General features: G+C 61.8%; 54 protein-coding genes, 2 tRNA genes and 1 pseudogene (2 of these 57 cut by a window edge). 27 read left to right on the top strand and 30 right to left on the bottom strand.

Annotated features, from left to right (window positions below; translation table 11 throughout):
• On the bottom strand, positions 1-1,748 hold the 5' portion of the coding sequence (locus EV664_RS01265; RefSeq protein ID WP_133493874.1) for a TonB-dependent receptor. 1,063 nt of this gene lie to the left of the window's left edge; only the first 1,748 of its 2,811 coding nucleotides appear in the window; its start codon is at positions 1,746-1,748; the stop codon falls past the left edge of the window.
• A 190-nt stretch (positions 1,749-1,938) separates the two neighbouring features.
• On the opposite strand from EV664_RS01265, the gene EV664_RS01260 reads away from it, so the two are divergent.
• The gene (locus EV664_RS01260) at positions 1,939-2,994 is read left to right on the top strand and encodes a phytase (RefSeq protein WP_133493873.1); all 1,056 of its coding nucleotides are present in this window, start codon (positions 1,939-1,941) and stop codon (positions 2,992-2,994) included.
• A gap of 147 nt (positions 2,995-3,141) precedes the next feature.
• Here the strand turns inward: EV664_RS01260 and EV664_RS01255 are convergent.
• From EV664_RS01255 to EV664_RS01230, 6 genes and pseudogenes are all read right to left on the bottom strand, one after another.
• Positions 3,142-3,438: pseudogene (locus EV664_RS01255) on the bottom strand (IS701 family transposase); the annotation flags it as partial.
• Positions 3,439-3,575: 137 nt separating this feature from the next.
• Complete coding sequence (locus tag EV664_RS01250; RefSeq protein WP_133493872.1) at positions 3,576-4,952, bottom strand: efflux transporter outer membrane subunit; 1,377 nt, start codon at positions 4,950-4,952, stop codon at positions 3,576-3,578.
• Positions 4,949-8,035, bottom strand: a complete 3,087-nt coding sequence (locus EV664_RS01245; RefSeq protein WP_162848748.1) for an efflux RND transporter permease subunit — start codon at positions 8,033-8,035, stop codon at positions 4,949-4,951. Before EV664_RS01245 ends, EV664_RS01250 begins: the two co-directional genes overlap by 4 nt.
• Positions 8,032-9,096, bottom strand: coding sequence for an efflux RND transporter periplasmic adaptor subunit (locus tag EV664_RS01240; protein WP_133494202.1), 1,065 nt, complete (start codon positions 9,094-9,096; stop codon positions 8,032-8,034). The genes EV664_RS01245 and EV664_RS01240 overlap by 4 nt, the downstream gene beginning before the upstream one ends.
• Positions 9,097-9,316: 220 nt before the next feature.
• Positions 9,317-9,586, bottom strand: a complete 270-nt coding sequence (locus EV664_RS01235) for a hypothetical protein (RefSeq protein ID WP_133493871.1) — start codon at positions 9,584-9,586, stop codon at positions 9,317-9,319.
• A 144-nt stretch (positions 9,587-9,730) separates the two neighbouring features.
• Positions 9,731-9,807, bottom strand: a tRNA-Pro gene (locus EV664_RS01230).
• 216 nt (positions 9,808-10,023) lie between these two features.
• On the opposite strand from EV664_RS01230, the gene EV664_RS01225 reads away from it, so the two are divergent.
• From EV664_RS01225 to EV664_RS01215, 3 genes are all read left to right on the top strand, one after another.
• Positions 10,024-10,290 carry a hypothetical protein gene (locus EV664_RS01225; protein ID WP_133493870.1) on the top strand — a complete coding sequence of 89 codons (267 nt, stop codon included), beginning with the start codon at positions 10,024-10,026 and terminating at the stop codon, positions 10,288-10,290.
• Positions 10,291-10,323: 33 nt separating this feature from the next.
• On the top strand, positions 10,324-10,812 hold the full coding sequence (locus EV664_RS01220) for a transporter (protein ID WP_268237614.1): 489 nt from the start codon (positions 10,324-10,326) through the stop codon (positions 10,810-10,812).
• An 80-nt stretch (positions 10,813-10,892) separates the two neighbouring features.
• On the top strand, positions 10,893-11,411 hold the full coding sequence (locus EV664_RS01215) for a hypothetical protein (protein WP_133493868.1): 519 nt from the start codon (positions 10,893-10,895) through the stop codon (positions 11,409-11,411).
• Positions 11,412-11,425: 14 nt separating this feature from the next.
• On the opposite strand, the gene EV664_RS01210 is transcribed toward EV664_RS01215, so the two are convergent.
• The 3 genes from EV664_RS01210 to EV664_RS01200 form a co-directional block, all read right to left on the bottom strand.
• Positions 11,426-11,502 (bottom strand) — tRNA-Ile (locus EV664_RS01210).
• Positions 11,503-11,553: 51 nt separating this feature from the next.
• Positions 11,554-12,582: a polysaccharide deacetylase family protein gene (locus EV664_RS01205; protein WP_229668023.1), complete on the bottom strand. Its 1,029-nt coding sequence runs from the start codon at positions 12,580-12,582 to the stop codon at positions 11,554-11,556.
• Between the two features lie 3 nt (positions 12,583-12,585).
• Positions 12,586-13,911 carry a sensor histidine kinase gene (locus EV664_RS01200; RefSeq protein WP_211338439.1) on the bottom strand — a complete coding sequence of 442 codons (1,326 nt, stop codon included), beginning with the start codon at positions 13,909-13,911 and terminating at the stop codon, positions 12,586-12,588.
• Between the two features lie 520 nt (positions 13,912-14,431).
• Here EV664_RS01200 and EV664_RS01195 point away from each other — a divergent pair.
• A complete protein-coding gene (locus EV664_RS01195; protein WP_133493866.1) occupies positions 14,432-14,899 on the top strand; it encodes an Lrp/AsnC family transcriptional regulator in 468 nt (155 codons plus the stop codon).
• Between the two features lie 54 nt (positions 14,900-14,953).
• Here EV664_RS01195 and EV664_RS01190 read toward each other — a convergent pair whose 3' ends face one another.
• The gene (locus EV664_RS01190) at positions 14,954-16,264 is read right to left on the bottom strand and encodes a tetratricopeptide repeat protein (RefSeq protein WP_133493865.1); all 1,311 of its coding nucleotides are present in this window, start codon (positions 16,262-16,264) and stop codon (positions 14,954-14,956) included.
• Between the two features lie 178 nt (positions 16,265-16,442).
• Between EV664_RS01190 and yaaA the strand changes: the two genes are divergently transcribed.
• The 5 genes from yaaA (at position 16,443) to EV664_RS01165 (ending at position 22,271) form a co-directional block, all read left to right on the top strand.
• On the top strand, positions 16,443-17,201 hold the full coding sequence (yaaA, locus tag EV664_RS01185) for a peroxide stress protein YaaA (RefSeq protein WP_133493864.1): 759 nt from the start codon (positions 16,443-16,445) through the stop codon (positions 17,199-17,201).
• On the top strand, positions 17,198-17,896 hold the full coding sequence (locus EV664_RS01180; RefSeq protein ID WP_133493863.1) for an SDR family NAD(P)-dependent oxidoreductase: 699 nt from the start codon (positions 17,198-17,200) through the stop codon (positions 17,894-17,896). Before yaaA ends, EV664_RS01180 begins: the two co-directional genes overlap by 4 nt.
• 409 nt (positions 17,897-18,305) lie before the next feature.
• Positions 18,306-19,055: a hypothetical protein gene (locus tag EV664_RS01175; protein WP_133493862.1), complete on the top strand. Its 750-nt coding sequence runs from the start codon at positions 18,306-18,308 to the stop codon at positions 19,053-19,055.
• A gap of 120 nt (positions 19,056-19,175) precedes the next feature.
• Entirely contained in the window at positions 19,176-21,917 is a 2,742-nt protein-coding gene (gene gyrA / locus EV664_RS01170; protein WP_133493861.1) for a DNA gyrase subunit A, read from the top strand.
• Positions 21,918-22,271: a DUF952 domain-containing protein gene (locus EV664_RS01165; protein ID WP_133493860.1), complete on the top strand. Its 354-nt coding sequence runs from the start codon at positions 21,918-21,920 to the stop codon at positions 22,269-22,271.
• 215 nt (positions 22,272-22,486) lie between these two features.
• On the opposite strand, the gene EV664_RS01160 is transcribed toward EV664_RS01165, so the two are convergent.
• Together EV664_RS01160 and EV664_RS01155 are read right to left on the bottom strand one after the other, a co-directional pair.
• Entirely contained in the window at positions 22,487-22,984 is a 498-nt protein-coding gene (locus tag EV664_RS01160) for a GAF domain-containing protein (protein ID WP_133493859.1), read from the bottom strand.
• Between the two features lie 37 nt (positions 22,985-23,021).
• On the bottom strand, positions 23,022-23,480 hold the full coding sequence (locus EV664_RS01155) for a DUF488 domain-containing protein (RefSeq protein ID WP_133493858.1): 459 nt from the start codon (positions 23,478-23,480) through the stop codon (positions 23,022-23,024).
• A 163-nt stretch (positions 23,481-23,643) separates the two neighbouring features.
• On the opposite strand from EV664_RS01155, the gene trmFO reads away from it, so the two are divergent.
• Positions 23,644-24,960 carry a methylenetetrahydrofolate--tRNA-(uracil(54)-C(5))-methyltransferase (FADH(2)-oxidizing) TrmFO gene (gene trmFO / locus EV664_RS01150; RefSeq protein WP_133493857.1) on the top strand — a complete coding sequence of 439 codons (1,317 nt, stop codon included), beginning with the start codon at positions 23,644-23,646 and terminating at the stop codon, positions 24,958-24,960.
• On the opposite strand, the gene EV664_RS01145 is transcribed toward trmFO, so the two are convergent.
• Positions 24,957-25,412, bottom strand: coding sequence for an EF-hand domain-containing protein (locus tag EV664_RS01145; protein ID WP_133493856.1), 456 nt, complete (start codon positions 25,410-25,412; stop codon positions 24,957-24,959). The genes trmFO and EV664_RS01145 overlap by 4 nt on opposite strands.
• Positions 25,413-25,431: 19 nt before the next feature.
• The gene (locus tag EV664_RS01140) at positions 25,432-26,130 is read right to left on the bottom strand and encodes a squalene/phytoene synthase family protein (RefSeq protein ID WP_229668022.1); all 699 of its coding nucleotides are present in this window, start codon (positions 26,128-26,130) and stop codon (positions 25,432-25,434) included.
• 80 nt (positions 26,131-26,210) lie between these two features.
• Here EV664_RS01140 and EV664_RS01135 point away from each other — a divergent pair, with 80 nt between their 5' ends.
• From EV664_RS01135 to EV664_RS01125, 3 genes are read left to right on the top strand one after another with little or no spacing between them, the layout of a single operon-like run.
• A complete protein-coding gene (locus EV664_RS01135; protein ID WP_229668021.1) occupies positions 26,211-28,445 on the top strand; it encodes a pilus assembly protein TadG-related protein in 2,235 nt (744 codons plus the stop codon).
• A gap of 8 nt (positions 28,446-28,453) precedes the next feature.
• Positions 28,454-28,948, top strand: coding sequence for a TadE/TadG family type IV pilus assembly protein (locus EV664_RS19380; RefSeq protein ID WP_162848746.1), 495 nt, complete (start codon positions 28,454-28,456; stop codon positions 28,946-28,948).
• A 35-nt stretch (positions 28,949-28,983) separates the two neighbouring features.
• A complete protein-coding gene (locus EV664_RS01125; protein ID WP_162848745.1) occupies positions 28,984-29,346 on the top strand; it encodes a TadE family protein in 363 nt (120 codons plus the stop codon).
• A 48-nt stretch (positions 29,347-29,394) separates the two neighbouring features.
• Here the strand turns inward: EV664_RS01125 and EV664_RS01120 are convergent, their stop codons facing one another.
• From EV664_RS01120 to EV664_RS01110, 3 genes are all read right to left on the bottom strand, one after another.
• Positions 29,395-30,801: a pyruvate dehydrogenase complex E1 component subunit beta gene (locus EV664_RS01120; RefSeq protein WP_133493853.1), complete on the bottom strand. Its 1,407-nt coding sequence runs from the start codon at positions 30,799-30,801 to the stop codon at positions 29,395-29,397.
• Position 30,802: 1 nt separating this feature from the next.
• Entirely contained in the window at positions 30,803-31,810 is a 1,008-nt protein-coding gene (gene pdhA, locus EV664_RS01115; protein WP_133494198.1) for a pyruvate dehydrogenase (acetyl-transferring) E1 component subunit alpha, read from the bottom strand.
• A gap of 188 nt (positions 31,811-31,998) precedes the next feature.
• Positions 31,999-32,310: an FtsB family cell division protein gene (locus EV664_RS01110; RefSeq protein ID WP_133493852.1), complete on the bottom strand. Its 312-nt coding sequence runs from the start codon at positions 32,308-32,310 to the stop codon at positions 31,999-32,001.
• Between the two features lie 45 nt (positions 32,311-32,355).
• On the opposite strand from EV664_RS01110, the gene EV664_RS01105 reads away from it, so the two are divergent.
• Entirely contained in the window at positions 32,356-32,727 is a 372-nt protein-coding gene (locus tag EV664_RS01105; RefSeq protein WP_133493851.1) for a tRNA-binding protein, read from the top strand.
• A gap of 3 nt (positions 32,728-32,730) precedes the next feature.
• Here the strand turns inward: EV664_RS01105 and eno are convergent, their stop codons facing one another.
• Complete coding sequence (eno, locus tag EV664_RS01100) at positions 32,731-34,008, bottom strand: phosphopyruvate hydratase (RefSeq protein ID WP_133493850.1); 1,278 nt, start codon at positions 34,006-34,008, stop codon at positions 32,731-32,733.
• 149 nt (positions 34,009-34,157) lie between these two features.
• On the opposite strand from eno, the gene EV664_RS01095 reads away from it, so the two are divergent.
• The 5 genes from EV664_RS01095 to EV664_RS01075 all read left to right on the top strand — a co-directional run bounded on the left by EV664_RS01095 (position 34,158) and on the right by EV664_RS01075 (position 36,165).
• Positions 34,158-34,706 carry a hypothetical protein gene (locus tag EV664_RS01095; protein ID WP_133493849.1) on the top strand — a complete coding sequence of 183 codons (549 nt, stop codon included), beginning with the start codon at positions 34,158-34,160 and terminating at the stop codon, positions 34,704-34,706.
• Between the two features lie 17 nt (positions 34,707-34,723).
• The gene (locus tag EV664_RS01090; protein WP_133493848.1) at positions 34,724-35,077 is read left to right on the top strand and encodes a phage holin family protein; all 354 of its coding nucleotides are present in this window, start codon (positions 34,724-34,726) and stop codon (positions 35,075-35,077) included.
• Entirely contained in the window at positions 35,074-35,352 is a 279-nt protein-coding gene (locus EV664_RS01085; RefSeq protein ID WP_133493847.1) for a hypothetical protein, read from the top strand. Before EV664_RS01090 ends, EV664_RS01085 begins: the two co-directional genes overlap by 4 nt.
• 50 nt (positions 35,353-35,402) lie before the next feature.
• On the top strand, positions 35,403-35,849 hold the full coding sequence (locus EV664_RS01080; protein WP_162848744.1) for a DUF883 family protein: 447 nt from the start codon (positions 35,403-35,405) through the stop codon (positions 35,847-35,849).
• 85 nt (positions 35,850-35,934) lie between these two features.
• Positions 35,935-36,165 carry a DUF4170 domain-containing protein gene (locus EV664_RS01075; RefSeq protein WP_133493846.1) on the top strand — a complete coding sequence of 77 codons (231 nt, stop codon included), beginning with the start codon at positions 35,935-35,937 and terminating at the stop codon, positions 36,163-36,165.
• Between the two features lie 4 nt (positions 36,166-36,169).
• Here the strand turns inward: EV664_RS01075 and EV664_RS01070 are convergent, their stop codons facing one another.
• The 5 genes from EV664_RS01070 to carA form a co-directional block, all read right to left on the bottom strand.
• A complete protein-coding gene (locus EV664_RS01070) occupies positions 36,170-36,838 on the bottom strand; it encodes a rhomboid family intramembrane serine protease (RefSeq protein ID WP_133493845.1) in 669 nt (222 codons plus the stop codon).
• 20 nt (positions 36,839-36,858) lie between these two features.
• Entirely contained in the window at positions 36,859-37,335 is a 477-nt protein-coding gene (gene greA / locus EV664_RS01065) for a transcription elongation factor GreA (RefSeq protein ID WP_133493844.1), read from the bottom strand.
• A gap of 78 nt (positions 37,336-37,413) precedes the next feature.
• Positions 37,414-40,740: a carbamoyl-phosphate synthase large subunit gene (carB, locus tag EV664_RS01060; RefSeq protein WP_133493843.1), complete on the bottom strand. Its 3,327-nt coding sequence runs from the start codon at positions 40,738-40,740 to the stop codon at positions 37,414-37,416.
• Positions 40,740-41,516, bottom strand: coding sequence for a hypothetical protein (locus EV664_RS01055; RefSeq protein WP_133493842.1), 777 nt, complete (start codon positions 41,514-41,516; stop codon positions 40,740-40,742). Before EV664_RS01055 ends, carB begins: the two co-directional genes overlap by 1 nt.
• A gap of 10 nt (positions 41,517-41,526) precedes the next feature.
• Complete coding sequence (gene carA, locus EV664_RS01050; protein ID WP_133493841.1) at positions 41,527-42,696, bottom strand: glutamine-hydrolyzing carbamoyl-phosphate synthase small subunit; 1,170 nt, start codon at positions 42,694-42,696, stop codon at positions 41,527-41,529.
• A gap of 144 nt (positions 42,697-42,840) precedes the next feature.
• On the opposite strand from carA, the gene EV664_RS01045 reads away from it, so the two are divergent.
• From EV664_RS01045 to EV664_RS01020, 6 genes are all read left to right on the top strand, one after another.
• Positions 42,841-43,293 (top strand): GatB/YqeY domain-containing protein, encoded by a 453-nt coding sequence (locus EV664_RS01045; protein WP_133493840.1) that lies wholly within the window; start codon positions 42,841-42,843, stop codon positions 43,291-43,293.
• 115 nt (positions 43,294-43,408) lie between these two features.
• The gene (dnaG, locus tag EV664_RS01040; RefSeq protein WP_133493839.1) at positions 43,409-45,244 is read left to right on the top strand and encodes a DNA primase; all 1,836 of its coding nucleotides are present in this window, start codon (positions 43,409-43,411) and stop codon (positions 45,242-45,244) included.
• A 33-nt stretch (positions 45,245-45,277) separates the two neighbouring features.
• Positions 45,278-47,314 carry an RNA polymerase sigma factor RpoD gene (gene rpoD / locus EV664_RS01035; RefSeq protein WP_133493838.1) on the top strand — a complete coding sequence of 679 codons (2,037 nt, stop codon included), beginning with the start codon at positions 45,278-45,280 and terminating at the stop codon, positions 47,312-47,314.
• Between the two features lie 170 nt (positions 47,315-47,484).
• On the top strand, positions 47,485-48,150 hold the full coding sequence (locus tag EV664_RS01030) for a DUF6975 family protein (protein ID WP_133493837.1): 666 nt from the start codon (positions 47,485-47,487) through the stop codon (positions 48,148-48,150).
• A 76-nt stretch (positions 48,151-48,226) separates the two neighbouring features.
• On the top strand, positions 48,227-49,072 hold the full coding sequence (locus EV664_RS01025) for an AAA family ATPase (protein WP_133493836.1): 846 nt from the start codon (positions 48,227-48,229) through the stop codon (positions 49,070-49,072).
• 39 nt (positions 49,073-49,111) lie between these two features.
• Positions 49,112-50,287: a vWA domain-containing protein gene (locus tag EV664_RS01020; protein ID WP_133493835.1), complete on the top strand. Its 1,176-nt coding sequence runs from the start codon at positions 49,112-49,114 to the stop codon at positions 50,285-50,287.
• 3 nt (positions 50,288-50,290) lie between these two features.
• Here the strand turns inward: EV664_RS01020 and EV664_RS01015 are convergent, their stop codons facing one another.
• Positions 50,291-50,584, bottom strand: coding sequence for an Hpt domain-containing protein (locus EV664_RS01015; RefSeq protein WP_133493834.1), 294 nt, complete (start codon positions 50,582-50,584; stop codon positions 50,291-50,293).
• Positions 50,585-50,763: 179 nt separating this feature from the next.
• Here EV664_RS01015 and EV664_RS01010 point away from each other — a divergent pair, with 179 nt between their 5' ends.
• A complete protein-coding gene (locus EV664_RS01010) occupies positions 50,764-52,986 on the top strand; it encodes a coiled-coil domain-containing protein (RefSeq protein WP_133493833.1) in 2,223 nt (740 codons plus the stop codon).
• 220 nt (positions 52,987-53,206) lie between these two features.
• Here EV664_RS01010 and EV664_RS01005 read toward each other — a convergent pair whose 3' ends face one another.
• The 5 genes in view from EV664_RS01005 to nuoN are tightly spaced (at most 38 nt apart) and all read right to left on the bottom strand, a layout consistent with a single transcriptional unit that may run on beyond the window.
• A complete protein-coding gene (locus tag EV664_RS01005) occupies positions 53,207-53,473 on the bottom strand; it encodes a DUF1467 family protein (RefSeq protein ID WP_133493832.1) in 267 nt (88 codons plus the stop codon).
• A gap of 4 nt (positions 53,474-53,477) precedes the next feature.
• The gene (locus EV664_RS01000) at positions 53,478-55,115 is read right to left on the bottom strand and encodes a ribonuclease J (protein ID WP_133493831.1); all 1,638 of its coding nucleotides are present in this window, start codon (positions 55,113-55,115) and stop codon (positions 53,478-53,480) included.
• Positions 55,116-55,153: 38 nt separating this feature from the next.
• Positions 55,154-55,951 carry a type III pantothenate kinase gene (locus tag EV664_RS00995; RefSeq protein ID WP_133493830.1) on the bottom strand — a complete coding sequence of 266 codons (798 nt, stop codon included), beginning with the start codon at positions 55,949-55,951 and terminating at the stop codon, positions 55,154-55,156.
• Positions 55,952-55,966: 15 nt separating this feature from the next.
• Positions 55,967-56,668, bottom strand: coding sequence for a biotin--[acetyl-CoA-carboxylase] ligase (locus EV664_RS00990; RefSeq protein WP_133493829.1), 702 nt, complete (start codon positions 56,666-56,668; stop codon positions 55,967-55,969).
• A 7-nt stretch (positions 56,669-56,675) separates the two neighbouring features.
• Positions 56,676-57,274, bottom strand: the final stretch of a protein-coding gene (gene nuoN, locus EV664_RS00985) for an NADH-quinone oxidoreductase subunit NuoN (RefSeq protein WP_133493828.1). The gene runs 847 nt beyond the window's last position; only the last 599 of its 1,446 coding nucleotides appear in the window; its start codon lies beyond the right edge, outside the window — the gene reads right to left on this strand; it ends in the stop codon at positions 56,676-56,678.

Genomic DNA, 57,274 nt, shown 5'->3' with positions numbered 1-57,274 from the left:
TCCGCAGCGTTCAATTCGAAATCGCCGCGATTATCATAAAAGAAATCGCGCGTTTTATACCAGTCAAATGCCGGCGCGATATTGGCCAGCCCATAGGTCGGATTGCCGACCAGATCGGCAAACGTCAGATCGCCGGTATAATCATCATAATCATCCTGCTGGAGATTATACATTTTGGTGCGCCAGCGCTGCTTCACACCGCCCTGAATGGTGAATTCGCCGCCATTCATCGCGAAGACGCGGGAGACATCGCCCTTCAGGCTATATTCTTCGTCCTGCGAATCCGAAAGCGAGGTGCGCTCCAGCTTGTCAAAGCCATAGGTCGACGGATCGAAGAACAGCGTTCCGCCGCTTTTGATCGTATAACGCGGAATGGCAGGGTTCGAATAATCGAAATCGACGCCCAGCCCCTCGCCATCGAATTTGTGTGAGAAACGCACGGGATCGAGCGAGCCTGCCTCCTTCTCGCTCGATTTGGTCCAGCCGCCCTGATACACGAGCTTCCACGGCCCGGTATCGGTGGTGCCGCCGATCGTCGCGGTACGGATACGCTGCCGCTCAAACCGGTCCTTCAGATCGCGCTCGATCTTGATCTCGCCATCGGCGTCGCTCCAGTAAGCGGACTCGGCGTCGCCGGAGCTGGGGTCTTTATCGAAGGCGAAGGTCAGGCGATTGCGGAATTCCTGATCGTCGAACTGGCTGAATACACCGCGCGCATACAGCGTCGTCGTGCTGCTCGGCTTATAGTCGAACGACAAGGTTCCGCTGAACCGTTTGCGCGTCACGTCATAATCGCGATATTCGGGCTGGTCAGTGAAGGCGGTACCGTCATCCGCTTCCTTCCAGCCTCCGGTTTCGACATTGTCGGTCGAAAATTCGCGCTTGTAATAAGACATGCCGCCCGCGACGCCGAAATTATCGGTGAAGCGTGTCGCGAAATCCATCGCCGCTTTAGGCGTGAACGATCCGCGCTTATAGTTATAGCTGCCCTCGACTTTGGTCGTGAACAGGTCTTTCTTTCGGTCAAACGCGCTGGTTGTGTTGATTTCGATCGACCCGCCGATCGTGTCTGCATCCATATCGGGAGTCAGCGTCTTCTTGACCTCGATCGATTCGACCAGATCGCTCGACACCACGTCGAGCGCGACTTCGCGCACGTCGGATTCAGGCGCCGGGACGCGCAGACCGTTTAGCGACGAGGAGTTGAGGTTCGGGTCGAGGCCGCGAACCGACACAAAACGGCCCTCGCCCTGATCGTTCAGAATATTGATACCGGGCAGACGGCGCAGCGACTCGGCGACGTTCTGATCGGGAAACTGGCCGACAGCGTCGCGGGTCAACACATCCTCGACGCCGTCGGCCGCGCGCTTGCGGCTCAGCGCGCTGAAGAGGTTCGCCTGCTGTCCGACGACCAGAATATCGCTGCTCGGCGTGCCCAGCACCAGATTTTCGGTCACGGTACCCTTTGCCGGTACCGTCACCGACATGGTAACCGGCGGAACGCCGAGATAATTCGCGCGCAGCGTATAGGTGCCGGCCGGGACCTCCGCGAAGCGATACTGGCCGTTGGTATCCGACTCCGCCGTGCGGCTCAGCTCGACCAGCGTGATCTGCGCGCCTTCCAGGTTCTGCGTCTCGGTCGCGTCCGAAACGGTGCCGGTCAGATCGCCGGCGTGGCCGATCGCCGGTGCCGATACCAGAACCGCGCCAAGCAGCAAACGCCGCCGCAGCGTCATCAGTCTTTTCATGAATGCCCCCTTTGACCTTGTTATTGTGGGGGCCGATTGCAGCTGCAAATGTAACCTTGATGTACGTTCCGTTACACTAGCGTTACCGATGCAATAGTGCAGCGTAACAATGCCGAAGTCTGTAACGCCGATGTCTTATTCACCGGCCACATGCGCGGCAATTTCCATTCTTGTCGGAGTTGGATCGACGATGCGCTTTTCCCGCTGCTTCGGTTTCGCCGCCCTCACCCTGGCCGGTGCCTGCGCGCGTGCTCAGACGGCGCAGGTGCCCGTTCGCACCACGGTTTCCGTTCCCGCAGCCGGAGAAACCGAGGCCGTCGCGACCGCCAATGCGGACGCAGCGGATGATCCGGCGATTTTTGCCAGCGCCGATAATGCACCTTTCACGGTGAACGGCATTGAAGTCACGGGCCTTATTCTCGGCACCGATAAAAAGGCAGGACTCTATGCATTCGGCCTGAATGGCAGGAAAGTGCAATTCCTGCCCGAAGGGCGGCTGAACAATGTCGATCTGCGCGCCGATGGCGACGGCTTTATCGCCGCTGCCTCGAACCGTACGCCGGGTCGCGACGGCATTTCGCTCTATCGCTATCGCGCAGGCGGAAAAATCGAGGATGCGGGGTTCATCGCCAGCGACCTTGCCGAACCCTATGGATTTTGCATGGGGCGCGAGAGCGGCCGCCTGATTGCGGTTCTGATCGGCAAAAGCGGCTCGGTTCGCGAATATGCGCTTTCCGATGCTGAAAGCGGCTTGATCACCGGCGAGCAAATCGCGAAATTCGATGTGGGATCGCAATCCGAGGGCTGTGTAGTCGATGACCGTACCGGCTATCTCTATCTCGGCGAAGAGGATGTCGGCATCTGGCGCTATCGTTTGGGCGACAGCAGCGGTACGCGGCAATCGGTCGGCGCGGTCGGCGACGGCACGCTGGTCGCCGATGTCGAGGGGATGAGCATTCTTGCCGATGGCAGCGAACGCTATCTGCTGGTGTCGAGCCAGGGCGACAGCGCCTTTGCGGTATGGCGTATCGACGGCACTCGCCCGGTCTACGCCGGTCGCTTCCGCGTTTCCGCAGCAAACGGCGTCGATGCAGTCACCGGCACCGACGGTATCGACGCGCATGCCGGACCGGTCGGCCGCTTCGGATCGGGACTGGTCGTCGTTCAGGACGATGAAAATGACGGCGCTGCACAGAATTTCAAACTGATCGACTGGCACGCGATCAGGGCGGCGCTGCGCCCTTGAATGGGCGAATGGTCGGGGAGGCAGGATACCCGACCGATGACAGGCTGCCGTAAATCATTGAAAACACGTTGTCGGAACCGGCCCGTTTCCGGACTGGTGTACAGTGGCGCGCACGATGAAGGCATAAGTCGCGTCAACTGATGCGCTGAAGTGATCGGGGCCCAGTTCCTCTTTGCGTTGCTGATGCGCTTGTTCGCAGATCCAGCGCGCCTTGATCGCGCCGGCGAGAGCCTTGATCGGAGTGTCGCCGGGCAGATTGGAGAGATAGTATTTTCGCTCGCCATTCGAACGATGCTCACCCACCAGTCAGGCTACCTCACCTGGCATGTGCCGGGCCCCGGCAGAGCCGATCCGCTGAGCCGCACCATCGGCAATGCGCACGCGCATGGCGGCAAAACGGGCATCCGCCATCATGCCTGACGATAAGTTCGGCCACGAAAGGCTATATGGGGGGCCATAGACAACGTCACGCAGCGACGCCCGTTACACGTTGCCCATGGGCTTTGTGAGCGCTCGACGGAGCGTTTTCGCCCGAAAACCCGGAGAGTTTTCAACCGCAACTGCAGATCTGCCGCGCAATGTTATCCCTCAACAGGCGCGCCCGCGGCGGCGTAGAAGTCGATCACGGCGTTGGCGAGGCTGGCTTCGCTGTCGATCAGCGACTGGCGGCTTGTAATCAGCTGACGCTGGGCGTCGAGGACGTCGAACAGCGAGCTCAGCCCCTCGCGATACAAAGCGTTGAGCTGGGTATAGGCCTCCTCGCTCTGCCGGATGGCATCTTCCAGCGCTTCGATCCGCTGGCGATAGCTCTGGATCGCGACCATCGCCGTCTCCACCTCGCTCAGCACGCCAAGAACCGATCGCCGATATTCGTCGAACCGCGCATCGGCTTCCGCCTTTGCTGCAGCGATTTCGGCACGGCGGCGCCCGCCGTCGAACAGCGGCAGATCAAGCGCAGCGCCGATCGATCCGACCACACTGTCCAACAGGCCGGTGGCGCCGCCACTGGCAATCCCGATCGTCCCGGGCAGCACGAGCCGCGGATACAGATCGGATCGCTCGATACCCACCTGCACGGCGGCTTCCGCCAGCCTTGCTTCGGCAACAAGCAGGTCCGGACGGCGGCGCAGAAGGTCTGCGGGAAGTCCGGCGGGCGGCCCGCCGCCATAGCGCGGGATCAGCGAACCGATTTCCTGCGAAGGCGTCTCCGGGATCGGCGCGGGGACATCGCCGGTCAGGATGGTGAGCGCATTCGCCGCCTGAACACGCTGCAGCCGCAGCACCCCCGCCTGTGATCGTGTCTGGGCGAGATCGGCAGCGGCACGGCGCACGTCCAGATTGGCCGATAGCCCCGCCGAAAAGCGGTCCTCCACGATGCGGAGCGTTCGCTGCTGCAACTCGGTCGATTGCTGCAGCAGCGCCAGCCGCGCCTGTGTCCGGCGAAGTTCGACATATTGGCTCGCCACCGCTGCGGCGACGATGCGGCGCTGGTCGGCGACGAGATAGCGATTGGCGCGAGCATTGGCGGCGGCGGCCTCCACTTCCAGCGACAGGCGGCCCGACAGGTCGAGGTCGAGCAGGAAATCGGCCCCGGCGCCTGCATTCACATCGGTATCGCCGCGACCGGTAGTGCTTGCCTGAACGTCCGCCGTTCCATCGGCTGACGGCGCAAGGTCGGACCGTTCGGCAGTAACCAGCGCGCGCGCGGCACGCAGGCGCGAGCGGGCAGCGGCGATCGACAGATTATTGTCGAGAGCGCGCGCGACCAGCGCATCGAGCGCAGGATCGTCGAACCCCTTCCACCAGATATCGTTTGCGCCGCTGTCGGGACGATATTCGGTGACGAAGGCTTCCGGCACCGGCACTTCGCCTGCCGGACGATATTGTTCAGCTGGCCCGGCGCAACCAGCCGCCACAACACATAGGGCCAGTGCCGGTCGGGCGACGATCCGCCTCATGCTTCCCCCTCCGCCGCGTCAAGTTCGCGATGCATTTTGGCGAGATCGACGCTGCGCGGCGTGCCGAATCTGGCGATGACGAGATACAGTACCGGGGTCAGGAACAGGGTGAACAGGCTTGCGATGCCCAGCCCGCCGAAAATCACCCAGCCGATCGACTGGCGCGCTTCGGCCCCTGCCCCGCTGGCGATGATCAGCGGGATCGCCCCGGCAACGGTCGAGATCAGCGTCATCATGATCGGGCGCAGGCGCAGCGCCGCGGCCTCTGCAATCGCCTCACGCACCGACTTGCCCTGATCGCGCAGCTGATCGGCGAATTCGACGATCAGCACGCCGTTTTTGGCCATCAGCCCGATCAGCATGACAAGGCCGATCTGCGAATAGATGTTGAGCGAAATACCGGTGAGAAACAACGAGAGGATCGCGGCGGCAAGCGCGAACGGAACGGTCAGCATGACGACAAGCCCGCTCGTCAGGCTCTCAAACTGCGCGACAAGCACCAGAAACACGATCACCAGCGCAAAACCGAACGTGAGCAGCACGGCCTGCGATGTTTCACCAAGCGTCTGCGCATCGCCCTGAAGCAGAAGATCGGCATCCGGCCCGACCGCCTCACGCGTCAGCCGACGGATTTCAGTCACCGCATCGCCCAGCGTTCCGGAGGTAATATCCGCCTGAACCTCGATCGCGCGGCGTTGCTCAACCCGATCGAGCTGCGCCGCAATTCCTTCCTCAACTGCACTTGTCACACTGGACAGCGGGGTGAGCGCCCCGGAGGTGGTACGAACGAACAGCTTGCCGAGCTGGTCGGGCGAAGTGATCGAACGGTTGGTCGAGGTCAGCAGGATCGGCAGCGCCTGATCACCGACATTCAGGTCGACAATCTCCTCCCCGCCGACCATCGCGCTCAGCGTCGCCGAAATCTCATCCAGATCGACCCCGAGCTGTGCCGCGCGCTGGCGATCGACCTGCAGCGCGACCTGCGGCTGGGTCGGCTGATACGAAATCTCGGCATTGGTAAGGCTGTCCGAAGCCGTGTCGATCGCGGTGGCGAGCTTTTGTGCACGCGCATAGATTTCATCATAATCAGTGCCGGTCAGAGCGACCTCGATCCGGTCGCTGCCGCCGCCCAGGCTGAGCGAACCGCGCCCATATACGCCCGTCCGCGAGCCGGGAATCTCCCGCATCGGCTGGCGCAGTGCGTCCACTACCTCCTGTTGCGACATGCTCCGTTCGCCCCAGTCTGCGAGGTTGGCGGTCACCTGCACACGGTTGGGATCATAGCGACCGACGATGGAGAAAGTGGATTTGATCACGCCCTTATCGATCAGCGGTTGCAGCCGTGCTTCGATCTCGTCGAGCTCATCGTCCATGAAGGATAGCCCTACTCCATCCGGCCCCTGTGCCGACACCACCACCACGCCGCGATCCTCATCGGGTACCAGTTCCTGATTGAGCGCTCCGTACAATGCGCTTGCCAGCGCAGCTGCGCCGATCGATCCGACGATGATGAATACGGGATGGCCGAGCGACCAGTCGAGCGCGCGCTTGTAGCGCTCGTTCAGCGACCGGCCAAAGGCGACCAGACGCCCCTCGCCATCGGAATCTGAGGTCAAACTGGTGCGCGCCGCGATCGCAGGTACCAGCGACAGCGCGACAAAACCCGAGATGATCACGGCCAGCGCCAGCACGAATCCGAACTCCCGGAATAGCTGCCCGGCGTCCGAGGGCAGGAAGGAGATCGGCACGAACACCGATACCAGCACCGCGGTCGTCGCGACGACCGCGAAAAACACCTGCCGCGTGCCGAGCACGGCAGCGCTGCGCCGCCCCATGCCCTCCGCCTGCAGCCGCTGGGCATTTTCAAGCACCACGATCGCATCATCGACGATCAGCCCGGTCGCCAGCACCAGCGCAAGCAAGGTCAGCAGATTGATCGAAAATCCGGCAAGCCAGATGCCGCCAATCACACCGATCAGCGCCACGGGGATCGTGGTCGACGGGATCAGCGTTGCCCGGAACGAGCGGAAGAACAGCAGGATCGTCGCCATCACCACCGCGATGGTGGCAAACAGCGTGATGATGACTTCCTTCACGGAAATCCGAATGAACTCGGCCTCATCCGAAATTACCGAGATCGAAATGTCGGGAAAGCGCTCTTTCAGTCGCTCGACCGATTGCTGAATCGAATCCGAAATCCGGATAGTGTTCGATCCTGCCTGCCGGATGACGCCCAGCCCGATGATCGGTTCGCGGTTCAGCCTGACAAAGCTGCTCGCATTGGCGGGCGCAAGATAGACATTGGCAATGTCACCGACGCGCACATCATCGCGCACCCTGACATCCTCGACCTTGTCCGGCGTTGCCGCAATCGCTTCGGCGCGCACGACCAGTTCCTGTGAATCCGAACGAAAGCTCCCCGCCGGAACGTCGAACGGCGCCTGACGCAGCGCCTGCGCCACATCGCCGACGGTCAGGCGATATCGGTTGAGGCGGATCGGATCGATCGCGACGCGCATCTGCTGTTCGCGCGCGCCGAACTGAGCGATGCTTGCCACCCCCTGCGCGGTCAGCAGTTCGGGGACGATGTCGTTATCGATGATCCGGGTAAGCTCTGCCTCGCCATAATTGCGGCTCGATATGGCGAGGCGTATGATCGGTTCGGCATCCTCATCCGCCTTGACGATGCGCACCTGTTCGACGCGTTCGGGAAGGTCGCGCGTGACGCGGCTTACCGCCTCGCGAACATCGGTTGCCGCCGTATCGAGATCGACGCCGGGGCTGAATTCGACGCGAATACGGCTGTTATTTTCCTCGCTGGAAGAGCGTATCCGGCGCACACCCGACACCCGCGCCGCTGCGTTTTCAAGAACGCTCGTCACCTCCGCATCCATGGTTTCGGGCGCAGCGCCGGGGAATTGCGCGCTTACCGACACGATCGGACGATCGACATCGGGAAGCTCGCGAACCTCCACCCCGAAAATCGCGGCGGCACCGGCGATGATGATCAGCAGGTTGCATACCGCGATCAGCCAGGGCCGTTTGACCGCCAGCATCGGCAGATCGGTGCGACGATCGCTCATTGTCCCGCCGATGCGGTGGTGTTCGATCCCGATTGTTCGACGATGGTCGGCGGAGCCGGTTTACGCCCGACAAGCTTCACCTCCTGCCCTTCACGCACCTTTTGCACGCCGCGCACGATGACTGCCGAACCCGATGAAAGCGCTCCGTCGACCAGCACGCGGCCATCGCGCCGACCGGCGATCGAGATCGAAACCCGCTTTGCCGCATGATCGCGAACGGTCCACAGATACGGACCATCGCCGCCCCAGACGACCGCAGCTTCGGGGACCGAAGGATAGGTTCGGCCCGGCGCCCTGATCTTCACGCCGAAGCTCATTCCCGGGCGAAACGCATCTTCGCCATTGTCGATAACCGTGCGCACGGTGAAGGTCCGCGCATCGTCGGCGACCGCCGTGTCGATGCCGCGAACCTCGGCAGTGACCGAAATTTCGGGGCGCGAATAAGGGTGCAATTCGACAATCGAGCGTTTGCGCAACTGTTCGAACGCAGTCTCCGGCGCGTCGAAATCGACGAACAGCCGGTCACGGCGATCCAGCCGGCCGATCAATGTTGTCGGCGTGACACGGTCGCCCTGATCGACCTGCGGCACGCCGGTATAGCCCGAAAACGGGGCGCGGACGGTGCGATCTTCAAGCGCGACCTTTGCCTGTCGCAGTTCGAGCTGCGCCGATTGAAGCGCGGTTTCGCCCTCTTCGATCTGGCTGGCGGACAGCGCGCCGGTATCCTCGATCCGGCGATAGCGGTCGAGCAGCTGTTGCGCTTCCTTGACCCGAACCTGCGCAAGCTCGACCGCGACGCGCTCACGCCGCGCATCCAGTTCGACCAGCGGCGCGCCCTTGCGGACATAATCGCCGGTCGAAAAATGCACCGATTCGACCGCCCCGGCCGCTTCGGCATAGAGCTGGGCGGACACGATCGCGCGTGCGGTCCCGATGGCTTCGACAATCTTCTGCTCGGCCAGCGCCACCGGTTTCTCGACGAGAACCGGCGTCGGCGCAGCATCGGCGGAGGCATCCTGCTCAGCGGTACAACCGATCGGCAGAAAGCTGGCGCAGGCCATCAAAACCAAAGGAAATTTTCGCATCGACCCGGAGCATAGAGTAAGAACGCCGCAGGCCAAGGTCGTTCTTCTTTTATGTGCTCATGCCGCGATCATCTTTGAAGAGAGGGGCACCCTGTAAGGCTGCGGTCGCCCCATCTTTCTGCTATTGGCCGACGAAATGTTACAAAGCCTTGCCCTGTTCGCCGCACTTTCAGCCACGCCTGCCCAGGTGCCGGCCTCACCGTCGCCCGCGCTTCGTCACAACCTGCAATGCATCGGTGCAGCCTCCGTTCTGCAACATCTGAACAAATCGCGAGGCGATGATGCGGATCGCCAGAAAACGCTGCTCGCCTTCACGCTCTATTATGTGGGCAAAGTGAAGGGCGCTCAGCCCGAGATCGACCTTGCCGAGGCGATCCGAAGCCTCGGCCCGCCCCCGGCCGATCCGCAGGAGAGAAAAGACCTCGTAACCGGCTGCATCGATGAATTTCGTCAGATCGGCGAACAATTGTCCTCTACGGGAAAAGCATTGCTCGACAAGAGCAAGCCGTAAGCGTCGGGCGAGTATATCGCGCCGCGAGGGGAACACTCTGGGGCACAGAGCCTCTCCTCAAGTGAGGACTGGACATGTTTTCAACGATTTAGCAGGTGATGGTCGGGGAGACAGGATTCGAACCTGCGACCCTCTGGTCCCAAACCAGATGCGCTACCAGGCTGCGCTACTCCCCGACACGCCAAAGCCCTTAAGTTACCTGCCGTGCGATACGCAAGCGAAGATATTGCCTGCGGTCAACGATGGGCAAGCAGCATGCGCGCCTGACCATACCGCCGATCGCGGCGCGTCTTACGCTCACCGGGGCGAAGTGCAGCGTTATCGCAACGTTAGCGATATGCGTCTATCGCTCTCCAACCCTTCAGCGCTTGGAGGGATATGCGGAGCTTACGATGCGCCTTGCCTTTACGTCCATGCTGATGTTCTTCGTCGCCGTCGCTCCCGCATATGCCCAGGATACGGCATGTTATGGCCGTCCGGGCAAGGCGACACCAAGCTGCACGATCGCTCCCGGCAAGGTCCAGCTCGAAACCGGCATTGCCGACTGGACTGCGGATCACGGTACCGGAGCGCGAGAAGATAGCGTGATGATCGGCGATACGGCGATACGTGTCGGCATCGCACGCGACACCGAAATCGCCGTGTACGTCACCCCTTAGGTCCACCAGCGGCAGCGCGAACCCGGTCGCACGATCGTCGATAGCGGCTTTGGCGACACGCAACTGATGCTGAAGCACCGCTTTATCAACGGCGGTGAGCGTGGCATCTCGGTCGCGGTGCAGCCCTTTATCACCGTGCCCACCGGCGCCCATGGGATAAGCGATGGTGTAGCGACCGGCGGGGTCGCCGTTCCGATGGACATGAACCTGCCGAACGACTGGTCGCTGGCCCTGACGCCGACGCTGCAAAGCGAAGCGGACGCCGATGGCCATGGCAGCCACGCGCTTTGGTCTGCGGTCGGCGCACTCTCGCGTCCGCTTTACTCCACGGTTACAGGCACGGCGGAATTATATGTCGAGCGCGGCTATGATCCCGCCGGGCACCAGACGCGGACCAGCGCTGACATCGTGCTGGCGTGGCAGCCGACTGCTCACTGGCAATTCGACATCGGCACCTATTTCGGCCTGAACGCCGATACGCCCGATGCCGAACTTCTGGGCGGTGTCAGCAGACGCTTTTGATCCGGCAGCGGACAAGAGCCGTGACTCCCTGCTTCGCCGCGTTATGCTGACCTTCCGACAAACATAAAAGGGAGGATGGAATGAAAGCCACGATGGTCATGATCGGGGGCGCGGTGCTGCTTGCGTCCTGTGGCGGCGGAACAGACGAGCAAAGGACGGCACAGAACGCCAGCGCGGCAACCGCGTGCGAATCCAAAGCCAATAATGCGAACTATTCCGGTTTTTCCGAATCCGATATCCAGACGTTGCTCAAACAGCGCGCCGATACGATCAAGGCGGATGCTGGGACACCCGAATGGGATGCACAGGCGGCTGAGTTCGCGAAGAGCTTTCTCGGCCGTATCGGCATGCAGCCCGATTCGCTGTGCAAGAGCGATTATAAGGATATCCAGACGCTGATGGGCGCCGAAATGGATCTGGAATCGCGCTCGCCCCAGGACAATGCCGGAACGCTGACCGGCGATGCGCTCGAATCCTATGTCCGCACTCTGTACCGGACCGCCGGGCTGACTGCGGAACGCGGCTATCGCAAGCTGGACGAGCAAGTGAATTACACGCTGAACGCGGTCAAGCGGACGCGCGATTCCTGGGGAAAATAACCCCATGCCACGGCTGGTGGGCCCGGCAGGACTTGAACCCGCAACCTAGCCGTTATGAGCGGCCAGCTCTAACCAATTGAGCTACAGGCCCCCCAGCCGTGAGCAGCCGATAGCCGAGGCGATCCCCGGCAATCAAGCGTCATTACGCCATCGCGTCCAGAACGCCGATCAGATCGTTTTCGGACGCAGCGCGCACGCCGCGCGAGTCGAGCAAATCGAACATCGCATCCCACCAGCAATAAAATTCGCGAAGATCGCTCTCGTTGCGCACATAGGGGGTGAATCCGGGCATTAGCGAAGGCGAATGAAAGCTGAGATTGAGCAGCCGCACGCCTTCGCCCAGCGCGACCCGCACAGCTTCCAGACAGTCGCCTATCGGCATGTCCTCGGGGGTCAGGGCAACCCGCGACAACAGTCCCGCCCGGGCGAACAGCCCTCTTGCGCGCGGCAGCTTTGCCAGATGGCGATATAATCGCTCGCCACCGGCACGGGTAGCGCCGGTGAAGACGGTGCTTAGCGGCAGTTCGGCAAGCCCGGCTGCCCGGTCCAGCCAGAAAGCGTCATTGCCGATCGCAAAGAAATCAGGCCCGCCCTCGCTGGTATAAGCGTAGCGACTGCGCATCGAGCTATCGATCCGATAGCCGCGCCGGGCCAGCAAATGTGCGGTGTTCGGGCCAATGCCATAGCGGCCGGCGCGATAAATTCGCGGGCAAATGCCGAATTCGCTTCGAATGGCGTCGGTGAGCGTGTCGAGCTTCGCGGCCTCCAGTTCCATAGGAAGATTGCCTGTGAAACTGTTGAACGGCGTGACCGGCTCGTCAAACGGAGGATTCACCCAGGGATGAAGCTGCGTACCGATGGCTGCTCCGGCGGCGAGCACCTCGCGCAGCGCATCACCTGCGCGCGGCGATGTCGCCACCGGATGGTCGATCAGATAGACCGGAGCAGCCCCCATCCCCGTGAGCCGCGCGTGCCCGCCGGGAAGGGCTGCCATCGCGCTGGTCGAGCGCGCCTCACGGCTCAGCTGCGCGCGCCAGTCAAATTCCTCCTCGGTATCGACGAACAGCGTGAAGCGGGTGCCGAACGATTCCGGCCAGTCGATTACCGGTCCGGGGGTCGGGGAATAGGCGAGCGCGCGCTTTCCGGCGATTGGCGTTTTCCGATCAGCCATCGGTCAGCTGTTGCGAACCCTCTCCGTCTCCTGTGTTTCGTCCCGCCGCAACCGCAAGGTCAGGCTGTTTTTGCCGAACAGTAATGCGCCGCCCAGCTCACGCGCGAGATTGCGGGACAGACGAAGCGCGAAACCGGTCCCCAGCGTCGCAAGGTCCTCAATATCCTCATCGTCGATCAGCGCATCGCCGCCGCCCAGACGCAGCTGTGCCGGGCGATTGAACCGCAGCGCGACCTGTCCCGACCCGATCGGTTCGATTGTCGGCGCAATCCACTCGCCCGGAAGGCACAGCGCGATCAACGTAGCGGTAAGGCGGCTGAATAAGCGGCGTACCGCGCGGGCATCTCCCAACACCACGAGTTCGGTTTCCGGAACCACCAGCTTCGCCTCGCGAAGTGCCATCAGCGGCGCAAGTTCCTCGACAATCTCATCGAATAGCGGGCGCAGCGCGACCGTCTGCGGGCGCAGATCAAGCGCCTCGTCATCGATCCGCGCAGCGAAATCCAGATCATCGATAACGCCCAGCAGCTGGCGCGCTTCCTGCCGGATAACGCCTGCCCGCTCGCGATAGATGTCGGGAGCTGCGCCTAAATATTGCTCTTCGATCATCTCGGCAAAACCCGAGATCGCACCTGCGGGCGTTCGCAGTTCGTGAACCAGCTGGCGAAGCTGCTGCGCGAAAGCACGCGTCGGCCGCATCGGCGGCGGCCCTGCCCGCTCGTCGCGGCGAGGGCGGCGCGCCGAGCCGCGATAGCCGGTGAATCGACCGCTATCGACATCGAAACAGGGAATACCGGAAATCAGCCAGTCGCCCGCTGCCTCGCTGTCGCCTTCAACCACCAACCGGGCATTGGAAAAGCGCGACCTTTGGCGAAACGCTCCCGATGCCACGCCATCAACGCGCGACATATCCGGTGACCCTGCAAAATCGAGCGAAAGGCCGATCAGCGGCGCGCGGTTAATCCCTCGCACCCGGCGGATAACGCCGCACAAATCGGTGTCGAAACGAAAGCTGTTCACCGGGCGGGACGGCGCAGCGGCCGGCTTGCGTTGCACACGCTCGCGCTGAAAGGCGTCGATGCGCGCGACGACATCGCTGATGCTGAACGGCCCCGCCCCTTGACCCGATGTCCCATGGTTATCGGTCGGCGAACGCACCGCTCGCGACGCAGCGGGAGGGCACGCGGACCCGGCCGAATCGAACGCGAATATGGTGCTTGCGCCGTCCGATTTCGAATTGCCCGTTCGTACTGCCTGCACAGGATCGTCGATGGTCGCCTGGGACGAATCATCTTCCGTGTTTCCGCCAAAAGGGTGTCCGGCCTGCATGCAGCCCTTCATAATCCGATCGGGCGCCGAAGAAACGCGCAAAAGATCGTTACCAAGTTCCAAATCAGGACCGGCGAGCGCGTCCGGCGGGGTGCCGCTGCCCGTCGTTCGGCTTATGCGATTCGCTGTCGCGTATCGGATCGATGCTGCGATTTCGAAGCCCGCAGGCCTGATCTGTTCTGCACGCCATATTCCCTTCTAATGGGCGCGGTGAAGATCGGTGTCCCCCGTGCAAAACGTTTTGCGCACCTTTGCTCTTCGCAGACTTGTCGATCGCCGACCCCTATTTCGTATCCGGCGGGGAATATCGAGCACGCGGACCGGCGAGCTGCTGATATTTCGACGCACGCCCCTCCTGGCCCTTGGTGGACACAGCGGCCCAGGCAAACCGGCTCTGGCGGGAAAATATCGGTTCGCCGCACAATTCGAAATGTCGCATTGTGAGACAATTGCGTTAGGCGGTAATTATATTATATCTCTCGCCGAGATAAAGCATCAAACACATATATCCGGAGTATCCATGGCCCTCGATCAAATCGACCGGCAACTTCTAAAACTGCTTCAGGACGATGGTCGGATGACCAATGTCGATCTTGCCGAGCGGGTGGGCCTGACTGCCCCGCCCTGTCTGCGCCGGGTTCGCGCGCTGGAGGATGAAGGCGCGATTCGCGGCTATCATGCCGAACTCGATCCGATTGCGCTCGGCTACACCATTACCGTTTTCGCGATGGTCAGCCTGCGCAGCCAGGCCGAAAGCGATCTCGAAGCGTTCGAGGCGCATGTCGCGACGATTCCCGAAATTCGCGAATGCCATATGCTGAACGGCGAAATCGACTTCATCCTGAAAATCGTGGCGACCGATCTGAAAAGCTTTCAGCAGCTGTTGACCACAAAGCTCACTTCGGCATCGAACGTGTCGAGCGTGAAAACCTCGCTCACCATCCGCACGTCAAAGATGCTGCCCGGCATTCCGGTCAGCGAGGCATAAAGAAAGGGCGGCGAGTCGCCTCGCCGCCCCCTTTCATCGTACCGGGTCCGAGAATCAGCCCGCCGTCGCGGTCGCGCTACCGGTCGCAGATCCGCCCCTGGTCGCAAGATACACGTCCCAGAGATTTACCACGTCCTTGCGAGCGCCCGCGGCATTCACCGAGTCGAAAGCCTGCTTCGCTTCGGCGGTCTGGCCGGCAAGCGCGAGCGCGATGCCGAGACGGCTGTTAACCACCGGCGTATCGACGCCGCCCTTTTGCAGCGCCGCACGATACAGTTTGATCGCCTGAGCATAGTCGCCATTCGCCAGATAGGCGTCACCGGTCTGCGAAGCGAGCTTGCCGTTCGCTGCCGCCATCGCCTTGGTTTCCAGCGAGCTCAGCGAAACATCTTTTTTGATCGCCTGAACAGCGCTGTTGTACAGGTCATTGATATTCGCCGCACCGGCCGGGATGGTTCCCGCCTGGCGCCCCGCCTCGATCACTGCCTTGCTTTCATAAGGAAGGCCCTTCTGATTGGCCAGCAGCGCATATTCGAAATAGTCGCTCTGGCTGGCCAGCGAACCCGTCGCGCGCTTCAGGCGAAGCAGGTCGAGACGCGTATCATCATCGATCGCCTTGCCGCCTTCCTGTGCCGTTTGCTGGTACAGGTTGATGAGCTCGCGCCAGTTCTGCTTGGTCGGATAGGCTTTGACCCATTCGGTCGCCCACTGCATCGTGGCAACCGGATCCTTGGCCTTGTTATAGGCCTGCGAGACGCCGAACTTATACCAGTCTTCCGGTGCCTTGTCGGCGGTCGCGTTGCGCGCGTCGATCGCCTGTTTCAGGGAGACGAGGCTTCCCTTCACATCGCCGGTATCCGCCTGGACCCGTGCCATCATCAACGGAAGTTCGGGATTGGAATACCCCATTTGCTGCGCCTGGGTGAGATATTTTAGCGCAACGTCGTTATTCTTGTTCTGCAGTGCGATCTGCCCACGGAAAAAGGCATATTTTGCGCGGTCGGCAGGGGCCGTGCGATCGCTGGCGATCAGCGTTTCGAGCGCAGGTGCCATGCGGGCATTATCCTGTTCGCGCGCACCGACCGGCAGGCTGAGCGCCGCCACAAAATATTGCTCGTCCGGAGTCTTGGCCAGCTTGGCCGCAGCATCGATGTGCGTCTTGGCCGTGGCATAGTCATTAGCCTGAAGCGCATCCTGCGCAGCCTTTGCCTCGACCCGGAACTCCTTGCCGAGTTCGAGTGGCTTGCCTTCTTCCTTATCCTGCTTCTTGTCCTTTGCCGCGGCCATCGGCGCGGTTGCCACCATCGCCGTCGAAACGCCGACGGCCAGTGCCGCTGCCATCGCAGCCTTGGATACGAATTTCATCGTCAAAACTCTCCTCTTACGGGGGGCCGTGCTTCGGCGTCAGCCCGTCTAATGGGCACAGGCGCGCCGTTCAAGCAGCACGGCATGGAACGGGTTAGCGACATAATGCTGAACGCGTTTTGAACGAGCGGGTTTCATTGCTTTGACGATCCGGCGCAGCAGGGCTAGGCACCGCGCCATGATCGCCGTGCTCTCCCCCGCCAAAAGCCTCGATTACGAATCCGACTTGCCGGTACTGGATGCGACCGAGCCCAGATTTTCCGGCGATGCGGCTGCGCTTGCGCATGCCGCGGCTCGGCTCGGTGCGCCGAAACTTGGAAAATTGATGCGGATTTCCGACAAGCTTGCAAAGCTCAATGCCGCGCGTTTTCGAGAATTCGATGCCGCCCCGGTTCGCCCCGCCCTTTTTGCGTTTTCAGGCGATGTCTATCGCGGATTCGAAGTAAAAACGCTCGACGAGCCGGCCATTGCATTCGCTCAGGATCATGTACGGATCCTTTCGGGGCTGTACGGCCTGTTGAAACCGCTCGACAACATTCGTCCCTATCGGCTTGAAATGGGGACGAAATGGGCACCGGGTCGCGACGATAGTCTGTACAAATACTGGCAATCGCGGATCGCGGACGCGCTTGCCGCTGATGTCGCGATGGAAGGATCAGGCACCGTTCTCAATCTAGCGAGTCAGGAATATTGGGGCGCGGTTTCGGGCAGGCTGTCGGATACGATCCGGGTGATTGAGGTCGATTTTCGCGAACCCGGCCCCGACGGGCCGCGCTTTGTCAGCTTTCATGCGAAAAAGGCGCGCGGCATGATGGCACGATGGATGTGCGAACATCGCATTGCCGAGATCGAGGCGATGAAGGGATTTGATACCGACGGCTATCGATTCGACGCCGCCGAAAGCACCGATACGCGCTGGCAGTTCACCCGCGCATGAGCCGCGCGGCTGTCATCATCGGCGCTTCCGGCGGGATCGGCGCAGCGCTGCAGGCAGCGCTTGCCGAGGAAGGCGAATTCGACCGCATCTGGGGCCTTGCCCGTTCGCGCAAGGGCGATGCCCATATTGATATCGAGGATGAGGCAAGCATCGCAGCCGCTGCCGGACGGGTGGCCAAAGGACCGCCGGTGCATCTCGTCATCGTCGCCACCGGCCTCCTGCACGACGCGACGCGCGGGCCGGAAAAGGCGCTGAAGGAACTCGATGCCGGGTGGCTGGCGCGCAGCTTCGCGGTCAACGCCATCGGGCCGGCGCTGGTGGCGAAGCATTTCGTCCCCTTGCTTGCACCTGCTGCGGCACCGGTCTTCGCGGCACTCTCCGCGCGGGTGGGGAGCATCTCCGACAACCGGCTCGGCGGATGGTATGGCTATCGCGCATCAAAAGCGGCGCTCAACATGCTGATAAAGAATGTCGCGATCGAAGCGAGCCGCACCGCGAAACGCTCGATCGTCGTTGCGCTGCATCCGGGCACTGTCGACACGCCGCTCTCCAAACCGTTTCAGGGCAATGTCGCACCCGGCAAGCTGTTCGACCCCGATCGCGCCGCTCTGCAACTGCTCGACGTGATCGATGGCCTGAAACCGGTAGATACGGGCAAGGTCTTCGCATGGGACGGCGAGGAAATCTTGCCGTGACGAACAGCTATTGACGGAAAAGTAGTTACGAATAACTATCACGAAACTTGATCCAGACGAGTCGTGGCGTGGCGTTTACCTGAAATCCTGACGGGAGGGGGCGACCATGAAACGGACGATTGGAATAGTGCTGCCATTTTCGCTGGCAGCGACAAGTTTGTCGGGCTGCATCCAGAGCAGCGCGGCGCGGGTGGAACCGCTTGATCTTACCGTTCGAAAACAAAGCAGCGAATGTTATGTGGACCCCCCTCCCAGACATCGGACTTTTTTAGGCACGGTTGAAAGTGTCACTCGTCCCGGCGCAATCAATCTCGACTGTTTCCGCCTCTATAAAGGTGCGACCGATACCAGCCCTCCGCTTTTTACTGAGATACTGACACTCACCGAAAGTAAACCGGAGCGAGCAAAGATGCTGCGCAACGCGCTCGCCGATGCACTGATCCAGCACGCCGACAGCATCTGCCTTGCTGAAGAATCGTCGATGCTGGTGCGTCAGGCGCAGATCAACGGCTATTCCAGCATTGCCTCGACCGGCCTTTCCACTGTCTCCACCATCGTGACCGGCAATCTTGCCAAATCGATCCTGTCAGGCGGTGCCGCCTTTGTCGGCGCGTCGCGCGATCACATCAACTCGAACGCCTATTTCAATCAGCTGATGCCGACGATCATCCGGGCGATCGAAACCGAGCGGCGCAAATTCCTTACCAACGCGATCGACAAAAGGCGCGAGGATTCGATCTCCGGCTACAGCGCCTATCAGATGATCCGCGACGCCAATCATTATCATCAGCTCTGTTCGTTCACCGTCGGGATCGATGCCATCGTCAATTCGGTCGAGGGTAAGGCGGAGAGCGATGATATCCGCAGGGTAAATGGCGTGCGCCAGTCGATTGCGGAAATCGATGCGCAATTGAGTTCGGCAAATATCGATCAGGATGATGATCTGAAGCAATCGCTGCTCGCTACCCGCAAAGAACTGGTCAACCAGCTGGTCGCCTCGCATCTCGTCACCGAACCGGGCCAGTCGCCTGATCTCGAAACCTCCGGCGACGACACCGACCAATCGGCCGCGGCGAAGGAGAAGCCGAAGGACGACAGCGCTTCGGAAGAGGGCAGCACCGACGATACGCAGCAGCAGGATGAGGGCAGCGGTGAATAGCCCCGCTCGGGCGCAGCCTCCCTCGCACGCGCGCGCATGTACCCGCGCGCAGCTTGCGATGTGCCTGCGCACCGGCTAGGGTTGCAATATCACTGAAACCTTACCCGAAAGCGTTGTAATTTGACCGACGAGACCGTCCTCGCCGACCCTTCGGACATTTCCCCCATCTCGATCGTCGACGAGATGAAGTCGAGCTATCTCGACTATGCGATGAGCGTCATTGTTTCCCGCGCGCTTCCCGATGTGCGCGACGGCCTGAAACCCGTCCATCGCCGCATCCTGTTTTCGGCGCATGAGAGCGGTTTTCATTACAACCGGCCCTATCGCAAATCGGCGCGCATCGTCGGTGACGTGATCGGTAAATATCACCCGCACGGCGACACGGCGATCTATGACGCCTTGGCGCGTATGACGCAGGACTGGTCGATGCGGGTGCCGCTGATCGACGGTCAGGGGAATTTCGGCTCGATGGACCCCGATCCGCCGGCCGCGATGCGCTATACCGAGGCACGTCTCGCGCGTCCCGCCGCCGAATTGCTGAGCGATCTCGACAAGGACACGGTCGATTTCCAGCCCAACTATGACAATAGTGAGCGTGAGCCGCAGGTCCTCCCTGCCCGCTTTCCCAACCTGCTCGTCAATGGCGCGGGCGGCATTGCGGTCGGCATGGCGACCAATGTGCCCCCGCACAATCTGGGCGAAGTCATCAACGCGTGTCTTGCGTATATCGAAAACGGCGCGATCACGACCGAAGAGCTGATGGAGATCATCCCCGGTCCGGACTTCCCGACCGGCGCGACGATCCTTGGCCGCTCCGGCATTCGTTCGGCCTTCGAAACCGGGCGCGGCTCGGTCATGCTGCGTTCGAAATACGACATCGAGCAGCGCGGCGAGCGCCGCTCGATCGTCCTTACCGAAATCCCCTACCAGGTCGGCAAGGCGGGCCTCGTCGAAAAGATCGCGGAGGCCGCCAAGGACAAGCGGATCGAGGGCGTTTCCGATATTCGCGACGAATCGAACCGTGAGGGCGTTCGCGTCGTCATCGACCTGAAGCGTGATGCGACCCCCGAAGTCGTGCTCAACCAGCTATGGCGTCATACCCCGGCGCAGTCGAGCTTTGCCGCGAACATGCTCGCCATTCGCGGCGGGCGTCCGGAAATTCTGAACCTTCGCGACATCATCGAAGCGTTTGTGAAGTTCCGCGAGGAAGTCATTACGCGGCGGTCGAAATTCGAACTCGCCAAGGCGCGCGACCGGGCGCACATCTTGCTCGGTCTGGTCATCGCCGTCACCAATCTCGATGAGGTGGTGAAGATCATCCGCGGTTCGGCTAGCCCGGCCGTAGCGCGCGAGAATCTGTTGCAGCGCGAATGGCCGATTGCTGAGATCGCCAGCTATATCCGCCTTGTCGAAGCGGTCGAGACCGAGATTGAGGGCGATACCTATCGCCTCACCGATACGCAGGTTCGCGCGATCCTCGACCTTCGCCTCCATCGCCTCACGGCGCTTGGCCGCGACGAGATTGGCGATGAGCTGGCGAAGCTCGCTGATTCAATCGCTGAACTTCTCGAAATTCTGTCGAACCGCGCGAAGCTCTACGAGATCATGCGCGAGGAACTGGTCGAGGTGCGCGACGCCTTCGCCACCCCGCGCCGCACCGAAATCGGTGCCGCTGCCGACGGGATCGAGGATGAAGACCTGATCGAGCGCGAGGACATGGTCGTCACCGTGACCATGCAGGGCTATATCAAGCGTACGCCGCTCGACACCTTCCGCGCACAGAAGCGCGGCGGCAAGGGGCGCGCCGGCATGGCCACCAAGGACGAAGACGCGATCACCTCGCTCTTCGTCACCTCCACCCACACGCCGGTGCTGTTCTTCTCCACCCATGGCAAGGTGTACCGCATGAAAGTGTGGCGCCTGCCCGAAGGCGGGCCCGCCACGCGCGGTCGCCCGATGATCAACCTGCTCCCGCTTGCGAATGGCGAGGTCATCTCGACCGTTCTGCCGCTGCCGGAGGATGAGACTGAATGGGCCAATCTGCACGTCATGTTCGCGACGGCTGAGGGCACCGTACGCCGCAATTCGATGGATGCGTTCACCAACGTGCCCTCGAACGGCAAGATCGCGATGCGCTTCGACGATGACAGCACCGACCGCCTGATCGGGGTTCAGCTTCTTACGGAAGAAAACGACGTTCTGCTCGCCACCCGTCTGGGCAAGGCGATCCGCTTTGCCGCGACCGATGTGCGCGAATTCCAGTCGCGGACCTCGACCGGGGTTCGCGGCGTCCGTCTGGCCGAGGGCGATGAGGTGATCTCGATGTCGATCCTGCGCGGCTTCGACGCCACGCCCGAGGAGCGCGAGCAATATCTCAAGGCAGCACCGTGGAAGGAAGGCGAACGCGAGGTAACGCTGCCCCCCGAACGCATGGCCGAGTTCGAGCGTGATGAGGAATTCATCCTCACCGTCACCGCCAACGGCTATGGCAAGCGGACCAGCGCGTACGAATATCGCCGCACCAATCGCGGTGGTCAGGGCATTACCAATATCGTCTCATCGGACCGCAACGGCCCCGTGGTGGCCAGCTTCCCCGCACAGGACGGCGAGCAGTTGATGCTAGTCACCGATCAGGCGAAGCTCATCCGCACCATGGTCGGCGATATCCGCATGACGGGCCGCAATACGCAGGGGGTCACCATCTTCCGCGTGGCGCAGGGCGAGCATGTCGTGTCCGCTGCGCGTATCGAAGAGACCGAGGATGAGGCCGAAGTCGATCTTTCCGATGGTCCGCAGGGTGGCGTTCCCACCCCCGACGGTGATACCGGAGAGGACTTAGCAGCAGGCCCCCAGGAGGATTGAATGGACCGCCCCGAAATCGCGTACAAGGTTCTGACGGATGAGGAGATGCAACTCTTCGAAGCAGACCGGTTCGAAGGATCGGAGGTCGATCGCAAGGACGGCTATGTCCATCTGTCCACCGCCGAACAGCTCACCGACACGGTGAATCTGCACTTCAAGGATATTTCCGACGAAGATCTGTGGGTACTCGCGGTGGACCTTGAGGTGCTGGGCCGCCAGATCCGCTGGGAAAAGGCGCGAGACGGAGAGGAATTCCCGCACCTCTACGGCAAGATCCGCCTCGACACGGTGATCGGCTACAGCCCGCTGGAGCGCGACGAGGATGGCGCGGTGAAATTGCCCGTGGCGGGATAAACGACAGCCTGTCCGCGAGAGCTGTTTTGCAACATTCGCTGCCGGCACATTTGCTGCCTTGGCTGTTGGTGCGCTGAAATGTCGGCATCGGGCCGGGTGCCAGGCAGCATCCCGGGCGCCATATATGGCTTCACCCGCCCGGTTTGCGCTGAGCCTGTCGAAGCGCCGTTCTTTGCCTGCGCCCGGGCGGCCCGTTCCACCGGTCGGCCAGCCTTTTATGCCTTGGGTGCGTTGCGCAGCTTGCGCCGCTCCATTGCCTCGATCGTCTGCGCCGCCAGTCTGGTGAGCAGAGCTTCCTGCTCCGCACTCAGACGCAGGCGCGGCTTGCGATCGATCACGCATAGCGTCCCGATTCGCCTTCCGTTCGGCGTCGTCAGCGGCGCACCGGCATAGAAACGGATGCCGGGATCGTCAGTGACCAGCGGATTCTTGGAAAATCGTTGGTCGAGGGTCGCATCCTCCACCGTCATCACCCCGTCGCCGCGGATTGCGTGGGTGCAGAAGGAGATGTTGCGCGGCGTCTCACGCGGCTCCAGTCCCAGCTTCGCCTTGAACCACTGACGATCCTCGTCGATCAGCGAAATCAGCGCGATCGGAACGCCGATCTCCCGCGCCGCCTGCTCGACAATTGCGTCGAATTCCGCTTCGTTCGGCGTGTCGAGTACGCCATAGCTTCGCAAGGCTTCGAGCCTCTGTGTATCTTCGCCGGACATCGCCGCCGCTTATCCCGAATCGGTCGGGGATGAAATGCTAATCAGCAACGCCGGGGGCGGGTGCGCCGGTATATAGATCGACAATGTCGGCCCCCTCGCCCTCCGCCTCCAGCAGCAAGGTGCGATGGCAATGGGCGGGGTCGCGTTCGTAACATAGCAACGCGCTGGGCATTTCGGCGGCAAGGTCGCGCATCTGCGCCGCCGCGACCTGCGTTTCGGGAAGGTCGATCAGTTCGGCATAGACCCGCTCCAGCGTCACGCGATCACCCTTTTTCGCGGCATCGCGTCCCTCTTTGGGTGTGCCCAGCGCCTTTAAATGCACATAGTCGATCCCCGCCTCCCCCAGCGCAGCGGCAAGTGCGGTCTTGGAAAAGCCGGGACGCCGCGAAAGGGGCAGCGCGCGGACGTCGATCAGGCGCCTGACCCCGGCCGCGTGCAACGTCGCGATCAGCTCGTCGACCGTCGCGCCCTCATATCCGATCGTAAAGATTGTCATGATGACGATATGGGAGCATCGTCCGCGCTTTCCAGCAGGAACGCACACTCGCCCTGTCGCGCACCGTCGCTTTCCCCTATCATTTACAGCAGCAGCGCCACAGCGTTAGAGACGCGCGGCAGATTGGACCATTTGCGCATAGCGGGAAGTTAAGCGAAACAGCATGGATTACGACGTTCATATCATCGGTGGCGGGCTTGCCGGATCGGAAGCGGCCTGGCAGCTCGCCAATCTGGGCAAGCGCGTGCGCCTGTCCGAAATGCGCGGTTCCGGGGATATGACGCCAGCGCATCAGACCGATCATTGCGCCGAGCTGGTATGTTCGAACAGCTTCCGTTCGGACGATGCGCAGAGCAATGCGGTCGGGCTGCTCCATGCCGAAATGCGCGATATGGATTCGCTCATCATGGCGATGGGCGACCGGTATAAAGTGCCCGCCGGATCGGCGCTGGCGGTCGATCGCGACGGTTTTTCGGCGGGTGTGACTGAGGCGCTGGCCGGCCATCCCAATATCACGCTGGTGCGCGAGCGGGTGGAGACGCTGCCCGAGGCGGGGCTCACCATCATTGCCACCGGCCCGCTGACCGCGCCCGGTCTGGCCGATGCGATCGGGGCGGCGACCGGCGCCGAAAGCCTTGCCTTTTTCGATGCAATCGCGCCGATCGTCTATCGCGAGAGCATCGATTTCGACGTGGCGTGGTTCCAGTCGCGCTGGAATAAAGGCGATGGCAAGGATTACATCAACTGCCCGCTCGACAAGGAGCAGTATCTCGCTTTCGTTCAGGGGCTGCTCGACGGCGAAAAAAGCGAGTTCAAGGAGTGGGAGAAAGACACTCCCTATTTCGACGGCTGCATGCCGATCGAAGTGATGGCAGAGCGCGGCGTGGACACGCTTCGCCATGGTCCGATGAAGCCGGTCGGGCTGGACGATCCGCGCACCGGTCGCTGGCCCTATGCTGCGGTACAGCTGCGTCAGGATAATGCCAGCGGCACGCTCTGGAATATTGTCGGGTTTCAGACCAAGCTGAAATATGGCGCGCAGGTCGAGCTGTTCCGCACGATTCCGGGGCTGGAAAATGCCGAATTTGCGCGGCTGGGCGGATTGCATCGCAATACGTTCATTCGCTCCCCCGAACTGCTCGATTCGACGCTGCGGCTGAAGACCCGGCCGAATATCCGCTTTGCTGGTCAGATCACCGGGTGCGAAGGCTATGTCGAAAGCGCCGCGATCGGATTGCTCGCCGGGCGTTTCGCCGCAGTCGAGAATGACGGCGCGCTGATGATGCCGCCGCCGCCCGAAACCGCGCTCGGCGCGCTGCTCGGCCATATCACCGGCGGGGCCGAGGCCGAAACCTATCAGCCGATGAACGTCAATTTCGGCCTGTTTCCGCCGATCACCGGCCGCGCGAAAAAAGCGGAGCGCAAGAAGATGTACACCGCGCGTGCGCGTGAGGCCTTTGCCGACTGGCTGGCGGCCTAATCGGCATCGGCACAGGCGCAGGCGGGGGCTTTCGGCTTCGCCTTGCGCTTGGGCCGGGTGGTGGCGAATTCGGTACGGCTCAGGCGGCCGGACTTGTCCGCATCCGCCTTGTCGAACTTGTCATACGTGGCGACCGCCCATTCGCGAAAATCGAGCTTGCCGTCGCCATCCTTGTCAAGTTTGGCGAAGCGGGTTCGGCGCGATTTCAGCAATTCGTCGCGCGTGATCCATTCGTCATGATCCTTGTCATAGCGATCGAAGCGTTTTTCCTCGCGCGTCTTTTCGGTCGCTTTCGGCGGTTCGGGCAAAGCTTCAGGAGCAGCGGCCGGCTGCGCCGATGCCTGCGGCGCTGGCGGAATCGCTATTTCGTTCGCCGCATGCCCCTGGATCAGCAGCGCTCCTGCCGCCATCATCAGCGTCGCCGCCAGCGCGCCGACCAGATATCGCCACATCGCCCCCTGCCCCCCTTTTCTATCGACCGCTGATTCGGTGCCAGCCGAGCCGCGCCACCCTTTTCGGCGAACCGAGCGCGATCGGCTTCCGCCAATCGGCCGCCAGATCCATCCGACGAAGATGCGCCATCGCCCCCAAAGCGCGAAGATGCACGGGCCATTTGCGCCGCAACGCATGGTTCAGCAGCGGCCGCGCAAGCGTCGCTGCCCGGTCCGCATCGCCGCGATCCGACAGATTGCGCGACAGATCGGCGAGGGCCCAGCCCTTGCCCGCTTCGGCAAGCGGCATATCGGCTTCGCCGCCCAGCACCTTCGCCGCTGCGACGAACAGCCCCGCCCCGCGCCCCTGTGCATAGCGTTCCATATCGGCGAGGCTCAGCGCCTCCGCCTCGACAAGCACCGCCCATCCTTCCGCGATTTCGCCCAGCTCCGCGCCCGAAATGCCCGGCGGCAACACTGAATGTTCGATTGCCCGCAGCACCGGCTGCGCAGGCGCGGGCGCTCCATCGAGCGCGATCAGCGCGTCGCGCCACCAAACCAGTCGCATCTGCCCCAGCGCCGGTTCATGCGTCGTCCGGGGCACCTCGGCCAGCACATCATCCAGCGCCAGCAGTGACAGAAACGCCGTCCGCCGCGCGGCGGGCGCATAGGTGGTCATCAGCGCGCGTTCGGGATTGTCCGTGCTGAAAACGCCCTCGGAACCTTCACTCTCAGCCAAGCCGTCACACCTTATTAACCATACCGTTTATGCCGATATTAGCCTTAGCCCGGCATAGCTTTCCGCAAGACGGGAATGGCATGCGAATTCATCTTATGCAAAGCAAGCTCGCGGTTTTCGCGAAGCTATATGCCGATGTTCGGGGCGCGATGGCGATTATTGCCGCACTCGCTTTGCCTGCCGTTATCGGGGCGGCGGGCCTCGCCGTGGATCTTAATCGCGGCTATGATCAGCGCATCGAAAATCAGCGGGTCGCCGACGCTGCGGCGCTCGGGGCGGCGCTTGCCTTTTCCGAAAAAGCCGATCCGACGCTTCTTACGCCGGTCGCAAGCGACATAGCGCGGGCAAATGGCCTTTCCGGGGTTCAGGTCCGTGCGGAACTGCTTCCCGACTTTCCGGCGAAGAACACCAACTCGGTACGGGTGACGGTGACGCGTACGCTGCCCTTCACACTCGCGCGGGTGGTAGGCGTTGCCGGTTCGTTCGATGTCAGCGCGAGTTCGGTAGCAACGCTCGATTCCGATGATGGCCTCGCCGATCCGTGCATTCTGGCGCTTTCGGGCGACAGCGACGCGATCAGCGTCGGCGGAGGCGCGTCCATCTCGGCACCGCAATGCGCCGTTTCCGCCGTGGGCGGGATATCGAACAACGGCACGCTGATCGAGGCGAAGAATATCATTTCCGGCGCGGGCGCGATCACCAACAACTGGGGCACGTTGCGAAGCGATCTGCTGCGCTACGCAACCGCGTTCAACAATCCCAGCTGGAACGGCAATGTACCGCCCGCCGACAAGCGGGTTCAGGCGGCAACCCCGATCACCGATCCGCTGGGCGACAATGCCGAACTCGTTGCGGCGCGATCACAGCTGGGGCATTTTACCGCACCCAATATGGCGGGCGACCCTTTAACCCCCAGCAAATCAAGCTGGAACGGATCGAACGGCTGGAAAGACTGGACTTTCGGCTGGTCTCCAACATCTACGACCACCCCATATCGGGGCAGCGACGCCAATTATGTCGTCACCAGCGACGGCAGCGATCTGCACATTAAAAATCTCAGCGTACCGGGCGGAACCGTCGTGTTCCGCGGGTCGCGGGACATTTATGTCGCGGGTGACCTTACCACCGGCGGCGGCGGAACCTTACGGTTCGAAGGGCCTGTACGGCTTTTCGTGTCGGGCAGGATGAATGTCTCGGGCGGCAGCATCTCCTTTTCGGCGGAAACCATGTCCGGCCCGGTGACCCAGAGCGTGCTGACGGTCGCTAGCGGGTTGACGATGAGCGGCGGCGCCAAAGCAGTCTTCGGCGCGGGCACCTACCGGATCAATGGCGGCTTTACGGGAAGTTCCAACGGCGTAACCTTCGGCGACATTGATCTCTGGATCGGGTCGGGAAGCGCGAGTTTTTCCGGGACCAACCGAATCGGCAACGGCGACGTGCGCATCAATGCACCGCTTCAGCTGAGCGGCGGCACCTCGCTGCGGGCCGGAAACGGCAAGCATATGTTCAGCAGCCTCAATATCGGCGGGGGTAGCTGGATGTGGCTCGGCAATGGCGATCTCGACGTAGCCGGCGGGATTTTTGTCGGCGGCGGTTCGGAGCTGAATTCGGGCAATGGCGATTACCGCATCGGGCGCCCGGCGTCCGGCCCTGCCATCCGGCTCGACGGCAGCGCCCATTTTTTCATGGGTGACGGGCAGTTCAGCACGAACGGCGATATCGTGACCAGCGGCGGCAGCGCGCTGGTCTTCGGCAAGACCCTCAACCATTATATCAACGGCAGGATGGAAATTGCCGGTTCGGTGCTGTTCGGCACGAGCCGCTATACGGTGAACGGCAATTTCAAAAACGGAACCGGTGGAACGAAATGGCCGATCGCCTCCTATATGAGCGGCGTGACCTATGGAAACACGGCAGAGGGCGAATCGGTTTCCGGCTATGACATGGCGGGCATCGACGTCACCTTCATCCTTGCCGGCACGCTCGATCTGTCCGGTGGCGCGAAGACAAAGCTGGTAGCCGCTTCGACCGGGGTCAGCGGCGGCGCGATCGCCGACATCCTGATCGACAGCCTGAGCGCAAGCGCGACGACATGGTCGGGCGGCAGCGCCAACCTGTTCGTCGGTGCCGTCCATCTCCCCAATTCCACACTGACGCTGAGCGGCGGCAACACGACGCTGAGCGACGGGCGCTGTTTCATGCTGATCACCGGCAAGCTGAACGCCAGCGGCGGCGCGGCGGCTGGGACCGCGTGTACCAGCATCACAGAAGGCGCAGGCAATGGCGGCGCCGCATCAATCGGGCTTATTCGATGACAATCGCCATGCTGATCAAAGACCGTAAGGGCGTCGCGGCGGTCGAGTTTGCGCTGTTTACCGCGCTGTTCTTCGCTATCATTCTTGCTGCGCTCGACTTCGGCTCATTCTTCATCCAGCGCAGTCGCGCCGGTGAAGCGATTTCGGCCGCGAGCATCAGCGCCTTTGATCATCGCGATTCGGTACCCTTTGCAACCCTGCCCGAGCTGGTCCGCCAATATGGCCGCTTTCCGGCGGGGTCGGGACTGGTGGTCGATATCAGGTGCAACGGAACCAGCGGCTGCGCCAATGGCGAAGCGCGGCAATGCGCATGTCTGGGCACGAACGGGTTTCAGGTTGCCAATAGCTGCGGCAGTCCGTGCAGCGGCACAGGTATGACCACGGGTTCGACCGCAGGCTATTACCTCACGATCGAATCAAGAAGCGCGTTTCGCCCCGTGCTCATGCCCAGATCGCTGCTCCCCGACACAATTTCGGAAAAAGCCACGGTGCGTTTGCAATGAAGCGGCTGTTTCGCTCTATGCGCGCAGCGACTGCGGTGGAATTTGCGCTGCTGGCGCCCCTGTTTTTCCTGATGCTGTTCGGCATCATCGAAATGAGCAGAGTTCTATGGGCTCAGGAGACGATCGAGGAAGTTGCCTTTGCAACCGCCCGATGCATGTCGGTCAGTGATCAATGCGCGAGCGAAGCCCAGCAACGTCAGTTCGCACTGGCGCGCGCGTCACATTCGGGAATAGGGCTGACCGGCGCCGATGTGGTGCTGCTTCCGAACGCGGATTGCAACGGTGTCCCGGCCAATGCGGTACGCCTCACCACATCATTCGCCTCGCCCGTGCGCGGGCTGGTGCCGGGAATCCCGCAAAAACTCCAAGCGGAAGCGTGTTTCCCGGTCCTGTCCTGACAAAAAGGCGGCGCGAGGAAATTGTTGTCCTCGCACCGCCTGATCGGGTCAGTCCTTATAGCAGACCTTTTTCGCTGCCTGCACGATCTGATCGGCGTTGATCAGCGCGAGCTTTTCGAGATTGGCAGCATAAGGCAGCGGCACATCTTCGTTGGTTACGCGCAGCACCGGCGCGTCAAGATGGTCGAACCCTTCTTCCATGCAGATCGCCGAGATTTCGCTGGCGATCGAGCAGGTCGGCCAGCCTTCCTCTGCAATGATGAGGCGGTTGGTCTTTTTCAGGCTGTCGAGCACCGCGTGCTTGTCGAGCGGACGCAGCGTGCGAAGGTCGATCACCTCGGCGTCGATCCCCTCACCGGCAAGCGTTTCGGCCGCTTCGAGCGCGAGCCCGACGCCGATCGAATAGCTGACGATGGTGACGTCGCTGCCCTCGCGCATGATCCGGGCCTTGCCGATCGGCAGGACATAATCGTCGAGCTTGGGCACCTCGAAGCTGCGGCCATAGAGAAGCTCGTTCTCCAGAAAGACCACCGGGTCTTCGCTGCGGATCGCTGCCTTCAGCAGCCCCTTGGCATCGGCGGCGTCATAGGGCGCGATCACGATCAGGCCCGGAACGCTGGCATACCAGGGACCGTAATTCTGACTGTGCTGTGCCGCGACACGGCTTGCTGCGCCGTTGGGACCACGGAACACGATCGGGCAGCGCATCTGACCGCCCGACATGTAATTGGTCTTCGCCGCCGAATTGACGATATGGTCGATCGCCTGCATCGCGAAGTTGAACGTCATGAACTCGACGATCGGGCGCAGACCGCCCATCGCAGCGCCCGTGCCGACACCCGCAAAGCCATATTCGGTGATCGGCGTATCGATGACGCGCTTCGGCCCGAATTCGTCGAGCAGGCCCTGCGTCACCTTATACGCGCCCTGATATTCGGCGACTTCCTCGCCCATCAGGAAGACGCGGCCATCGGCGCGCATTTCTTCGGCCATCGCATCGCGCAGCGCTTCGCGGATGGTGAGCTTTTCGAACTCGGTGCCTTCGGGCACTTCCGGATCGGGCTGGCGCGCTTCCGATTCGAGCCGCGCAGGCTTGGTCGGCGCTTCGTCCTTTTCGGTCTCAGGCTTGGCAGGCTTGGCGTCGCTCTCGCCCGCCTTTGCCTTTTTGTCGGGCGTATCGGCGGCAGGTGCGCTTACATCGCCGGCATCTTCGCCTTCTTCGGCGATCATCGCGATGACGGTGCCGACCTTCACGCCGTCCGTACCTTCGGGAACGAGGATCTTGGCGAGCACGCCTTCGTCCACCGCTTCGAACTCCATCGTCGCCTTGTCGGTTTCGATTTCGGCCATGATGTCGCCGGCAGCGACGGTGTCGCCTTCCTTGACCAGCCATTTGGCGAGCGTGCCTTCCTCCATCGTCGGGGAAAGCGCGGGCATCTTGATCTCGACAGCCATCTTAATACTTCCCCACCAGCACGTCGGTATATAGCTCCTCGGGTTCGGGCTCCGGCGCCGTTTCGGCGTAATCGGCCGCCTCATTCACGATCTTGCGGATTTCCTTCTCGATCGCCTTCAAATCATCTTCGGCAACCCCGGCATCGGCCAGTTCGCGCTTCACATGTTCGATCGGATCGGACTTGTCGCGAACCGACTGCACTTCCTCACGGCTGCGGTATTTCGCAGGATCGGACATGGAGTGACCGCGATAGCGATAGGTCTTCATCTCAAGGATGATCGGCCCCTTGCCGCTGCGCACCCATTCGAGCGCGGTTTCGGTGGCACCGCGGGCCGCCAGCACGTCCATGCCGTCGACCTGGATGCCAGGGATACGGAAGCTTTCGCCGCGGCGGAAAAGCTGATCCTCGGCCGCCGAGCGATTGACGCTGGTGCCCATGGCATACTGGTTGTTCTCGATCACGAAGATGATCGGAAGCTTCCACAGCTCAGCCATGTTGAAGGCTTCGTACACCTGCCCCTGATTCGAGGCGCCGTCGCCGAAATAGGCAACGCACACGCCGCCATCTTCGTTATATTTATGGCCGAAGGCGAGGCCCGTGCCCAGCGGCACCTGCGCGCCCACAATACCGTGCCCGCCGTAGAATTTCTTCTCGGTCGAGAACATGTGCATCGACCCGCCCTTGCCCTTCGAAATGCCGGCATCGCGGCCGGTCAGCTCGGCCATGATGACCTTGGGGTCGAGGCCATAGGCAAGCATGTGACCATGGTCGCGATAGCCGGTGATGACCGAATCCTTGTCGCCGTCGAGCGCCGACTGGATACCGACCGCAACCGCTTCCTGACCGATATACAGATGGCAGAAGCCGCCGATGAGGCCGAGGCCATAGAGCTGGCCCGCTTTCTCTTCGAACCGGCGGATGAGCAGCATCTGTCGATAGAATTCGAGCAGCTCGTCCTTCGATGCCGGATAGCGGCCCGGTTCGTCCGGACGTTCGCGATTGGGGATGAGCGGCTCCGACTTTCCAGTCTTGCTGCCCGATTCATTGTTGCTGCGTGATGACGCTGCTTTGGCCACGATAGGAAACCTCTGTCCTAGGGGAGGAGGAAAGTGCCGAGCCTATAAAACGCTTAACCGCCCGACCGCAACGCCAACGCGCATTTTATGCATGGCGTTCATTCCAAAAAATGGGTTTTTCAATCCAGCGGGATGATTTTCTCGTCCGGATGCACGACATTCAGCTCCTTTCGCACCAGTTCGTCGACCATGTCGGGATTGGCATGGCGCGGATCGAGCTGTTCCTTGCGATTGCGCAGGATCTGACGGTGCTTGTCGAGTTTTGCATAAACGGCCTGTTTCTGCACAAGCTGCTGCTGATAGTCGCGATAGGCCATGATACCGTTCGGACCCAGCACGGCATAATAGCCGAAAAAAGCCATGAAGATGATCGCTGCTGCCGGAAGTCCGGCACGGCGAAGCATCGCGGCAAAAGGAGACGAACGCGACATGGGTGCGATAATCCTTCAGAATCCAGCGCGAATCAAGGAATAACGATGCACGCTTTGCCAGAAAAAAATGCACGCCCGGCACCCGATATCGCATTCGACCAGTTTCTTGCCGTCGATATTCGGGTCGGAACCATATCCGATGCCGCGCCCTTCCCTGAAGCGCGCCGACCCGCCATCAAACTCTGGGTCGATTTCGGAGCGCCGATCGGCATCCGCAAGTCCAGCGCGCAGATCACCCGCCATTATGCGCCGGAAACGCTGATCGGGCAGCAGGTGCTCGCCGTCGTCAACTTTCCGCCGCGCCAGATCGGGCCATTCATGTCCGAAGTGCTGGTGCTGGGCGTGCCCGATGCCGATGGGGAGGTCGTGCTGATCGCGCCCGCCCACCCCGTCGACAACGGCTCGCGCCTGTTCTGAAAATCAGAAACGCAGGATTGAGCGACCGGCATAGCGCGCCGCCGCGCCCAGCTCTTCCTCGATCCGGATCAGCTGGTTGTACTTGGCAAGCCGGTCCGACCGGGCAAGGCTGCCGGTCTTGATCTGACCGCAATTGGTCGCAACCGCGAGATCGGCGATCGTCGAATCCTCGGTCTCGCCCGACCGGTGCGACATTACGGCCGTATACGACGCGCGATGCGCCATATTGACCGCTTCCAGCGTCTCGCTGAGCGTACCGATCTGGTTGACCTTCACCAGCAGCGAATTGGCATAGCCGCCCGCAATGCCGTCGGCGAGCCGCGCCGGGTTGGTCACGAATACATCGTCGCCGACCAGCTGCACCTTGTCGCCGATCTTCTGCGTCAGGATCTTCCAGCCTTCGAAATCATCCTCGCTCATCCCGTCCTCGATCGAGAGGATCGGATAGTTGCGGCTTAGATCGGCGAGGTACTCCGCCATTTCTTCGGGAGAGAGCACCTTGCCCTCGCCTTCCATATGATACGCCCCGTCGCGGAAAAATTCGGTCGCGGCACAATCGAGCGCGAGCATCACGTCATCGCCGGGCATATAGCCTGCTGCTTCGATCGACCGCATGATGAAATCAATGGCATCCTTGGTCGATGCCAGCGCAGGCGCGAAACCGCCCTCATCGCCGACCGAGGTCGAAAGCCCCTTTTCGCTCAGCCCTTTTTTCAGCGTGTGAAAAATTTCCGAACCGCAACGCACCGCGTCGGCGATACTGTCGGCACCGACCGGCATGATCATGAATTCCTGAAAATCGATCGGATTATCAGCATGTTCGCCGCCGTTGATGATATTCATCATCGGGACGGGAAGCATCTGCGCACCCACGCCCCCCACATAGCGATAGAGCGGAAGCCCTCGCGCATCTGCGGCTGCCTTCGCCGCGGCAAGGCTAACGCCCAGAATCGCGTTCGCGCCCAGACGCCCCTTGTTTTCGGTCCCGTCGAGATCGATCATCACCTGATCAAGGTCGAGCTGATCTTCGGCATCCAGCCCAAGGAGCGCTTCGGCAATCTCGCCGTTCACTGCTTCGACGGCCTGGCTCACGCCCTTGCCCATATAGCGCGATTTGTCGCCGTCGCGCTTTTCGACCGCTTCATGCTTGCCGGTCGATGCGCCGGAAGGCACTGCCGCGCGACCGAAACTTCCGTCCTCGAGCAGGATATCGACCTCGACGGTCGGGTTGCCCCGACTGTCGAAAATCTGGCGGCCGTGAATGTCGATAATTGCGGTCACGTAACGGTCTCCTTAAGTCTGGCACGGGACATGCGCCTTTGCCGCGAGCGTGTATCGTCTTGCGACACGAACGGCAATTGCTCAGGCAGATGGAACCGCGACGCGCGGTCGCGGTTGTTTCGATGGAATTACGAAAGGGATTTCGCGACATGGCAGACGACACTTTCCCCGCCGAGCCGGTAAAGACCGGTCCGGCCAGCGCGACGCCGAACGAAACGGCGACCGCGCCCGCGCCCAAAGCGGCAAAGGCAAAGCCCGCAGAACCGGCCAAGAAGACCGGCAAGGGCAAATCGACCAAAAAATCGGCAAAGACGATGATCAAGGATGAGGCGAGCAAGCTGAGCAAACAGGCAGGCGAAAAAGCGCGCGGCTACGCCAGGGACGGCAAGGATCGGGCGAGCGGCGCGATCGATGAATTCGCGAAGCTGCTCGACGACGCGGCCGGCAGCGTCGACAGCCATATGGGCGAACAATATGGCAAATATGCCCGTTCCGCCGCTGGTCAGGTATCGGGTTTCGCCGATACGCTGCGTTCGCGCGAAGTTGAGGAACTGCTCGACGATACCCGCACGTTCGTCCGCAAAAATCCGGCAATCGCGATCGGTGCTGCTGCTGCGGCAGGATTTCTGCTTGCCCGTGTGCTCAAAGCCGGAATCGATCAGGCCGGCGACGGCTTCGATGAAGATGATTTCGATTGAGGCGTCGCGGGGGCAGAGTGAAGCACGATAGCAGCGAAGCCGCAGGCATCATCGCGCTGGCGCGTCAGCTTATGCGTGATGCGCGGGCATGGATCAGCGCGGAGATAGGCTTTTATCAGGCGCTGATCGGCGATCGCATGCGCGATGCCAAAATGGCGATCGCGTTCGCCGTGCTGGCACTGGTGCTCGCCAATGCAGCGCTGATCGCTTTGCTGATCGGCGGGATTTTGATCCTTCTTCCCTATGTGGGTGCATTTTGGGCGACGCTGATCGTGATCGGTCTGACGCTCGCAATAGCGGCCATATTGGGACTATCGGCTCTCGACCATGTCAAACGGGCGCTGCGCAGCCCGACGGGAGGTGATCGATGACCGATCAGAGCGATGTGGCGCGTGCGCGCACAAGCCGGGAGATCGCCAAGGCGCAGATGCTGGGCACTTATGATGCGCTGCGCATGCGGGTGAAACCGGCCAATCTGGCAGGCGATGCCGCTTGCGGGGCCAAACGCATGGCAGTCAACAAACCCGCGAAGGCGGGACTGATCCTTGGCGGGATCGCGGTGCTGCTGTTCGCTCGCCCGGCTTATGCCGCGATGCGACGGTGCCGGTCGAAGCGTGTGGCAACCGCTGCGGCAACCAAACGTTAGGAACAGATCGGGGCGATTACGACTTGCCCCAAAGAATAAGGAAGCGCGAGATGACGGACTCCACCCAATCGACCAATGACAATCACGGCGTCCGCGACCGGGCATCGCATGCCGCCGACCGCGCGCGCGAAGGCGCGAACAAGGCCTATGCCGACAGCAAGGAGCGGGCAAAGAGCGCTGCTCACCGCGCCGAGGACGGGCTGGAAGGCAATCCGCTTTCGGTGCTGGTCGGCGGTGTCGCCGTCGGCCTGCTCGCCGGATCGCTGATCCCGCGTACCGAGCGCGAAAAGGAAGTGCTCGGCCCGCTCGGCAAGCGGCTTGCCGAGGGTGCGACCGCAGCCTTTATCGCCGCGCGCGATGCTGGCAAGGAAGAACTCGAATCGCTCGCCCCCGATAAGGATCAGGCGAAGAGCAAGGCGTCGAGCGCGCTGTCGCACGTCGTCGACGCCGCGACCAAAGCGGGCAAATCGGCCGCGAGCAACGCAAAAGCAGGCTGAACCGGGTCCTTCGGGCTATTCCGGGGTTGCGTGACGGGCGGGAGTGGGTATGCGCTCTCGCCCGACACCATATCCAGGAGACTCCATGAGCAAGCTGCACTTAGTGTTCGGCGGGCGTGTCAGCGATCCGCGCACGCTCGATTTCACCGATCTGTCGAAGATCGACCTTGTCGGCATCTTCCCCGATTATGCGAGCGCGCAAAAGGCATGGCGCGCGGCCGCGCAGCGCACTGTCGACGATGCTGAAATGAAATATGTCGTGGTGCATCTGCACCGTCTGCTCGAACCTGATATGGACGCGCCGACCGACGCCTGAACGATCAGGCGCCCTTCCAGCGCCACATCAAAAGCGGCCGCGCAAGCGCAAGCCCGGCGACGAAACCGCCGACATGCGCCGCGGCCGCGATCGGGCTTCCCGACCGCGCGCTCAGCACGCCCAGCAACAGATTGATTCCGGTCCAGGCGAGCGCCAGCCAGACGACATGCACCACGCGCGCCGGGATCGGCCCGACCGCTTTTGCACGCGAACGGCCATACAGCAGCGAATAGGCACCAACGATCGCCGAAAGCGCCCCGCTCGCCCCGATCATCGGCATCTGGCTCGCCGGTCCGGCAATCCATTGCGCAAAGGCCGACGCATAAGCGCCGGCGAGATACAGCACGACGATCCCGCGCGCGCCAAGACCCTGCTCGGTCTCGCGCCCGGTATAGAACAGCATGATCATGTTGAAGCCGAGATGCAGAAACCCGGCATGCACGAGCGTCGCGGTGAGCGGCGTCAGCCATAGCGGGGCGAGCGAATAATAATCCGCCGCCTGCGACATGCCGCCGATCCGCGAAGGGATAAACCCCGCCCATAGGGCCGCCGGATCGATCATGCCAAGGCCGATCAGGATCAGGCTAACCAAAATGGTGAGACCGCCGATCACCGCCGTCGCGGGGGCGTCGAACCGGGCGACGATACCCCCCGAACCTCCCCCGCGATGCATGTCCAAATCCGGCCCTCGCCTCAGATGAATTCGATCTTCTGCACCAGATAGAAGCGGTCGCCCGACGGAACGGTCACCTCGACCTCATCATCGACCCGCTTGCCGATCAGCGCGCGGCCCAGCGGCGAATTGTAGGAAATCCGCCCGGTCTTGGCATCGGCCTCGGCCTGCCCGACGATCTGATATTTGATCGGCTTGTCGTCATCGTCGAGCAAGGTCACGGTCGCGCCGAACACGATCCGGTCGCCCGACAATTCGGTCGGATCGATCACCTGCGCGCGGCTGAGCTTGTCCTCGATATCGGCGATCGACGCCTCTACCTGACCCTGACGCTCCTTGGCGGCATGATATTCGGCATTTTCCGAAAGATCGCCATGCGCGCGCGCTTCCTCGATCGCATCGACGATCTGCGGACGCTCCGCTTTCAGACGTTTCAGCTCGGCGGAGAGCTTCGCATGCCCTTCGGCCAGCATCGGCATCTTTTCGACGGTCGCCATATTCAATTCCCTGTCAATATCCCCGTCCCCAAGCGGCCCTGAAAGGACCGCCCGCACCTTTTTCTCAAACTGCGGGGATCAATCGTGCGAACGGAGATAATAGGCCTGCAAGGGGCGTACTTCAAGGGATCGGCTCGACATCGCGACAATCGCCTGCGCCGCCGCGTTGCTGGCGGGCGCAGTAGTGAAATACGGGATCTTGCGCGCGACCGCCGACGCACGGATCGACTCCGAATCTTTCAGCGACTGCCAGCCTTCGGTGGTGTTGAAGACCAGATCGATACCACCGTCCATGATCCGGTCGACGATATGCGGACGGCCCTGCGCCACCTTGTTAACGCGCTCGATCGCAATGCCCTGTTCAGCAAGATAGTCCGCCGTGCCGCCCGTCGCGACAATGGTGAACCCATGGTCGGCAAGCATGCGCGCGCCAGACAGGATCACCGGCTTGTCGCTGTCTTTCACGCTAACGAACACCGTGCCGGATTTCGGCAGCGTGACCCCGGCCCCAAGCTGCGACTTGGCAAAGGCCACGGCAAAATCATTATCGATTCCCATGACTTCGCCGGTACTCTTCATTTCCGGTGAGAGCACAGGATCGACGCCCGGGAAGCGCGCCCAGGGGAACACCGCCTCCTTGACCGCGATATAATCGATATTGCGGTCAATCGTCGGCAGGTCGGCAAGCTTTTCGCCCGCCATCACCCGCGCCGCGATCTTGGCGATGGGCGTGCCGATCGCCTTGGCGACGAAGGGCACCGTCCGGCTGGCGCGCGGATTGACTTCGATCAGATAGACCTCGCCATCCTTCACCGCGAACTGGATGTTCATCAGGCCGCGAACTTTCAGCGCGCGGGCAAGTGCATCGGTCTGACGCTCGATTTCCTCGATAATGTCCTGCGGCAGGCTATAGGGCGGGATCGAGCATGCGCTGTCGCCCGAATGGACGCCCGCTTCCTCGATATGCTGCAGCACCCCCGACACCACGACAGTATCGCCATCGGCAACCGCATCGACATCGACCTCGATCGCATCGCGCAGATACTGGTCGATCAGCACCGGACTATCGCCCGAAACCTGAACCGCGGTTTCGATATATTCTTCGAGCTGCTGCGTCGAATCGACGATTTCCATCGCCCGCCCGCCAAGCACATAGCTGGGCCGGGTAAGCACCGGATAGCCGATCCGCTCGGCCACCGCGATCGCCTCATCCCGGCTGCGCGCAATGCCGTTTTCGGGCTGCTTCAGGCCAAGCTTCGCGACCAGCGCGGCAAAACGCTCGCGGTCTTCCGCAAGATCGATCGCATCGGGCGAGGTGCCGAGGATCGGGATACCAGCCTCTTCCAGTGCGCGCGCAAGGCTGAGCGGCGTCTGACCGCCGAACTGCACGATCACCCCGGCCAGCGTGCCGTTCGATTGCTCGACGTGCAGGATTTCAAGCACATCCTCCGCCGTCAGCGGCTCGAAATAGAGCCGGTCGGACGTGTCATAATCGGTGGAGACGGTTTCGGGGTTGCAATTGACCATGATGGTCTCGAACCCGGCCTCCTCCAGCGCGAAGCACGCATGGCAGCAGCAATAATCGAACTCGATCCCCTGCCCGATCCGGTTCGGGCCGCCACCCAGAATGACAACCTTTTTCCGGTCGCTCGGCATCGCCTCATTTTCCGGTTCGCCAAAGCTCGGCGCTTCATAGGTCGAGTACATATAGGGCGTTTTCGCCTCGAACTCGGCGGCGCAGGTGTCGATCCGCTTGAACACCGGGCGCACGTTCAGCCTGTGGCGAAGCGCGCGCACTTCGGCCTCGGTCACGCCGCCGGTCATCGCCTTTACCGCGTCGTGGATCAGGCCGCCGCCGCGTGCCGCGCTGCCATCGCGCAGATTGGCCGATTGCAGCGCCAGCCAAGCCAGCCGCTTGTCCGAAAAGCCCATCGCCTTCAACCGGCGCATGCCGGCCGCATCGCGCGGCAGGCCGTTCTTGCAAACTTCCTGCTCGGCGCGGACGATTTCGGCAATGCGTTCAAGGAACCACGGATCGAACTTGGTGATCGCCTGCACCTCGGCAACCGTAAAGCCTTCGCGCAGCGCCTGTGCCGCGCAGAGCAGTCGGTCGGGCGTCGGCTTGGCGAGCGCAGCCTCGATCACGGGCCGCGTCGCACCGACCAGACGCGCAACCGTGTTGAAGCCCGAAAGCCCGGTTTCCAGCCCACGCAGCGCCTTTTGCAGGCTTTCGTGAATATTGCGGCCAATCGCCATGACCTCGCCGACCGACTTCATGCTGGTGCCGAGGATCGGCTCCGAACCCTTGAACTTTTCAAAGGCGAAGCGCGGAATCTTGGTCACGACATAATCGATCGTCGGTTCGAAACTCGCAGGCGTGACGCCGGTAATGTCGTTGGTGATTTCATCGAGCGTATAGCCGACGGCCAGCTTCGCCGCGACCTTGGCAATCGGAAAGCCAGTCGCCTTCGACGCCAGCGCCGAGGAACGCGAAACGCGTGGGTTCATCTCGATAACGACCAGCCGCCCATCCTTCGGATTGACTGCGAACTGTACGTTGGAACCCCCTGTTTCTACACCGATTTCCCGGAGCACAGCGAGGCTCGCATTGCGCATCACCTGATATTCTTTGTCGGTCAGGGTCAGCGCAGGTGCAACGGTGATCGAATCGCCGGTGTGCACGCCCATCGGATCGATATTCTCGATCGCGCAGACGATGATGGCATTGTCCGCACGGTCGCGGACCACCTCCATCTCATATTCCTTCCACCCGAGCATCGATTCCTCGATCAGCACCTCGGTGGTCGGGCTGGCATCAAGCCCGCCCGCGACGATCTTCAGAAATTCGTCCTTGTTATAGGCAACGCCGCCGCCGGTGCCGCCCATCGTGAAGCTGGGCCGGATGATCGCGGGAAGGCCGGTAACCTCCAGCGCCGCGACCGCTTCCTCGATCGTATGCGCAATCGCCGAGCGCGCGGATTCGAGGCCGATCCGGTCCATCGCGTCGCGGAACTTGATCCGATCCTCGGCCTTGTCGATGGCATCGGCGTCGGCACCGATCATCGTTACGCCATATTTTTCCAGCGTACCGTCGCGGAACAGCGCGAGCGCGGCGTTGAGCGCCGTCTGCCCGCCCATCGTCGGAAGCACCGCGTCGGGCCGCTCCTTTTCGATGATCTTCGCCACGATTTCGGGCGTGATCGGCTCGACATAGGTCGCATCGGCCAGCTCGGGATCGGTCATGATCGTCGCCGGGTTCGAATTAACGAGGACGATGCGATAGCCCTCTTCCTTCAGCGCCTTGATCGCCTGCGTGCCCGAATAATCGAACTCGCATGCCTGACCGATAATAATCGGCCCCGCGCCAATGACGAGGATGGAGGAAATGTCAGTGCGTTTGGGCATTAGAGATAATGATCCAAAATCTTTTCAAAAAGGATGAGCAAGCGATCAACCACCAGCTGAATCGCGTTATCTTTAAGTTTCTTAGAGAGCTCGCCCAGAACCTTCAAAACAGAGTCGCGGATGTACCCAAGCCTTACCCGCTCTGACTTCAGTACAGCTTTAACACCTTCAACTTCGGCTGAAATCCGTTCTCGGTCGTCACCCAACACCTCCGCGACTTCATTACTAGTCCGCAAGGTATCAGAAATTTCATTTAACCCCTGCTCAATCTCAATCCGCTCGGCGGAATTGTGAACAAGGCTAACAGTTCTATCTGAGGCCGGGATCTCGAAATTTTCTTCAATTTCCCTACTCTCATCAGATTGTTGATCGGACAACCTCTCCTGAACACGATCCCAAAACATCTCGTTCGCAAAGACTTCTTCTATCCAAGGCCGGCCGGCCTTCGCAACTATGGCTATTGGACTACCGTGCAAGTACTGCGCAATTTCTTTAAATCGCGACAAAAATGCCGTCTTTTGCGTCGTAATATAAGTACCGACGAATTCATCATCATTCAGGTCGACAAGTTGCAAATCCGCCATTAAATCCAAAGCCAGATCTAAAGCCAATTCAGGCAAATCTCGACCAAATTCTTCAGAAAATATTTCCAGAAAGTCTCGCCGTTTGTTCATATTTCGAACTTGATCGGCAGGGTAATTGGAAATTACCGCCCCAAACCCGGCGACTATATAAGATTCTATTACATATGACTTTTCATCACTATCATGCGGCATGATTGCCCCCTTATTTTTGGTGCAACATCCCCACAAACCGCTCGAACAGATAGAAACTGTCCTGCGGGCCGGGGCTGGCTTCGGGGTGATATTGCACGCTGAAGGCGGGGCGGTCGGTCAGCATGAAGCCGGCATTTGATCCGTCGAACAGCGACACATGCGTTTCGCGCGCGCTTGGCGGCAGCGTTTCGGTCTTCACCGAAAAGCCATGGTTCATGCTGGTGATTTCCACCACGCCGTCTTCCAGCCGCTTTACGGGATGGTTCGCACCGCGATGGCCCTGAAACATCTTGGTCGTCTCCGCCCCCACGGCGAGCGCGAGAAGCTGGTGCCCGAGGCAGATACCGAAGATCGGCATCTTCTCATCCAGCAGCCGCCGGATCACCGGCACGGCATATTCGCCCGTCGCGGCGGGATCGCCGGGGCCGTTCGACAGGAAAATGCCGTCGGGCTTCAGCGCCATAACGTCTTCGTAGGTCGCATTGGCGGGCAGCACCGAGACCTTCGCCCCTGCCCGCACCAGATTGCGGTAGATGTTGCGCTTCGCTCCATAATCCAGCGCCACGACATGCGGGCGTTCGCCCTCGTCCCCGGCATCTTCATAGCCGAAGCCAAGCCGCCAGATACCGCCCTGCCAGCCATAATGCGTCTTCGCCGTCACGTCTTTGGCAAGGTCCATGCCCTCCAGCCCCGGCCAGCCCTTCGCCTGCGCCAGCAAGGCGTCGAGGTCGAACTTGCCGTCTGCCGAATGCGCGATCACACCGTTGGGGGCACCGCCCTCACGAATGCGCCGGGTCAGCGCGCGGGTATCGATCCCCGACAGGCCGATCCGGCCATGCTCCTTCATCCAGACATCGAGCCGCTCTGCGGAGCGGAAATTGCTCGGTTCGGTTACATCCTCACGAACGATGATGCCCAGTGCATGGGGATCGTCCGCTTCGATATCCTCGGCATTGGTGCCGACATTGCCGATATGCGGAAAGGTGAAGGTAATGATCTGCCCCGCATAGCTGGGGTCGGTCAGCACCTCCTGATATCCGGTCATCGCGGTGTTGAAACACACTTCGCCGACGGCCGCACCTTCGGCACCAAAGCCTCTGCCCCATAGCACCGCGCCACTGGCCAATACCAAAACCCCGGTGGCTCCATCGGGCATAGGCGTGGGTTGGGCGTCGGGCATGAGCGTCCGGCTCTCCGTATCAGGGGTTGTCTTGCAATGTCGCTAAGGGCGTTCGGCTAGACCCGAGCGGCGCACCCGTCAATCTGTTAATCCGACGAAATGAGCGCTATCTTGGATGTTTCCCATTTGCATCCGAGAGAGAATATGATTCGCGACGATATCAAGGCCGCGCAGATCGCCGCCATGAAGGCCGGTGACAAGGAAAGCCGCGCCACGATCAGCCTGATCCAGTCCGCCATCAAGAATCGCGATATCGAAGCGCGCACGACCGGCCCGATCGAGGATGACGATGCGCATGTGATCGAAGTGCTGCAAAAGATGGTGAAGCAGCGCCGGGAATCGATCGAAATGTACGAAAAGGGCGGTCGCGCCGAACTCGCCGAAGCCGAAGCAGCGGAAGTCGCCGTCATCGAACGTTTCCTCCCCGCCCAGATGGACGAGGAAGAAACCAAAGCCGCGATCGAGCAGATCAAGGCGGATACCGGCGCCACCGGCATGAAGGACATGGGCAAGGTAATGGCCGAACTGAAAGCCCGCCACGGCACCCAGCTCGACATGAGCAAGGCCAGCGCACTGGTAAAGGGCGCGCTCAGCTAAGGGGCTTGTACCCTCTGCCTCTTTGCAGAAACGCAAGGAGGCAGAGCCCCGGTACATTCGCGCATTTTGAAATGCCGACGATACGCAGTCCGTTTTCTAAGGTATAATCGCCCGCATGAGTTTGTCGCCCGCCTTTCTCGACGAATTGCGCGCGCGCACGACGCTTTCGACGCTGATCGGAAAGTCGGTGAAGCTGCAGCGCGCGGGGCGTGAATGGAAAGCCTGCTGCCCTTTCCATCAGGAAAAAACGCCAAGCTTCACGATCAACGACGATAAGGGCTTTTATCACTGTTTCGGCTGCGGCGCGCACGGTGATGCGATTCGCTGGATGACCGATCAGCGCGGCCTGCCCTTTATCGATGCGGTGAAGGAACTCGCTCAGGCAGCGGGTATGGAAGTCCCCGCCCCCGATAAGCGCTCGGCCGAACGCGCCGAGCGGCAAAAGGGGCTGCGCGAGGCGATGGAGGATGCCGCGCGCTGGTTTACCGAGCAGTTGCACGGGATCGGCGGCGCAGAGGCGCGCGAATTGTTGCAGCGGCGCGGGATCAGTCCCGAAACCGCGCGTATGTTCGGCATGGGGTTCGCTCCCGATTCGCGCTCGAAACTGCGTCAAGCGCTAAGCGACTATGGCGATGCCAAGCTGGTCGAGGCAGGGCTGCTGATCCAGGTCGAGGGCAAGGAACCCTATGACCGGTTTCGCGGGCGACTGATGATCCCGATCCGGGACGTTCGCGGTCGCGTGATCGCCTTTGGCGGAAGGATCATCGGCGATGGCGAGCCCAAATATCTGAACTCGCCCGAAACCCCGCTGTTCGACAAGGGGCGCAACCTCTATAATCTCGACCGGGCGCAGGCTGCCGCGCGCAAGGCGAACCGCGTTATCGCGGTCGAGGGCTATATGGACGTGATCGCGCTCGCACAGGCGGGATTCGGCGAATCGGTCGCCCCGCTCGGCACCGCGATGACCGAGGCGCAGCTCGAACGGCTCTGGCGGATGGTCGACATTCCGCTGCTATGCTTCGACGGGGATGCGGCGGGACAAAAAGCCGGAATGCGCGCGGCGCTTCGCGCGCTGCCGCTATTGGGGCCGGGACGCAGCCTTGGCTTCGTCACGCTTCCTGAAGGGCTCGACCCCGACGATCTGGTGCGCCAGCAAGGGCCCGATGCGTTCGAGGCGCTGCTCGCCGCGCCCACCCCGCTCGCCGAGCGGATCTGGGCGCATGAAGTAGCAGCGGAGCCGCTCGACACGCCCGAAGCGCGCGCGGGGCTTCGTCGCCGGTTGGGCGATCATGCGCAAAGCATCGCCGATCCGATCGTGCGCAGCGAATATGTCGCGGAGTTCCGCCGCCGCTATGACCGGCTCTTCGCCGCCCCGGCGCGCCGCCGCGAATATCAGAAGCCGGGACAACGTCGCGGACCGTGGAAGCCGCCCGAGCCGCCGCCCTCCACGATCGTACGCAACGTGAATTCCGGCGGTATCGACCGGGTGTTGGCAAAGGCGATCCTTGCCGGCCTGATCCGCCACCCGGCGGAGATCGCCCGGCACATGGAAGTGCTCGGCACGCTGCGCCTTGCCGATGGCGCGCTTGGGCGGCTGTTCGAAGCGGTGGTCGATGTGGCGCTTGAGGATCAGGCGCTTGATGGCGAGCGTTTACGCACCATATTGGCGAAGTCCGGGTTCGGATCGATCGCGAACGAATTGCTGCGGGCCGATGCGGTGGCGTTTTCCTTCACCCAGGCCGAGGCGGATGAGGCGAAAGCGATCGCCGATCTGGACGAAGCGATTGCGGTGCTGGTCGCACGACCGGCCGTCGATGCCGCGCTGGCGCGTGCCACTGCGGAATTGAAGGCAAGCGGGAGCGACGCGGCGTTCGAACGCCAGGTGGGTCTGATACGGGAACAGCAGAAGCTGGAAGCGCGTCTTGCAAATCTGATACTGGCGGACGAATAGAGTATAATTAGGGCGTGATTTTGAGGGCTATTAATGGCGAAGGCTAAGACGGCGGACGTTGCCGACACGAATGAAACGGGTGACGCACCGCTGATCGACCTGAACGAAGGGTCGCTGAAAAAGCTGGTCGCGCGCGCCAAAAAGCGTGGCTACATCACAGTCGATCAGCTCAACGAGATGCTGCCGCAGGACCAGATGTCCTCGGAACAGATCGAAGATGTGATGTCGGCGCTCAACGACATGGGCATTAATGTCGTCGAAAATGAGGATGCGGGCGAGGACGAACAGCCCGAGGACGACGCACCCGACGCGATCGACGCCGATGATAATGAACAGGGCACCCAGCAGGTCGCCGTCGAGACGAAGAAGAAGGAAACGGTCGATCGCACCGACGATCCCGTTCGCATGTATCTTCGCGAAATGGGCGCGGTCGAGCTTCTGAGCCGCGAGGGCGAGATCGCCATCGCCAAGCGGATCGAAGCGGGCCGCGATACGATGATCGTCGGCCTGTGCGAAAGCCCGATCACCTTCAACGCAATCATCGACTGGTCGAATGCCCTCAATGAAGGCGAAATGCAGCTTCGCGAGATTCTCGATCTCGACGCGATGCTCAGCAAGGAGCCTGCGCCCGAAAGCCTTGAAGAAGATGGCGAGGATTCGGACGACGGCGAAATCTCCGAGAAAAATGCCGGGCCTTCGTTCAAGGACGAAGATGATGTCGAGGACGAATCGGAGGAAGACGAAGAGGATTCGATGACCGAACGCCGCGCCAAGCGCGGGTCGGATGATGATGAAGAAGACAACACGCTCAGCCTCGCCCAGATGGAAGAGGCGCTGAAGCCGCAGGCGCTCGAAAAGTTCGCGAACATCACCGCGATCTACAAGAAATTCTCGGCGATGCAGGCGAAGCGGCTCGATTCCATGGCTGCGGGCGGCGAATTGTCGGCGGCGGATGAGCGCAAATATCAGAAGCTGCGCGAAGACCTGACCGCCGAAGTCGAGAGCGTGCAGTTTCATCAGGCGAAGATCGAATTTCTGGTCGATCAGCTTTACAGCTATAACCGGCGCCTTACCGCGCTGGGCGGCCAGATGCTGCGCCTTGCCGAGCGGCACAAGGTCAACCGCAAATCGTTTCTCGACCAATATGTCGATCACGAACTTGACGAGAACTGGCTGACCGACGTTCAGAAGATCGACAAGAAGTGGAAGGCCTTCGCCGAGAACGAAATCGATGCCGTCGATCGCATCCGCACCGAAATCGCCGAGATTGCTCAGCAGACCGGTATGGCGCTGACCGAATTCCGCCGCATCGTGAACATGGTGCAGAAGGGTGAGCGCGAGGCACGTATCGCGAAAAAGGAAATGGTCGAGGCCAATCTGCGCCTCGTGATTTCCATCGCCAAGAAATACACCAATCGCGGCCTGCAGTTCCTCGACCTGATTCAGGAGGGCAATATCGGCCTGATGAAGGCGGTCGATAAGTTCGAATATCGTCGCGGGTATAAGTTCAGCACCTATGCGACCTGGTGGATTCGTCAGGCGATTACCCGCTCGATCGCCGATCAGGCGCGCACCATTCGTATTCCGGTGCATATGATCGAAACGATCAACAAGCTGGTGCGCACGAGCCGTCAGTTCCTGCACGAACAGGGCCGCGAACCGACGCCGGAAGAAATGGCCGAACGGCTTTCCATGCCGCTCGAAAAGGTGCGCAAGGTGATGAAGATCGCCAAGGAGCCGATCTCCCTCGAAACGCCGATCGGCGATGAGGAAGACAGCCATCTGGGCGACTTCATTGAGGATAAGAATGCGATCATCCCCGTCGATGCCGCGATCCAGTCCAACCTGAAAGAAACCGTCACTCGCGTGCTGGCCAGCCTCACCCCGCGCGAGGAGCGCGTGCTGCGTATGCGCTTCGGGATCGGCATGAACACCGATCACACGCTGGAGGAAGTCGGGCAGCAGTTCAGCGTTACCCGCGAACGCATCCGCCAGATCGAGGCGAAGGCGCTGCGCAAGCTGAAGCATCCAAGCCGCAGCCGGAAGATGCGCTCTTTCCTCGACCAATAGGATCGATTGCGCAACAATCCTCGAAAAACCCGGTGAAAGCAAAGCTTTTGCCGGGTTTTTTTCATATGATCGACCCGCGATTTAAACCAAGATTTTACGCGTGCTGATTTACCCCTTGCCCCGTCAAGCCCGATGACCCTGAAATAACATGCCGGGCAAGGAGAGGCGCAATGCCGGCACAAAGCAACAATCTCCCCCCGTCCGACGCGATATGGGCGATCTTATGCGATCTCGATCGGAGCGAAGGCAGCGGTGCGCATCGCTTTGTGCGCCACCTCGCCGACCCCGCCGCTCCGATGTCCGACATTGCGGATGCAGTCCACTGCCTGTGCGTGATCCATGGCAACCATCCGGGACTGTTCGATCTCGCCACCGAAAACCCCGGCCCGGAAGCGGTCCGTAACTGGTTGCAGGCCGCTGCTGCGCATTTTCATGAAGAACGCGTGCTTCTGGTCACGCTCGTCGCTGCGGCCGGTCCGCCGCGCGGCACGCCCGGCAGTGCCGAAGCCGAAGCAACGGTTGCGGGGCAGCGGCACGCGCTCGAAATACTCGCACGGTCCGACCGCACCGGCTGCGCGATCGGCGCGGCAATGGGGCTGGCGCTCGAATGGCGGGCCATCCGCCACGCGCTCGACCATGCGGCCGGGCGGCTGGACGTCACCCCTGCCCCGCTGAACCTGCCGGACGAAACTGAAACCCGGGCGATGCTCCATACCCTGGCCCCCGATTCCGCTGTGGAGCGTGCGATATTGTTCGGATATCGCCAGCTTCTGGCGCAGCATCGCGGGCTTTGGGACCTGCTGCAAGCCCGCGCAGAGGCCCGCAACCGCACCTGACCGCATCCGCTCCGCTTGCATCGCGGCCCCGGCTACGCCTATTTCCGGACAAGGAAAAAAAGCCGATGGAGAATGCATGCGCTTCGAGGGCACCCAAAGCTATGTCGCGACCGAAGACCTGAAGGTCGCGGTGAACGCTGCCGTGAAACTGCGCCGCCCGCTTCTGGTCAAAGGCGAACCGGGCACCGGAAAGACGGTACTCGCGCAGGAGATCGCAAAGGCAGTCGACGCGCCGCTGATCGAATGGGGCGTCAAATCGACCACGAAAGCGCAACAGGGTCTGTATGAATATGACGCGGTCGCCCGGCTGCGCGACGGGCAGCTCGGCGATGAACGCGTGCATGACATTTCCAACTATATCCGGCGCGGAAAGCTGTGGGACGCCTTCGTTTCGCCGCGGCTTCCCGTGCTGCTGATCGACGAGATCGACAAAGCGGATATCGAATTTCCGAACGACCTGCTGCAGGAACTCGATCGCATGGAATTCCATGTGTACGAAACCGGCGAAACGGTGCGCGCTGCGGAACGGCCGATCGTGGTCATCACGTCAAACAATGAAAAGGATCTGCCCGACGCGTTTCTGCGCCGCTGTTTCTTCCACTATATCAAATTCCCCGATCGCGAGACGATGCAGGCGATCGTCGATGTCCATTTCCCCGACATCCAGAAACGGCTGGTGTCGAAGGCGATGAACATTTTCTACGAGCTTCGCGAAGTGCCGGGCCTTAAGAAGAAGCCCTCGACCAGCGAGCTGCTCGACTGGCTCAAGCTGCTGATGCATGAGGATATGCCGCTCGACGTGCTGCAATCGCGCGATACGGCAAAGGCGATTCCGCCGCTCCATGGCGCGCTGCTCAAGAATGAACAGGATGTCATGCTGTTCGAACGACTTGCGTTCATGAGCCGGCGCAAAAATCCGTGATTGCCTCGCCACCCCTTCCCGCCTCGCGGAGCTAGGCCGATGTTCCTCTCCTTCGTCGACGAACTGCGCGCTGCCGGGATCGGCGCGAGCTTGAAGGAACATCTGACGCTGCTCGAGGCGCTCGACCGCGAGGTGATCGACCGCACGCCGGAGGATTTCTATTATCTCGCCCGCGCGACCTTCGTGAAAGACGAGGGGCTGATCGACCGGTTCGACCGCGTGTTCGCCAAAGTGTTTCGCGGTATCCTGACCGAGGGCGAGGAATCCGCTGAGATTCCGGAAGAATGGCTGCGCGCGCTCGCCGAAAAGTATCTCACTCCCGAACAAATGGCCGAAATCGAATCGCTCGGCTCGTGGGAGGAAATCATGGACACGCTCAAAAAGCGGCTCGAAGAGCAGAACGAGCGGCATGAGGGCGGCAATAAGTGGATCGGCACCGGCGGCACCTCACCCTATGGCCATTCGGGCTATAATCCCGAAGGCGTACGGATCGGCGGCCAGAGCCGCCATAAGCGCGCGATCAAGGTCTGGGAAAAGCGCGAATTTTCGAACCTCGACAATAGCCGCGAGCTTGGCACCCGCAATATCAAGGTAGCGCTGCGCCGCCTGCGCCGGTTCGCGCGCGAAGGGGCCGCCGATGAGCTGGACCTGGAGGCAACGGTGCGCGGCACGGCGAAACAGGGCTGGCTCGACGTGCATATGCGACCCGAACGTCACAATGCGGTGAAGCTGTTGCTGTTCCTCGATGTCGGCGGATCGATGGACCCGTATATCAAGGTGTGCGAGGAACTGTTTTCTGCGGCGACCAGTGAATTCAAAAATCTCGAATTCTTCTATTTCCACAATTGCCCTTACGAGGCGCTGTGGAAGGACAATCGCCGCCGTTTTTCAGAAGCGATTCCCACCTGGGACGTACTTCATAAATTCGGCAATGATTACAAACTGATCTTTGTCGGCGACGCCGCGATGAGTCCCTATGAGATCACCCATATCGGCGGATCGGTCGAACATATGAACGAAGAAGCGGGCGCGACCTGGCTTCAGCGGCTGACAAACACCTACCCCTCGGCGGCGTGGCTCAATCCTGTTGCCGAACAATATTGGGGGTATAGCCAGTCCACCCGGCTGGTACGCGATCTGATCGACGATCGGATGTATCCGCTGACGCTGTCCGGTCTGGACAGCGCCATGCGCGAACTCAGCCGAAAGAAATGAGCATTACAATCGGGTAATGGCCGCGCGCAGCCCGCGCATGGTTTCGATATCGCCGACCGGCCGTTCGGCGGCTTCCGAAGCCATGGTCATCAGCCGCACCGCGCCGAAGCTCGCCGCCAGCCCCTTCATGCGAAGCGCCGCGTCGCGCCAGCCATGCTCGCTCTGCGCATTCTGCATATTGGCGAAGCACCGCGTCGCGCTCTCCAGAAACGCTTCGCGCAGGTCAGCGATCAGACCGGGTTCGTCACCAACTGCCGCAGCCAATGTCGCATCGATTGCACCGGGATCATATGCCATGCCTGTCTCCTAGCCGGCTCATAGTTAAGGTTTCGCAAATGTCTTTGCCACACACCGAAACATGATAAACCCCCTGAATGAACGGGGGATCAAAAATAGTCGGGCTGCGGCCCGCATATGCAATCAATTCGCATGACACGGCACCGGTTCCAACCGGGGCAGCGGGGGGAAAAACGGGATTGGACGGCGAAACTATGCACTGGGAAGCGGAAGTCGAAGAGACGGAGGCGACCCGCTCGCCCGCAGGAGTCGGCCGGATCATCGCGATCGCCGTCATTGCGCTGTCGCTGATCTGGCTCTTCAGCATGACCGCACTGTGCTGGCCGCAATTGCAGGCGGGGATGGCACCGGTCGCGCTCGCCGAGTTCATTGCCGCATTGTGCATTCCCCCGATGCTGATCGGGGTCATCGCGCTGTTGCTGCTGCGCACGCCGCGCGCCGAGGCGGCGCGGTTCGGCGGAGCGGCGCGCGCCATGCGGGCAGAGGCAGCCAGTCTTGACCGTATCGTCACCGGCCTGTCGCAGCGCATCGAACAGAATCGCGTTGAACTCGCCGAACAGACCAACGCCCTGTTCACGATGGGCGATGACGCCGCCGAGCGGCTGCATGCGGTGAGCAACGGCATGTCCGAACAGGCGAAAGCGCTCGACCGGTCGGCGGCGCAGCTTGTCGAGACCGCGAACCGGACGGGGCGGTCGCTCGAAGTGGTTCTCGCCTCGCTTCCCAAAGCGCAGGAAGAGGCTGCCGGGCTGAAGGACCGGATCGACGAAAGCGGCCTTGCCGCCGGACGGAATGTCTCCGCGCTCGATGCGCAGCTTTCGGCGCTGACGCAGCGCGGGCGGGAAGCGAACGACATTGCGGGCGGCGCTGCTGAGCGGCTTGCCGCGCATATCGCGCGCATGGAAGCAACCAGCGAGGCCGCAGGCGCCCGGCTGGAGCAGGTCGCCGAAGATATGAGCGGCGAGGTCGATGCCGTGCTGCATCGCGCGGCCGAAGCGGTCGACCAGTCCCGTCAGGCGATCATCGCCCAGAGCGAAGCGCTCGTCGCGATGCTCACCGCGAATCAGGAAGCGATGCACCGCGCGGGCGAGGAAGGCGCCGCCGCGCTCGGCGGGCGGATCGATGCGATCGAAACCGCGCTCGCGCGGATCACCGAACGGCTTGGCGCCGAGCATCAGCGCAGCGCCGATCTGTTCGCGTCGATCGACACTGCGGTCAACGCCGCCGATGCGCGGATCGAAACGTTGCACGGTGACAGCATGGATCGCACCCGCGACATGGTCGAACGGATCGAATCGCTCACCCGATCGGCGAACGACATGGAAGAAACCATGCGGCGCGGCGATTATACCGCCAAATCGGTGATCGACACCGCCGAACATCTGCTCACCGCGCTCGATGCCGCCGCGCGCGAAATGGACGAAACCATGCCGCAGGCGCTGGCCCGGCTCGACAAGCGGATCGACGAAACTCAGACGCATATCGCCGGCGCGGCCCCTGAGGTCGAGGCGCTGCTGCGCGCAGCCGAGGGAGCGCAGGAAAGCGTTCGCAGCATCGCCACGCTGATCGCTGATCAGCGCGATGCGGTTCGGGCGATGAACGACACGCTGCTCGACCTGCTCGATCATGGCGAAAGCCGGATCGCGAATGTCCATCGCTCGGTCGAAACGACGATCGATTCGGCGCGTCGCTTTTCGGACGAAGCGGCGCCGCAGCTGGTCGATACGCTGCTGCGCATCCGCGAAACCGCCGCCACGGCGAGCGATCAGGCGCGCAAGACGCTCGGCGCGATCATCCCTGCCGCTGCGCATAAGCTGGAACAGGAAAGCTCTGACGCGCTCGAACGCGCGGTTGACCGGTCGGTCAACCGCCAGATCGCCGAACTGCATCGCTCTGCGGACGAGGCGCTGGGCGCGGCGAACGATGCCGCCGAACGGCTCAGCCGTCAGATGAGCGAGCTTTCGGGCGCGACAGCGGAAATCGAGGGACGGCTGAAAGAGGCGCTGGCCGAGCGTCAGGCGAATGACCGCGACGCGCTTGCCCATCATGTCTCGCTGCTCATCGATGCCCTCAACTCAGCCTCTATCGATATCAGCAAGCATTTCAGTGACGAGGTGTCGGACACCGCATGGTCGGCCTATCTGAAGGGCGATCGCGGTATCTTCACGCGGCGCGCCGTGCGCCTGCTCGACACGCCCGAGGCAAAGGCGATTGCACGACTCTATGGCGAGGACGACTCGTTCCACGAACTCGTCAATCGCTACATCCATGATTTCGAGGCGATGTTGCGTCAGGTGCTGGCGCTGCGCGACGGTTCGCCGCTCGGCATCACGATGCTGTCGTCCGACATGGGCAAGCTCTATGTGATGCTTGCTCAGGCGATCGAGCGCCTGCGCGGCTGATCAGGCGGAGGGCCGGCGCGAACCCCGGTCCTCGCCGTCGCACTCACGCCAGGGTGCAGTGTGCGCGACCCGCATGCCGATCGTCATCGCGAGAAGCGAAGCGACGAAGCGATCCAGAGCAATGACGCGTACCGCTCTGGATTGCCGCGCCCCTTCGGGGCTCGCAATGACGATTAATTCAGATCACTGCTAATTCAGATCACTGCATTCCCGCCATCTCTTACCACTGCGTCCAGTCGAGCATATCGACCGTCACCCAGCCATATTCCCAGTTGAGCCAGAAGATCGCGAACAAAACGCTGGCCAGCAAGGTGGTCCACAGCGCCGTCTGCGCCATCGGGAATCGCTTCGGCGCGCTATCGGCCTGACCCGGGACGCGCGGATCGCCCTCTTCGCGCCGGTTGCGCACCCCGATAAACGGCAGCACCAGAAAGGCGCTCAGCACCCAGACGAGAAAATAGACCGCGACTGCCGAGGGCAGGCCCATCGACCTACACCCCGATCATCAGCACATCGACCACCGGCTTCTTACCCGTCCAGCGGGTGGCGGTGCGCCGCGCGGCAAGCCGGATACGCTCGCGCAGCCGCTCATCGGGCTCACCACCTTCGTTGAGCGCGGCAACCACCGCATCCTCCACCTCGTCAAGAAACGGCTCGCGCTCTTCCTCGACCGGAATGCCCGACAGCCGGACCTGCGGCACCCCGACCAGCGTGCCGTCCCGCTTCACCGCGACCGCGACCGACATCTGGCCGTTGATCGACAATTTGCGCCGCTCGTTGATCGTGCCGCCATCGGCGGGCAAAATCACATCGCCGTCGAGCACAAGCCGCCCGACCGGCGCATGGCCGATCCGCTTCGGTTCGCCGGGGGCGAGCCGGATGATCTCGCCGTTCGACTGGACCAGCGCTTTGGGCACACCGCATTCCACACCGAAACGCGCCTGCTCGGCCATATGGCGGATTTCGCCATGCACCGGCACCAGGATGTCGGGCCGGATCCATTTATACATTTCGGCAAGTTCAGGACGCCCCGGATGCCCCGACACATGGACAAAGGCCTGCCGGTCGGTGACCATCCGCACATCCTTCGCCGCCAATGCATTCTGAATGCGGCCGATCGCGATTTCATTGCCCGGAATCTGCTTGGAGGAGAAAACAACCGTGTCGCCCGCCTCCAGCTTGATCGGGTGCGATCCTTCGGCAACGCGCGACAGCGCCGCGCGCGGCTCGCCCTGCCCGCCGGTCGCAACGATCATCACCTTGTCGCGCGGCAGCGTCATCGCCTTGTCGAAATCGACCGTTTCGGGAAAGTCGCGCAGATAGCCGCTTGCCTTTGCCACGCTCAGGATGCGGTTGAGCGAGCGCCCGGCCACGCACAGCGTCCGCCCGGTATCGCGCGCCACCTCGCCCAGCGTCTGCAGCCGCGCAGCGTTCGAGGCGAAGGTGGTGACGAGCACCCGCCCCGTCGCCGCCTGAATCACCTCGTCCAGCCCCTTGCGCACATCGCCTTCGGAACCCGAGGCATGTTCGTTGAAGACATTGGTCGAATCGCACACCAAAGCGAGCACGCCCGCATCGCCGATCGCGCTCAATTGCTTCGCCGTCGCCGGTTCGCCGAGCAGCGGCATATCGTCGAGCTTCCAGTCGCCGGTGTGAAAGATGCTGCCATAGGGCGTATCGATCAGCAGCGCATTGCCTTCCGGAATCGAATGCGCCAGCGGAACATAGCGAAAACCGAACGGGCCGAGGTCGAACGATCCCTCACGATCGATCACGTTCAGCTCGACCCGGTCGGCAATGCCCTCTTCTTCCAGCTTGCCGCGGATCAGCCCGGCGGTGAACGGCGTCGCGAACAACGGCACGCCCAGATCGCCCGCCAGATAGGGCAGCGCGCCGATATGATCCTCATGCCCATGGGTCAGGACGATACCAAGCAGATCGTCGGCGCGCTCTTCGATAAATTGCAGATCGGGCAGGATCACGTCCACGCCCGGATAAAAGGGATCGGCAAAGGTGATACCGCAATCGACCATCACCCATTTGCCCTGGGTGCCGTACAGATTGACGTTCATGCCGATTTCGCCCGAGCCGCCAAGCGCGAGGAAAATGAGTTCTTTGCCTGGGGTCACTGAAATCCTGTTCTTCATTCTTTAAAAAGTCGAAATGCTTAGCCTTCTTTATGGGAACGCGACCACAGGATAGCCAGCCCGTGAAGCGTCAGATCGGCCTCTACCGCATCGAAAATATCGGTATGTTTCTCGAACAAAATGGCAAGGCCTCCGGTCGCGATCACCTTTACCGGGCGCCCGGCCTGACGCCGCATGCGCGCGACCAGCCCCTCCATCATCGCGATATAGCCCCAGTAAATGCCGATATGCATCTGATCGACCGTATTCCTGCCGATCACCGAATCGCTGTCCGGCTCGCTGATCGCCATGCGCGGCAGCTTCGCCGCAGCGCTGACCAGCGCGTCGAGCGACAGGTTGATCCCAGGCGCGATGATCCCGCCCTTATACGCACCGCGATAATCGACCAGATCGAAGGTGGTGGCAGTGCCGAAATCGATGATGATCAGGTCGCCGGGATGCGTTTCCTTCGCAGCGATCATGTTCAGCGCACGATCCGCACCGACATTTTGCGGTTCATCGACATCGAGCGGGAAGTCCCAGCCCCCCTCTCCCGCAATCACCGGTTCGGTGTCGAAATATTTGCGCGCCAGCGTCTGCAGATTATGCAGCGCGCGCGGCACGACGGTGCCGATGATCACCTTCGTCACATCGGACCGGGCAAAGCCCTCCAGCGCGAGCAGCTGGCTCAGCCAGACGGCATATTCGTCCGCTGTGCGCCGCGGGTCAGTGGTGATCCGCCAGCGGGTGCGGATCTCGCCCCAGGGCCGCGCATCCGATTCGGTGTCGAACAATGCGAAGACGATATTGGTATTTCCGGCATCGACCGCGAGCAGCACGGCGTCCCCTTTCGCTCAGATCAGGAATATATCGCCTGCGTGCATGACATGCCGCGACCCGTCCGCCAAGCGCAGGCGTAGCGCGCCGTCGCTGTCGATCCCGTCGAACAGGCCCTGCAGGGCAGCCCCTTCCGGCTGACGTACTGACAGCGCGCTGCCGACCGGGTGGGCGCGGGCCATCCACACCTCGCGGATCGCGCCGAACCCTTCGCCGCGCCATTGCGACAGGCGGCGGCGAAGGCTTTCGGCCAGCGTTTCGAGGAAATCCCCCGGCGCGACTGCGCTTCCCAGAGCGCAAAGGCTCGTCGCAGGCCGATCAAGATCGCGAGGATGATGCGCCAGATTGACGCCGAAACCCGCAACCACTGCGTCGCCCGTGCGCTCCAGCAGGATACCCGACAGCTTCGCACCCTCGACCAGCACGTCGTTAGGCCATTTGAGCACGGCACGCCCCTCGCCGATATAGGCAGCGACCGCATCGTGCAGCGCCACCGCGGCGACGAAGCCAAGCCCCGGCGCGGGCGGGTCGGAGGGCCGCAAACGGACCAGCGTGCTGGCGTAGAGATTACCGGCCTCGGACGCCCATTGCCGCCCCTGCCGCCCGCGCCCGGCGCTTTGCCGCTCGGCGCGCAGCCAGTCGCCTTCGGCGGCACCCGCCAGAGCGAGCGCCGCCATATCGGCATTGGTCGAGCCGGTTTCGCCGACCGTCCGGATCATAAGCGGATCAGAACAGCGCGCGCGCCGCCATATTCGTCGCCGACAGCAGCGCCGGGATCAGCAGATAGCCGAGCGGCGAAATGACCAGTGCGGTAATCGCGATCAGCCCGCCTTCGACCTTGCTGTCCATCGGCGCGAATGCCGGGGCCGGTTCGTCGAAGAACATCGTCTTGACGACGCGCAGATAATAATAAGCGCCGATCACCGAAGCCGCGATGCCGACGGCCGCCAGCGCGAACAGCCCGGATTCCACCGCTGCGCTGAACACCGCAAACTTGGCGTAAAAGCCGAAGAGCGGCGGAATACCGGCAAGGCTGAACATGAACATGGCAAGCGCCGCCGCCAGCCAGGGCCGCGTGCGCGACATGCCCGACAGACTGTCGATCGTTTCGACCGGCATGCCGTCCGCATCGCGCATCTGCAGCACGATCAGGAAGCTGCCGAGCGTCATGACAATATAGATCGCCATATATACCAGCACCGACGACACACCCGCCTGCGTCCCCGCGGCAAGACCGACCAGCGCGAAGCCGACATTGTTGATCGACGAATAAGCGAGCAGTCGTTTGATATTCGTCTGGCCGATCGCCGCGACCGCGCCGAGGA

Origin of the sequence: Stakelama pacifica (assembly GCF_004361835.1) — a bacterium.
GTDB lineage: Bacteria > Pseudomonadota > Alphaproteobacteria > Sphingomonadales > Sphingomonadaceae > Sphingomonas > Sphingomonas pacifica.
The sequence above is the reverse complement of the archived record's forward strand: the minus strand, read 5'-3'. Positions and strand labels throughout refer to the sequence as shown.

Bases quoted from the DNA above. Each gene is read 5' to 3' on its own strand.
- EV664_RS01055 (WP_133493842.1), bottom strand. From the start codon at position 41,516: ATGCCGCATGATAGTGATGAAAAGTCATATGTAATAGAATCTTATATA.
- EV664_RS01045 (WP_133493840.1), top strand. From the start codon at position 42,841: ATGATTCGCGACGATATCAAGGCCGCGCAGATCGCCGCCATGAAGGCC.
- EV664_RS01205 (WP_229668023.1), bottom strand. From the start codon at position 12,582: ATGGCTGATCGGAAAACGCCAATCGCCGGAAAGCGCGCGCTCGCCTAT.
- EV664_RS01105 (WP_133493851.1), top strand. From the start codon at position 32,356: ATGCACGCTTTGCCAGAAAAAAATGCACGCCCGGCACCCGATATCGCA.
- EV664_RS01005 (WP_133493832.1), bottom strand. From the start codon at position 53,473: ATGGGCCTGCCCTCGGCAGTCGCGGTCTATTTTCTCGTCTGGGTGCTG.
- EV664_RS01070 (WP_133493845.1), bottom strand. From the start codon at position 36,838: ATGCATCGCGGGGGAGGTTCGGGGGGTATCGTCGCCCGGTTCGACGCC.
- EV664_RS01020 (WP_133493835.1), top strand. From the start codon at position 49,112: ATGTTCCTCTCCTTCGTCGACGAACTGCGCGCTGCCGGGATCGGCGCG.
- EV664_RS01245 (WP_162848748.1), bottom strand. From the start codon at position 8,035: ATGAGCGATCGTCGCACCGATCTGCCGATGCTGGCGGTCAAACGGCCC.
- trmFO (WP_133493857.1), top strand. From the start codon at position 23,644: ATGGATTACGACGTTCATATCATCGGTGGCGGGCTTGCCGGATCGGAA.
- EV664_RS01075 (WP_133493846.1), top strand. From the start codon at position 35,935: ATGAGCAAGCTGCACTTAGTGTTCGGCGGGCGTGTCAGCGATCCGCGC.
- carA (WP_133493841.1), bottom strand. From the start codon at position 42,696: ATGCCCGACGCCCAACCCACGCCTATGCCCGATGGAGCCACCGGGGTT.
- carB (WP_133493843.1), bottom strand. From the start codon at position 40,740: ATGCCCAAACGCACTGACATTTCCTCCATCCTCGTCATTGGCGCGGGG.
- EV664_RS01145 (WP_133493856.1), bottom strand. From the start codon at position 25,412: ATGTGGCGATATCTGGTCGGCGCGCTGGCGGCGACGCTGATGATGGCG.
- rpoD (WP_133493838.1), top strand. From the start codon at position 45,278: ATGGCGAAGGCTAAGACGGCGGACGTTGCCGACACGAATGAAACGGGT.
- EV664_RS01155 (WP_133493858.1), bottom strand. From the start codon at position 23,480: ATGACAATCTTTACGATCGGATATGAGGGCGCGACGGTCGACGAGCTG.
- EV664_RS01160 (WP_133493859.1), bottom strand. From the start codon at position 22,984: ATGTCCGGCGAAGATACACAGAGGCTCGAAGCCTTGCGAAGCTATGGC.
- dnaG (WP_133493839.1), top strand. From the start codon at position 43,409: ATGAGTTTGTCGCCCGCCTTTCTCGACGAATTGCGCGCGCGCACGACG.
- EV664_RS01250 (WP_133493872.1), bottom strand. From the start codon at position 4,952: ATGAGGCGGATCGTCGCCCGACCGGCACTGGCCCTATGTGTTGTGGCG.
- EV664_RS01110 (WP_133493852.1), bottom strand. From the start codon at position 32,310: ATGTCGCGTTCGTCTCCTTTTGCCGCGATGCTTCGCCGTGCCGGACTT.
- EV664_RS01180 (WP_133493863.1), top strand. From the start codon at position 17,198: ATGAGCCGCGCGGCTGTCATCATCGGCGCTTCCGGCGGGATCGGCGCA.
- EV664_RS19380 (WP_162848746.1), top strand. From the start codon at position 28,454: ATGCTGATCAAAGACCGTAAGGGCGTCGCGGCGGTCGAGTTTGCGCTG.
- EV664_RS01030 (WP_133493837.1), top strand. From the start codon at position 47,485: ATGCCGGCACAAAGCAACAATCTCCCCCCGTCCGACGCGATATGGGCG.
- EV664_RS00990 (WP_133493829.1), bottom strand. From the start codon at position 56,668: ATGATCCGGACGGTCGGCGAAACCGGCTCGACCAATGCCGATATGGCG.
- EV664_RS01135 (WP_229668021.1), top strand. From the start codon at position 26,211: ATGCGAATTCATCTTATGCAAAGCAAGCTCGCGGTTTTCGCGAAGCTA.
- yaaA (WP_133493864.1), top strand. From the start codon at position 16,443: ATGATCGCCGTGCTCTCCCCCGCCAAAAGCCTCGATTACGAATCCGAC.
- EV664_RS01085 (WP_133493847.1), top strand. From the start codon at position 35,074: ATGACCGATCAGAGCGATGTGGCGCGTGCGCGCACAAGCCGGGAGATC.
- EV664_RS01225 (WP_133493870.1), top strand. From the start codon at position 10,024: ATGCGCCTTGCCTTTACGTCCATGCTGATGTTCTTCGTCGCCGTCGCT.
- EV664_RS01095 (WP_133493849.1), top strand. From the start codon at position 34,158: ATGGCAGACGACACTTTCCCCGCCGAGCCGGTAAAGACCGGTCCGGCC.
- EV664_RS01175 (WP_133493862.1), top strand. From the start codon at position 18,306: ATGCTGCGCAACGCGCTCGCCGATGCACTGATCCAGCACGCCGACAGC.
- EV664_RS01025 (WP_133493836.1), top strand. From the start codon at position 48,227: ATGCGCTTCGAGGGCACCCAAAGCTATGTCGCGACCGAAGACCTGAAG.
- EV664_RS01240 (WP_133494202.1), bottom strand. From the start codon at position 9,096: ATGGCCTGCGCCAGCTTTCTGCCGATCGGTTGTACCGCTGAGCAGGAT.
- EV664_RS01215 (WP_133493868.1), top strand. From the start codon at position 10,893: ATGAAAGCCACGATGGTCATGATCGGGGGCGCGGTGCTGCTTGCGTCC.
- EV664_RS01260 (WP_133493873.1), top strand. From the start codon at position 1,939: ATGCGCTTTTCCCGCTGCTTCGGTTTCGCCGCCCTCACCCTGGCCGGT.
- EV664_RS01080 (WP_162848744.1), top strand. From the start codon at position 35,403: ATGACGGACTCCACCCAATCGACCAATGACAATCACGGCGTCCGCGAC.
- EV664_RS01195 (WP_133493866.1), top strand. From the start codon at position 14,432: ATGGCCCTCGATCAAATCGACCGGCAACTTCTAAAACTGCTTCAGGAC.
- greA (WP_133493844.1), bottom strand. From the start codon at position 37,335: ATGGCGACCGTCGAAAAGATGCCGATGCTGGCCGAAGGGCATGCGAAG.
- EV664_RS01120 (WP_133493853.1), bottom strand. From the start codon at position 30,801: ATGGCTGTCGAGATCAAGATGCCCGCGCTTTCCCCGACGATGGAGGAA.
- EV664_RS01190 (WP_133493865.1), bottom strand. From the start codon at position 16,264: ATGAAATTCGTATCCAAGGCTGCGATGGCAGCGGCACTGGCCGTCGGC.
- EV664_RS01165 (WP_133493860.1), top strand. From the start codon at position 21,918: ATGGACCGCCCCGAAATCGCGTACAAGGTTCTGACGGATGAGGAGATG.
- EV664_RS01200 (WP_211338439.1), bottom strand. From the start codon at position 13,911: ATGCAGGCCGGACACCCTTTTGGCGGAAACACGGAAGATGATTCGTCC.
- EV664_RS01015 (WP_133493834.1), bottom strand. From the start codon at position 50,584: ATGGCATATGATCCCGGTGCAATCGATGCGACATTGGCTGCGGCAGTT.